The organism is Pseudomonas sp. DC3200b2 (assembly GCF_049895785.1).
In the GTDB taxonomy this organism is placed as follows: Bacteria; Pseudomonadota; Gammaproteobacteria; order Pseudomonadales; family Pseudomonadaceae; genus Aquipseudomonas; species Aquipseudomonas massiliensis.
The window spans coordinates 1-55,292 of record NZ_JAFCTA010000001.1 but is presented as its reverse complement, the minus strand read 5'-3'; the positions used below and the strand labels follow the sequence as shown (position 1 = coordinate 55,292).

Annotated in this window: 63 protein-coding genes, 1 tRNA gene and 1 pseudogene (1 of these 65 running past the window's edge); 10 read left to right on the top strand and 55 right to left on the bottom strand. The window is 60.4% G+C overall.

All coding sequences use genetic code 11. From position 1 onward, the window contains the following. The 3 genes in view from ACP691_RS00325 to trxA are tightly spaced (at most 32 nt apart) and all read left to right on the top strand, a layout consistent with a single transcriptional unit that may run on beyond the window. Positions 1-426, top strand: partial view of a YbaY family lipoprotein gene (locus ACP691_RS00325; RefSeq protein ID WP_426152363.1) — the 3' portion only. The gene continues 36 nt to the left of window position 1, outside the view; the window shows 426 of its 462 coding nt (coding positions 37-462); the start codon falls outside the window, past its left edge; its stop codon occupies positions 424-426. Next, positions 423-1,106: a class I SAM-dependent methyltransferase gene (locus tag ACP691_RS00320; RefSeq protein ID WP_426152361.1), complete on the top strand. Its 684-nt coding sequence runs from the start codon at positions 423-425 to the stop codon at positions 1,104-1,106. Before ACP691_RS00325 ends, ACP691_RS00320 begins: the two co-directional genes overlap by 4 nt. A gap of 32 nt (positions 1,107-1,138) precedes the next feature. Beyond that, the gene (trxA, locus tag ACP691_RS00315; protein ID WP_426152359.1) at positions 1,139-2,011 is read left to right on the top strand and encodes a thioredoxin; all 873 of its coding nucleotides are present in this window, start codon (positions 1,139-1,141) and stop codon (positions 2,009-2,011) included. Here the strand turns inward: trxA and ACP691_RS00310 are convergent. Then, positions 2,005-2,370: a hypothetical protein gene (locus ACP691_RS00310; protein ID WP_426152357.1), complete on the bottom strand. Its 366-nt coding sequence runs from the start codon at positions 2,368-2,370 to the stop codon at positions 2,005-2,007. The two genes, trxA and ACP691_RS00310, sit on opposite strands and share 7 nt — an antisense overlap. Positions 2,371-2,521: 151 nt before the next feature. Here ACP691_RS00310 and ACP691_RS00305 point away from each other — a divergent pair, with 151 nt between their 5' ends. From ACP691_RS00305 to ACP691_RS00285, 5 genes are all read left to right on the top strand, one after another. Continuing rightward, complete coding sequence (locus ACP691_RS00305; protein ID WP_426152355.1) at positions 2,522-3,085, top strand: DUF2796 domain-containing protein; 564 nt, start codon at positions 2,522-2,524, stop codon at positions 3,083-3,085. Positions 3,086-3,087: 2 nt separating this feature from the next. After that, entirely contained in the window at positions 3,088-3,795 is a 708-nt protein-coding gene (locus ACP691_RS00300; protein ID WP_426152353.1) for an ATP-binding cassette domain-containing protein, read from the top strand. Further along, complete coding sequence (locus ACP691_RS00295; RefSeq protein WP_426152351.1) at positions 3,795-5,060, top strand: ABC transporter permease; 1,266 nt, start codon at positions 3,795-3,797, stop codon at positions 5,058-5,060. The genes ACP691_RS00300 and ACP691_RS00295 overlap by 1 nt, the downstream gene beginning before the upstream one ends. A 62-nt stretch (positions 5,061-5,122) precedes the next feature. Next, positions 5,123-5,617, top strand: a complete 495-nt coding sequence (locus tag ACP691_RS00290) for a DUF3299 domain-containing protein (protein WP_426152652.1) — start codon at positions 5,123-5,125, stop codon at positions 5,615-5,617. A 114-nt stretch (positions 5,618-5,731) separates the two neighbouring features. Next, on the top strand, positions 5,732-6,430 hold the full coding sequence (locus ACP691_RS00285) for an OmpW/AlkL family protein (protein WP_426152349.1): 699 nt from the start codon (positions 5,732-5,734) through the stop codon (positions 6,428-6,430). A 75-nt stretch (positions 6,431-6,505) separates the two neighbouring features. Here ACP691_RS00285 and ACP691_RS00280 read toward each other — a convergent pair whose 3' ends face one another. From ACP691_RS00280 to ACP691_RS00255, 6 genes are all read right to left on the bottom strand, one after another. Next, a complete protein-coding gene (locus tag ACP691_RS00280; protein WP_426152347.1) occupies positions 6,506-7,435 on the bottom strand; it encodes an NAD-dependent epimerase/dehydratase family protein in 930 nt (309 codons plus the stop codon). After that, positions 7,428-8,312, bottom strand: a complete 885-nt coding sequence (locus ACP691_RS00275; RefSeq protein WP_426152345.1) for a sugar nucleotide-binding protein — start codon at positions 8,310-8,312, stop codon at positions 7,428-7,430. Before ACP691_RS00275 ends, ACP691_RS00280 begins: the two co-directional genes overlap by 8 nt. Positions 8,313-8,439: 127 nt before the next feature. Then, positions 8,440-9,624, bottom strand: a complete 1,185-nt coding sequence (locus ACP691_RS00270) for an HD-GYP domain-containing protein (RefSeq protein WP_426152343.1) — start codon at positions 9,622-9,624, stop codon at positions 8,440-8,442. 183 nt (positions 9,625-9,807) lie between these two features. Then, entirely contained in the window at positions 9,808-11,100 is a 1,293-nt protein-coding gene (locus tag ACP691_RS00265) for an NAD(P)/FAD-dependent oxidoreductase (RefSeq protein WP_426152341.1), read from the bottom strand. Positions 11,101-11,111: 11 nt separating this feature from the next. Next, on the bottom strand, positions 11,112-12,209 hold the full coding sequence (locus tag ACP691_RS00260; RefSeq protein WP_426152339.1) for a polyamine ABC transporter substrate-binding protein: 1,098 nt from the start codon (positions 12,207-12,209) through the stop codon (positions 11,112-11,114). Between the two features lie 34 nt (positions 12,210-12,243). Beyond that, a complete protein-coding gene (locus tag ACP691_RS00255) occupies positions 12,244-13,605 on the bottom strand; it encodes a glutamine synthetase family protein (protein ID WP_426152337.1) in 1,362 nt (453 codons plus the stop codon). 216 nt (positions 13,606-13,821) lie between these two features. On the opposite strand from ACP691_RS00255, the gene ACP691_RS00250 reads away from it, so the two are divergent. Then, a complete protein-coding gene (locus ACP691_RS00250) occupies positions 13,822-14,712 on the top strand; it encodes a helix-turn-helix domain-containing protein (RefSeq protein ID WP_426152335.1) in 891 nt (296 codons plus the stop codon). Here ACP691_RS00250 and nhaA read toward each other — a convergent pair. The 4 genes from nhaA to ACP691_RS00230 form a co-directional block, all read right to left on the bottom strand. After that, on the bottom strand, positions 14,705-16,060 hold the full coding sequence (gene nhaA, locus ACP691_RS00245; protein ID WP_426152333.1) for a Na+/H+ antiporter NhaA: 1,356 nt from the start codon (positions 16,058-16,060) through the stop codon (positions 14,705-14,707). The genes ACP691_RS00250 and nhaA overlap by 8 nt on opposite strands. Positions 16,061-16,446: 386 nt before the next feature. Further along, the gene (locus tag ACP691_RS00240; protein WP_426152331.1) at positions 16,447-17,364 is read right to left on the bottom strand and encodes an Abi family protein; all 918 of its coding nucleotides are present in this window, start codon (positions 17,362-17,364) and stop codon (positions 16,447-16,449) included. Between the two features lie 211 nt (positions 17,365-17,575). After that, positions 17,576-18,085, bottom strand: a complete 510-nt coding sequence (locus ACP691_RS00235; protein ID WP_426152329.1) for a single-stranded DNA-binding protein — start codon at positions 18,083-18,085, stop codon at positions 17,576-17,578. A 9-nt stretch (positions 18,086-18,094) separates the two neighbouring features. After that, positions 18,095-19,489: an MFS transporter gene (locus tag ACP691_RS00230; protein WP_426152327.1), complete on the bottom strand. Its 1,395-nt coding sequence runs from the start codon at positions 19,487-19,489 to the stop codon at positions 18,095-18,097. Positions 19,490-19,685: 196 nt separating this feature from the next. Between ACP691_RS00230 and uvrA the strand changes: the two genes are divergently transcribed. Further along, positions 19,686-22,523 (top strand): excinuclease ABC subunit UvrA, encoded by a 2,838-nt coding sequence (uvrA, locus tag ACP691_RS00225; RefSeq protein ID WP_426152325.1) that lies wholly within the window; start codon positions 19,686-19,688, stop codon positions 22,521-22,523. Between the two features lie 96 nt (positions 22,524-22,619). On the opposite strand, the gene bfr is transcribed toward uvrA, so the two are convergent. From bfr to ACP691_RS00005, 44 genes and pseudogenes are all read right to left on the bottom strand, one after another. Continuing rightward, positions 22,620-23,090 (bottom strand): bacterioferritin, encoded by a 471-nt coding sequence (bfr, locus tag ACP691_RS00220; RefSeq protein WP_040261520.1) that lies wholly within the window; start codon positions 23,088-23,090, stop codon positions 22,620-22,622. Between the two features lie 159 nt (positions 23,091-23,249). Continuing rightward, complete coding sequence (locus ACP691_RS00215; protein WP_426152323.1) at positions 23,250-24,698, bottom strand: catalase; 1,449 nt, start codon at positions 24,696-24,698, stop codon at positions 23,250-23,252. Positions 24,699-24,866: 168 nt separating this feature from the next. Next, positions 24,867-25,253: a 50S ribosomal protein L17 gene (gene rplQ / locus ACP691_RS00210; RefSeq protein WP_426152321.1), complete on the bottom strand. Its 387-nt coding sequence runs from the start codon at positions 25,251-25,253 to the stop codon at positions 24,867-24,869. 42 nt (positions 25,254-25,295) lie between these two features. Then, positions 25,296-26,297, bottom strand: coding sequence for a DNA-directed RNA polymerase subunit alpha (locus ACP691_RS00205; RefSeq protein WP_040261517.1), 1,002 nt, complete (start codon positions 26,295-26,297; stop codon positions 25,296-25,298). A gap of 22 nt (positions 26,298-26,319) precedes the next feature. After that, positions 26,320-26,940: a 30S ribosomal protein S4 gene (rpsD, locus tag ACP691_RS00200; RefSeq protein ID WP_040261516.1), complete on the bottom strand. Its 621-nt coding sequence runs from the start codon at positions 26,938-26,940 to the stop codon at positions 26,320-26,322. A gap of 18 nt (positions 26,941-26,958) precedes the next feature. After that, positions 26,959-27,348: a 30S ribosomal protein S11 gene (rpsK, locus tag ACP691_RS00195; protein ID WP_002555466.1), complete on the bottom strand. Its 390-nt coding sequence runs from the start codon at positions 27,346-27,348 to the stop codon at positions 26,959-26,961. A gap of 30 nt (positions 27,349-27,378) precedes the next feature. Then, on the bottom strand, positions 27,379-27,735 hold the full coding sequence (rpsM, locus tag ACP691_RS00190) for a 30S ribosomal protein S13 (RefSeq protein WP_040261515.1): 357 nt from the start codon (positions 27,733-27,735) through the stop codon (positions 27,379-27,381). Between the two features lie 130 nt (positions 27,736-27,865). Continuing rightward, entirely contained in the window at positions 27,866-27,982 is a 117-nt protein-coding gene (rpmJ, locus tag ACP691_RS00185) for a 50S ribosomal protein L36 (RefSeq protein WP_011531897.1), read from the bottom strand. A 28-nt stretch (positions 27,983-28,010) separates the two neighbouring features. After that, the gene (gene secY, locus ACP691_RS00180) at positions 28,011-29,345 is read right to left on the bottom strand and encodes a preprotein translocase subunit SecY (RefSeq protein ID WP_040261514.1); all 1,335 of its coding nucleotides are present in this window, start codon (positions 29,343-29,345) and stop codon (positions 28,011-28,013) included. Further along, positions 29,346-29,780 carry a 50S ribosomal protein L15 gene (gene rplO, locus ACP691_RS00175; protein ID WP_426152317.1) on the bottom strand — a complete coding sequence of 145 codons (435 nt, stop codon included), beginning with the start codon at positions 29,778-29,780 and terminating at the stop codon, positions 29,346-29,348. 4 nt (positions 29,781-29,784) lie between these two features. Then, positions 29,785-29,961: a 50S ribosomal protein L30 gene (gene rpmD, locus ACP691_RS00170; protein WP_009397493.1), complete on the bottom strand. Its 177-nt coding sequence runs from the start codon at positions 29,959-29,961 to the stop codon at positions 29,785-29,787. Further along, positions 29,961-30,461, bottom strand: coding sequence for a 30S ribosomal protein S5 (rpsE, locus tag ACP691_RS00165; protein ID WP_040261512.1), 501 nt, complete (start codon positions 30,459-30,461; stop codon positions 29,961-29,963). The genes rpmD and rpsE overlap by 1 nt, the downstream gene beginning before the upstream one ends. Positions 30,462-30,464: 3 nt before the next feature. After that, the gene (gene rplR, locus ACP691_RS00160; RefSeq protein ID WP_040261511.1) at positions 30,465-30,815 is read right to left on the bottom strand and encodes a 50S ribosomal protein L18; all 351 of its coding nucleotides are present in this window, start codon (positions 30,813-30,815) and stop codon (positions 30,465-30,467) included. Positions 30,816-30,825: 10 nt separating this feature from the next. Beyond that, entirely contained in the window at positions 30,826-31,359 is a 534-nt protein-coding gene (gene rplF, locus ACP691_RS00155) for a 50S ribosomal protein L6 (RefSeq protein WP_040261510.1), read from the bottom strand. Positions 31,360-31,371: 12 nt separating this feature from the next. Further along, complete coding sequence (gene rpsH / locus ACP691_RS00150) at positions 31,372-31,764, bottom strand: 30S ribosomal protein S8 (protein ID WP_426152314.1); 393 nt, start codon at positions 31,762-31,764, stop codon at positions 31,372-31,374. Between the two features lie 191 nt (positions 31,765-31,955). Beyond that, positions 31,956-32,261 (bottom strand): 30S ribosomal protein S14, encoded by a 306-nt coding sequence (rpsN, locus tag ACP691_RS00145; protein WP_040261508.1) that lies wholly within the window; start codon positions 32,259-32,261, stop codon positions 31,956-31,958. Between the two features lie 13 nt (positions 32,262-32,274). Then, on the bottom strand, positions 32,275-32,814 hold the full coding sequence (gene rplE / locus ACP691_RS00140) for a 50S ribosomal protein L5 (protein ID WP_040261507.1): 540 nt from the start codon (positions 32,812-32,814) through the stop codon (positions 32,275-32,277). A 20-nt stretch (positions 32,815-32,834) separates the two neighbouring features. Then, positions 32,835-33,149, bottom strand: a complete 315-nt coding sequence (gene rplX / locus ACP691_RS00135; protein WP_040261506.1) for a 50S ribosomal protein L24 — start codon at positions 33,147-33,149, stop codon at positions 32,835-32,837. Between the two features lie 11 nt (positions 33,150-33,160). Beyond that, complete coding sequence (rplN, locus tag ACP691_RS00130) at positions 33,161-33,529, bottom strand: 50S ribosomal protein L14 (protein ID WP_003243907.1); 369 nt, start codon at positions 33,527-33,529, stop codon at positions 33,161-33,163. 23 nt (positions 33,530-33,552) lie between these two features. After that, on the bottom strand, positions 33,553-33,819 hold the full coding sequence (gene rpsQ / locus ACP691_RS00125; RefSeq protein WP_040261504.1) for a 30S ribosomal protein S17: 267 nt from the start codon (positions 33,817-33,819) through the stop codon (positions 33,553-33,555). Between the two features lie 2 nt (positions 33,820-33,821). Next, a complete protein-coding gene (gene rpmC, locus ACP691_RS00120) occupies positions 33,822-34,013 on the bottom strand; it encodes a 50S ribosomal protein L29 (protein WP_040261502.1) in 192 nt (63 codons plus the stop codon). After that, positions 34,013-34,426 carry a 50S ribosomal protein L16 gene (gene rplP, locus ACP691_RS00115; protein WP_009397508.1) on the bottom strand — a complete coding sequence of 138 codons (414 nt, stop codon included), beginning with the start codon at positions 34,424-34,426 and terminating at the stop codon, positions 34,013-34,015. Before rplP ends, rpmC begins: the two co-directional genes overlap by 1 nt. Before the next feature lie 12 nt (positions 34,427-34,438). After that, complete coding sequence (rpsC, locus tag ACP691_RS00110) at positions 34,439-35,125, bottom strand: 30S ribosomal protein S3 (protein ID WP_040261500.1); 687 nt, start codon at positions 35,123-35,125, stop codon at positions 34,439-34,441. A 13-nt stretch (positions 35,126-35,138) separates the two neighbouring features. Then, positions 35,139-35,471, bottom strand: a complete 333-nt coding sequence (gene rplV / locus ACP691_RS00105) for a 50S ribosomal protein L22 (protein WP_040261499.1) — start codon at positions 35,469-35,471, stop codon at positions 35,139-35,141. 11 nt (positions 35,472-35,482) lie between these two features. Further along, a complete protein-coding gene (rpsS, locus tag ACP691_RS00100; RefSeq protein WP_040261498.1) occupies positions 35,483-35,758 on the bottom strand; it encodes a 30S ribosomal protein S19 in 276 nt (91 codons plus the stop codon). Between the two features lie 15 nt (positions 35,759-35,773). After that, complete coding sequence (gene rplB, locus ACP691_RS00095) at positions 35,774-36,598, bottom strand: 50S ribosomal protein L2 (protein WP_040261497.1); 825 nt, start codon at positions 36,596-36,598, stop codon at positions 35,774-35,776. A gap of 14 nt (positions 36,599-36,612) precedes the next feature. Further along, positions 36,613-36,912 (bottom strand): 50S ribosomal protein L23, encoded by a 300-nt coding sequence (gene rplW / locus ACP691_RS00090; protein ID WP_040261496.1) that lies wholly within the window; start codon positions 36,910-36,912, stop codon positions 36,613-36,615. After that, positions 36,909-37,511, bottom strand: a complete 603-nt coding sequence (rplD, locus tag ACP691_RS00085) for a 50S ribosomal protein L4 (RefSeq protein WP_040261495.1) — start codon at positions 37,509-37,511, stop codon at positions 36,909-36,911. The genes rplW and rplD overlap by 4 nt, the downstream gene beginning before the upstream one ends. A 12-nt stretch (positions 37,512-37,523) precedes the next feature. Next, positions 37,524-38,159 (bottom strand): 50S ribosomal protein L3, encoded by a 636-nt coding sequence (rplC, locus tag ACP691_RS00080; protein ID WP_040261494.1) that lies wholly within the window; start codon positions 38,157-38,159, stop codon positions 37,524-37,526. Positions 38,160-38,240: 81 nt separating this feature from the next. Next, positions 38,241-38,552 carry a 30S ribosomal protein S10 gene (gene rpsJ / locus ACP691_RS00075; RefSeq protein WP_003186070.1) on the bottom strand — a complete coding sequence of 104 codons (312 nt, stop codon included), beginning with the start codon at positions 38,550-38,552 and terminating at the stop codon, positions 38,241-38,243. Between the two features lie 140 nt (positions 38,553-38,692). After that, complete coding sequence (gene tuf, locus ACP691_RS00070; RefSeq protein ID WP_426152294.1) at positions 38,693-39,886, bottom strand: elongation factor Tu; 1,194 nt, start codon at positions 39,884-39,886, stop codon at positions 38,693-38,695. A gap of 30 nt (positions 39,887-39,916) precedes the next feature. Beyond that, complete coding sequence (gene fusA, locus ACP691_RS00065; protein WP_426152306.1) at positions 39,917-42,037, bottom strand: elongation factor G; 2,121 nt, start codon at positions 42,035-42,037, stop codon at positions 39,917-39,919. Positions 42,038-42,067: 30 nt separating this feature from the next. Then, a complete protein-coding gene (rpsG, locus tag ACP691_RS00060; RefSeq protein WP_040261491.1) occupies positions 42,068-42,538 on the bottom strand; it encodes a 30S ribosomal protein S7 in 471 nt (156 codons plus the stop codon). A 101-nt stretch (positions 42,539-42,639) separates the two neighbouring features. Beyond that, positions 42,640-43,011, bottom strand: coding sequence for a 30S ribosomal protein S12 (gene rpsL / locus ACP691_RS00055; RefSeq protein WP_003186084.1), 372 nt, complete (start codon positions 43,009-43,011; stop codon positions 42,640-42,642). A gap of 176 nt (positions 43,012-43,187) precedes the next feature. Continuing rightward, positions 43,188-47,387, bottom strand: coding sequence for a DNA-directed RNA polymerase subunit beta' (rpoC, locus tag ACP691_RS00050; protein ID WP_426152303.1), 4,200 nt, complete (start codon positions 47,385-47,387; stop codon positions 43,188-43,190). A 61-nt stretch (positions 47,388-47,448) separates the two neighbouring features. Continuing rightward, complete coding sequence (gene rpoB, locus ACP691_RS00045; RefSeq protein ID WP_426152301.1) at positions 47,449-51,522, bottom strand: DNA-directed RNA polymerase subunit beta; 4,074 nt, start codon at positions 51,520-51,522, stop codon at positions 47,449-47,451. 218 nt (positions 51,523-51,740) lie between these two features. Further along, on the bottom strand, positions 51,741-52,109 hold the full coding sequence (gene rplL / locus ACP691_RS00040; protein ID WP_040261488.1) for a 50S ribosomal protein L7/L12: 369 nt from the start codon (positions 52,107-52,109) through the stop codon (positions 51,741-51,743). Positions 52,110-52,187: 78 nt separating this feature from the next. After that, positions 52,188-52,688: a 50S ribosomal protein L10 gene (gene rplJ, locus ACP691_RS00035; RefSeq protein ID WP_426152299.1), complete on the bottom strand. Its 501-nt coding sequence runs from the start codon at positions 52,686-52,688 to the stop codon at positions 52,188-52,190. Positions 52,689-52,886: 198 nt separating this feature from the next. Further along, on the bottom strand, positions 52,887-53,582 hold the full coding sequence (rplA, locus tag ACP691_RS00030; RefSeq protein WP_040261486.1) for a 50S ribosomal protein L1: 696 nt from the start codon (positions 53,580-53,582) through the stop codon (positions 52,887-52,889). Continuing rightward, positions 53,582-54,013, bottom strand: a complete 432-nt coding sequence (gene rplK, locus ACP691_RS00025; RefSeq protein WP_040261484.1) for a 50S ribosomal protein L11 — start codon at positions 54,011-54,013, stop codon at positions 53,582-53,584. The genes rplA and rplK overlap by 1 nt, the downstream gene beginning before the upstream one ends. A 115-nt stretch (positions 54,014-54,128) precedes the next feature. Further along, the gene (gene nusG / locus ACP691_RS00020) at positions 54,129-54,662 is read right to left on the bottom strand and encodes a transcription termination/antitermination protein NusG (RefSeq protein ID WP_040261483.1); all 534 of its coding nucleotides are present in this window, start codon (positions 54,660-54,662) and stop codon (positions 54,129-54,131) included. 9 nt (positions 54,663-54,671) lie between these two features. Then, positions 54,672-55,040: a preprotein translocase subunit SecE gene (gene secE / locus ACP691_RS00015; protein ID WP_426152296.1), complete on the bottom strand. Its 369-nt coding sequence runs from the start codon at positions 55,038-55,040 to the stop codon at positions 54,672-54,674. A 44-nt stretch (positions 55,041-55,084) separates the two neighbouring features. Continuing rightward, a tRNA-Trp gene (locus ACP691_RS00010) sits at positions 55,085-55,160 on the bottom strand. A 55-nt stretch (positions 55,161-55,215) separates the two neighbouring features. Continuing rightward, positions 55,216-55,292, bottom strand: a pseudogene (locus ACP691_RS00005) (hypothetical protein); the annotation flags it as partial.

The following is a 55,292-nucleotide window of genomic DNA, read 5'->3' as shown; positions in this document are numbered from 1 at the left end:
GGGCTGCTGGCTGCCTGCGCCGGCGAACCGCCCACGCCAGCGGTACCCGCCAGCCCGGTGACCAAGCCCGCCGCCCCGGACATTCGTGACCCCGAGCCGCTCGGCCCTCTGCCTGCCTACCAGCGCGAGCTCAGCGGGCAATTGCTGGCCATTCCCAGGGGCGCCGAAGTAGAGCTGGCCATGCTGGTAGTGGATGATCGCGGCCGTCCACAACAGTTGCTGGCCAACACGACGCTGGCCGGAACGGGGCAGCCCCTGCCCTTCCGGCTGCGCTTCAACCCGGAGGCCTTCCCCCAGCAGGGCCACGTTGAACTGCGCGGCCGAGCGAGCCAATCCGGGCAGCTGATCCTGCACCTGCCGCCCAGACAGATCGGCGGCCCCGCCACCCAGGCGCTGGGTACGCTGGAAATGACCAAGGCGCCATGACGTCCCTGGAACTGCTCCAGACAGCCGTACGGGAATTGCTCGGCGACGCCCGCTTGATCGAATCGACCTTGCCGGGTACCGACTTGCGCCTGTGGCTGCTCGACCCGGCCCATATGGCTCGCCCGTTCAGCGGCGAGGAAACCCGACGCATCCTCCAGGCTCCGCCCTACTGGAGCTTCTGCTGGGCCAGCGGGCTGGCCATGGCTCGCTGGCTGGCTTCGCACCCGCAGTGGGTACAAGGCAGGCGCGTGCTGGATTTCGGCGCAGGCTCCGGCGTGGCGGCCATTGCCGCGGCCCGGGCGGGGGCCGCTGAAGTGGTCGTCTGTGACATCGACGAACTGGCCCTGGCAGCCTGCGAAGCCAACGCGGCGCTGAACGGAGTAACGCTTGGCCACAGCGGGGACTTCACCACCGCCCAAGGCCCGTTCGACCTGATCCTGGTCGCCGACGTACTCTATGACCTCGAGAACCTGCCTCTGCTGGACCGCTTTCTCGAGCATGCGCCCCATGCCCTGGTAGCGGACTCCCGGGTGCGGGACTTCAAGCATCCGGCCTATCGACAGCTCGCATGCCTGGACGCCTTGACCCTGCCGGACCTGGCCGAGCCCGCGGAATTTCGCCGGGTCAGCCTGTACCATGGCCAGGCACTGACTACCGGGCCACGAGCGCAGCCTTTATAGTGTCATCAACCTTGCCTTCTTCGGGATTCACCATGAGTCAGGACACCCCTTACATCTTCGACGCCACCGATGCCAACTTCCAGCAACTGGTGCTCGAGAACTCCTTCCACAAACCGGTGCTGGTGGATTTCTGGGCAGACTGGTGCGCACCCTGCAAGGCGCTGATGCCGATATTGCAGAAGATTACCGAAAGCTACCAAGGGGAGCTGTTGCTGGCCAAGGTGAACTGCGACGTGGAACAGCAGGTGGTGGCCATGTTTGGCGTGCGCAGCCTGCCGACCGTGGTGCTGTTCAAGGATGGTCAGCCGGTGGATGGTTTCGCCGGCGCCCAGCCCGAGTCGGCGATCCGCGCGATGCTTGAGCCCCACGTGGCCGAGCCGGCCCCCGCCGCGGCAGATCCTTATGAGCAAGCCCAGGCACTGTTCGCCGAAGGTCGCTACAGCGAGGCGGAGGCCACCTTGCAGGCTTTGCTCAGCACCGACAATAGCAATGCCGGCGCGCTTATCCTCTACGCCCGCTGCCTCGCTGAGCGCAACGCATTGAGCGAGGCGGAGACAGTGCTTAACGCGGTTACGGGTGATGAACACAAGGCGGCCCTGGCGGGCGCGAAGGCGCAGTTGACCTTCCTGCGCCAGGCCGGCGACCTGCCGGATGCCGCCGAGCTGAAAAGCCGATTGGCCCAGAACCCCAGCGACGACGAAGCCGCCTATCAACTGTGCGTACGCCAACTGGCCCGCCAGCAGTACGAGGCTGCCCTGGACGGCTTGTTGAAGCTGTTCCAGCGCAACCGGGCGTACAACGAAGGGCTGCCACACAAGACGCTGCTGCAAGTCTTCGATTTGCTGGGCAATGATCATCCCCTGGTGACCACCTACCGCCGCAAGCTTTTCGCCGCGCTTTACTGACCAGCCCAGGTATACAGTGGCGCGTCGGCGCCACTGAGTACCCGCACCTGTGGGCAATGGCGCAAGCGCACCAACAGCCGCTTGCCCGCCTGGGCACTGCCGGCCAGCCCTTCCAATTGTTCGAACAAGGCCGGGCCACTGATCTGGCCGCTGGCTTCGACCAGTGCCAGCGCGCGTTCCCACAGCTCGTCGCTGGCCGCCGCCATTTGTGGCGTAGGCGAAGCCGGGGTTTCCAGCGCATGGGCGTCACCTGCCGGGGTAACCTGCAGCACGCCTTGCAATCGGGCCCAATCGCTCTCGCCCATTTCGATGCAAAGGTCCACCGGCCACTGGCCAAGGGTACCCGTGATTCTGATCATTCCTTCACCTCGTGAAATAGGATTCCGACCATAGCACGGGTGTTACCGCCGGGGTCATGATGGCTTACATGAAACCCTCATGGACGAGGCTAGGCGGGATGACCACAATAGTTATAACATAACGAAAATTTACCAGCGGACCGGACTTATCATGCGCCATGCTCTACTTGCGTTTTCTCTTTGCCTGCTGCCCAGCCTGAGCCACGCAGCGGCACCCGATAATCATGGCAGCCTGGGCGCCCATGAGCATGGCACTGTCCATCTGGATGTCGCCCTGGATGGCCAAACCCTTGCCCTGGACCTGGATAGCCCGGGCATGAACCTGGTGGGCTTCGAGCACGCACCCACGTCCGATGCAGACCGTGCCGCCGTTGCCCGCGCGCGGGAAAAACTGACTGCGCCCCTGGAGCTGTTCAACCTCCCAACCGCGGCCCGTTGCAGCGTGACCCGCCAGGAGCTGCTCAGCCCCCTCTTTGGCAATGCAGCTTCCGACCACGACCACGATGAGCATGACGCCGACGCGCACCACGAGCACAGCGATGTGGACGGTCACTTCCAGTTCCATTGCGAGCAACCCCAGGCACTGACGGGCTTGGATCTGGCACGGTTCTTCACCACCTTCCCGTCGACCCACAAGGTGCTGGTCCAAGCCATTACCCCCAATGGCCAGGTTGGCCTGGATGCCACCCCGGACAACAGCAAGCTGGCTTTCTGAACATGACCGCAGCCTTGATCGAACTCCAGGAAGTGGGCTTCGCCTGGCCAGGCCAGCCCGAGCTTCTGGACTTGCCTTCATTGCGGCTGGACCGCGGCCAAAGCCTGTTCTTGAAGGGGCCGAGCGGCAGCGGCAAAACCACCTTGCTGGGGCTGTTGGGCGGTGTGCGACTGCCCGGCCGTGGTCAGGTGCTGCTGCTGGGGCAGAACCTGGCCGCGCTGGGTCAGGGCGCCCGTGACCGCTTCAGAGTGGACCACACCGGATATATCTTCCAGCAGTTCAACCTGTTGCCGTTCCTGTCCGTGCGCGAGAACGTATCGCTGCCTTGTCAGTTCTCGAGCTTGCGCAAGGCTCGCGCGCTGGAACGTTACGGCAGCGTCGAAAAGGCGGCACATACCCTCCTTGAGCGCCTTGGACTGTCGAACGAACTATGGGAAAGACGCGCCGACGCGCTCTCTATCGGCCAGCAGCAAAGGGTCGCCGCGGCCCGATCGCTCATTGGCCAGCCGGAACTGGTGATCGCCGATGAGCCGACCTCGGCGCTGGACAGTGACGCCCGCGAGGCTTTCCTGCGGTTGCTGTTCGAAGAGTGCCGGGCCGCCGACGCAGGGCTGCTGTTCGTCAGCCACGACCAGAGCCTGGCCACACTGTTCGACCGCGCTGAATCCCTGATTGAACTGAACCGCGCCGCGCGCGCGCCGGAGGCCTGATGCCTTTGTTACGCCTGGCCCTGGCAAGCCTGGGCAATCGCCGTTTCACCGCCGCGTTGACGGCCTTCGCCATCGCCGTGTCGGTTTGCCTGCTACTGGCGGTGGAGCGCGTGCGCACCGAAGCCCGAGCCAGCTTCGCCAGCACGATCAGCGGCACCGATCTGGTGATAGGCGCCCGCTCTGGGTCCATCAACCTGTTGCTGTACTCGGTATTCCGCATCGGCAATGCCACCAACAACATCCGCTGGAGCAGCTACGAACACTATGCGAACGACCCCCGAGTGAAGTGGGCGATTCCCATTTCCCTGGGCGACTCCCATCGCGGTTATCGAGTGATGGGTACGGACCTGAACTACTTCGAGCACTACCATTATGGCCAAGGGCAAGCCCTGGCGCTGGCCGAGGGACGCCCCTTCGCTGAAGACCCCTTCGAGGTGGTATTGGGCGCCGAGGTAGCCCAGGCCCTGCATTACAAGCTGGGCGACGAACTGGTGCTGGCCCACGGCGTGGCTACCATCAGCCTGGTCAAGCATGACGACAAGCCCTTCAAGGTGGTGGGCATCCTCAAGCGCACCGGCACCCCGGTCGATCGCACCCTGCATATCAGCCTGGCAGGCATGGAAGCCATGCACATCGACTGGCACAACGGCATGCCGGCCCGCGGCGAGCAACGCATCAGCGCCGAACAAGCCCGGCACATGGACCTTGCGCCCAAGGCCATTACCGCGATGCTGGTGGGCCTGAACAACCGGGTAACGACCTTTGCGCTGCAGCGTGAGGTCAACGAATACCTGGACGAACCGCTGCTGGCGATACTGCCAGGGGTAGCGCTCCAAGAGCTGTGGAGCCTGATGGGCACAGCGGAGCAGGCGCTGTTCGTGGTCTCGCTGTTCGTAGTGCTGACTGGTTTGATCGGTATGCTCACGGCCATCCTGACCAGCCTCAACGAGCGCCGACGGGAGATGGCCATTCTGCGCTCGGTGGGTGCCCGCCCATGGCAGATCGCCTTTCTGATGATCGCTGAAGCCGGAGCCCTGGCGTTGACGGGGATAGTGGCAGGGGTGGCGCTTCTGTACGCAGGCATCGCCGGTGCCCAAGGCTTCGTACAGGCCAACTATGGGCTGTACTTGCCCCTGGCGTGGCCTAGCAGGTATGAATGGTCCCTGCTCGGGCTGGTATTGATCGCGGCCTTGCTTATTGGCGCCCTCCCCGCCTGGCGGGCTTACCGGCAATCGCTGGCCGATGGCCTTACCGTACACCTGTAGGCGGCCGCCTGCAGTGTGATGATTCCATGATGAGAGATCCGATGCGCTACCTGTGGTTCTGCATGCTCATGCTACTGGCGAAAACCGTTGCGGCGGATCAAATCCAGGTGCTGACCTGGGAGGCGCTGATCCCCCCGGACGCGCCCAAGATCGCCCCGGTGCTTACCCCCATGCATGATCTGTCCAAGCTGAGTACCGGGCTGGTGGAAGCGGCGCCGGCGGCTCATCAGCTGGCTCCCCACGCCCCGGTGGTCAAGGCACTGGATGGCCAGCGGGTGCGCCTGCCCGGCTATATCGTACCGCTGGAGGTAAACGACGACGGCCGCACCACGGATTTTCTCCTGGTGCCCTATTACGGCGCCTGCATCCATGTACCACCGCCTCCCTCGAACCAGATCGTCCATGTACATACAGAGCTGGGGGTGAAGGTAGAGGAGCTGTATCAGCCCTATTGGGTCGAAGGCCCTATGCAGGTCAAGGCCAGTGTCAGCGATCTGGCCGAAGCGGGTTATCAGCTGGAGGCGGAGAAAATCTTCGCTTACGAACTGCCGGACTGAGCCAGGCATGCGACGGGTTGTCGCAGGCCTAGCCGGTCATTTATTGCTCCAAGTCAATAATTGCACCAAGTGAGACGTTCAGGATGGCGCCATTCGTTCGTCAATGGAGCTTTCATGAAAACGTCTGTGTTCACTGCCGCTGTCCTTGCCCTGGCGCTTGCCGCCCCCGCGGCCTTCGCTCACCAGGCTGGGGACTTCATCATCCGTGCCGGCGCGGCCAAGGTTGCCCCCAACGAAGACAGCGGTGAACTCAAGCTTGACGGTACCCGCGTCAGCGGCACCAAGGCGACCCTGGACGGCGACACACAACTGGGCCTGGCCCTGGCATACATGATCACCGACCATGTGGGCATCGAACTGCTGGCCGCCACGCCCTTTCAGCATCGGGTCGGCGTAAAGGGCATCAGCGCGGCTACCGGCATCGATGGCCTGGACGGCAAGCTGGGCGACATCCGCCAATTGCCACCCACCCTCTCCCTCCAGTACTACCCCCTGGCGCCAAGCTCGCGCCTGCAGCCCTATGCGGGCATAGGGGTCAACTACACCCTTTTCTATAACGAAGACCTGAGCAGCCAGCGCAAGGCCCAGGGCTTCAGCCATTTCAAGCTGCAAGACTCCATCGGGCTGGCCGGGCAATTGGGTATGGACTACATGCTTACCGACCACCTGATGTTCAATGCCGCCGTCTGGTACGCGGACATCAACACCAAGGCCAGCGTGGACGGCCCTACCGCGCTGGGCGTGGGCCGCACCAAGGTGAACGTCGAGGTGGACCCTTGGGTGTACATGGTCGGCCTGGGCTACAGGTTCTAGTAACGCCTACCGAAGCCGGGCGCGATCACCCTTCGGCAATCGCGCCGGCCACATTGGCCCGCGCGGCCGAAAGCATCAGGAAAACAGCAAGCGCCGCAGCCCTGTTTCCAGGGGCGTGGTTTCCTTCAGCTGGAAATGCGCCAGCAAACGCTGGTTGTCGGCCCGGGAGTGCTTGATGTCCCCGGCCCGGGCGGGCTGGTGGGTCACGGCGGGCAAACCGCCGAGCACGGCCCCCAGCGCCTGCAACAGGTGATTGAGCGAAGCGGCCTGGTTGAGCCCTACGTTGAACGGCCCCGCCGGCATCGCGTCAGCCTCAAGGGCTTGCACCAGCAGGCCGACCAGGTCTCCCACATAGAAAAAGTCCCGGGTTTGCTCGCCGTCGCCGAATACCGTGATAGGCAGGCCGGCCTGCGCGCGCTGCGCGAAGATGCTGATGACCCCCGAATACGGCGAGGAAGGGTCTTGCCGGGGGCCATAGATGTTGAAGAAGCGGAATACCACCGGTTCAAGGCCATGCTCACGCTGGTAGAAGTCCAGGTATTGCTCGCTGGCGAGCTTGTCTACGGCATAGGGGGTAAGGGGCGCCTTGGCCAAGTCTTCAGCGATGGCCTGCCCTTCCCCGTTATTGCCATACACGGCTGCGCTGGATGCGAACAGCACTCGCCGGATGCCATGGATACGCAGCGCTTCACACAAATTGAGGGTGCTGACGAAGTTGCTTTGGTGAGTGGCGACGGGGTTGTCCACGGACGCCTGCACCGACGCCACCGCCGCCAGATGAACAGCGGCGCTACACCCCTTGGCCGTCTCCAGCACCAGGCCGGCATCCGCGGCGTCGCCCGCGCACAGCTCCAGCCGAGGGTTGTCCAGAGGGAGATTTTCGCGCTTGCCGGTGCTGAGGTTATCCAGCACGCGAACGCCATGGCCGCGCGCCAATAGCGCATCGACGAGATGGGAGCCAATGAAGCCGGCGCCGCCGGTGATCAGGATAGGGCCGTCAGCCATGGCGGTAGTACCGATCCAGCAGGGCCGGCAACCCGGCGCGCCAGGCGCGGGGCTTGATGCCGAAGGTATGAAGGATTTTCTTGCAGGCCAGCACCGCATGCTGCGGTTCCTCGGCCGCATCGGCGCGAGCCGCGTGGGGTTCGGGCGTTGGCGCCTGGACCTGCAAGGGGTTTCGGCTGGCGGCTTCGGCGAGAATGGCCTGCCCCAGTACCAGGGCCGTGGTCGCTTCGTTGCCGGCGTAGTGGTAGGTGCCCCACAGCGGCGCCGAGCAATCCAGCTGCTTGAGCACCGAAAGAATGACCCGTGCCGCATCGTCCACGGGCGTGGGGTTGCCCCGGCGGTCGTCGGCCAGCATCAGGGCCCCGGCTTGCTCGGCACGGGCCAGGAAACGCCCGAGCAGGCCTTGCGGGCTATCATCGAGCAGCCAGCCGAAGCGCAGCAACACATGCTGCGGGCAGATGGCGCGCACACTTTGCTCGATTCGCCACAGGGCCTGGCCGCGCAACCCTAGGGGCAGCGGTTCGTCTTTCTCGCTGTAAGCCGTGGCGCGGGCGCCATCGAAAACCCGGTAGCTGGATGGCTGCAACAGGATCATGCCATGGTGCTGGCAAAGCTCGGCGAGCCGCTCCACCGCGCGTTCCTGCCCGGCCAGGCGCTGTGCGCTGACTTCGCCGGCCTGGAACCAGTCGAAGTAGTAGGCGAGATTGACCACGGCATCCGGGCGGGTGTCATCCAGCAACTGGGTCAGGCTTGCGGCATCCCAGCCGTCTTGCGGCGGGCGCGGGGCAAGGAAGCTGATGTCTTCTTCGGCCCCCTGGCGAATCAGCGCTTGACCAAGGGCGCTACCGCCGCCCAACAGCATTAGGCGCATTCGCATAGAGTCAACAGATCCAATGATGTGTAATCGTGGCCATGCCACGAAAGACTCAGTATTTTGCGGGTTTCTTGGCTGATAGTCACCCCGCCCGGTGAAGTTTCCCTGGGCTGGCGACTGAGCGGGAACTTCAGCCGAACAAGGGCCGCCGCTGGGTCGGCAGGTTGGACCAGGCTTGATCCAGATCACGCAGCCCCCAGTCCTCGGGCAGTTCGATGCGAACGATGCGATCTTCACCGTTGGCCAGGTCCAGCAAGGCGGGGCTCAACAACTGTCGCCGCTTGCAATCCAGCACCAGGCTGACCCGGGGCGTCAGCAAGGCGGTTTCATTCTGCTCGACCACCACGGCAAGGCGATCGCTGGCCAGGCGAACGAGCGCGCCCACGGGGTAGATCCCAACGGTACGAACGAATGCCTGGAACAGGTGCTGGTCGAAATGCCCTTTCCAGCCGGCCATTTCCTTGAGGGCGTGGGCGGGGCCCCAGGGCTTCTTGTAAGGCCTGGCCGAAGTAATGGCATCGTACACATCGCAGATGGCGCCCATGCGCGCCATGGGGCTGATGAGCTCGCCAGACAGCCCGTGGGGATAGCCGGTGCCATCGAACTTCTCATGATGATGCAGGCATACGTCGATGGCCGCCACGCTCAGGAAGCCGCTGCGGCGCAGGATTTCCAGGCCACTGCCGGGATGGGCGCGGACCACGGCGAACTCCTCGTCGCTCAGCCGCCCTGGCTTGTTGAGGATTTCCAGGGGAATCGCCATTTTGCCGATGTCGTGAAGCAAACCCGCCGTTCCCATTTCCAGAACCACATCATCAGGCTCTTGTAGCTGGCGGCCCAGGGCGACCATAAGGCCGCACACGGCCACCGAATGCATGTAGGTATATTCGTCGGCGCTTTTGAGCCGGGCCAGGCTGATCAGCGCGTGAGGGTGACGCATCACCGAAGCGGAGATTTCCTCGACCACCGCCACGCAAGCCTCGCTCGTGATGGCTTGTCCAAGACGCGCATCGTTGAACATGCTGGCCACGGCCCGCTTGGCGCGGGAGCAGGCAGAGATGGCCTGCTCTACTTCGTCCTGCAGGCTCTGGGAAGCGGGCGCCACGGTGACCGCCGGTTCTTCCGAGCTGATGTCCAGCCCGCGACTGGTGTCGATGTACACCTCATCCAGGCCGGCGGCCCGGATGCGTTCCAGGTCCACCGGGTGCTGGACCTTGAAGCCGACCTTCCATAACGGCTGCGTGATGCCGCTGCCCACTGCCTCATGCAGGAACATGCCTAACGTTAGCTCGTCGATGGATATCTTTCGGATCATGGCCCGGGCCCCAATAGTGCTCAACCTTGTATCGGCACTATGCAGTCCTAGAGTAGATCCTCGCCGTAGCCGCCGACGAACGTGACGCCGTACCCCCACGGCGGACATCCGGGAGGCACGGCGGTAACCTGCATGGAGCAGTCCTGGGAAACCGGTGCAGCCACGCGTTATCGACCCAGGCCGCTACACCAGCTCCTTGCAGCGGTACCACAGCATTCCCAGCGCCAACAAAGGCGAGCGCAGGCGCTTGCCGCCAGGGAAGCGGCGATGGGGCACCCGACCGAACAGATCCACGGCGCGGCTCTCCTGCTCGGCGATGGCCTGGGCCAGGATACGAGCGGCAAAGTGGGTCACATTCAAGCCATGCCCAGAATACCCCTGGGCGTAATAGACGTTCGGCGCGCTGGGCAGGCGACCGATCTGCGGGAAGCGATTGGCGCTGATGCCGATCATCCCGCCCCAGTGGAATTCGATGCCGACGCCCCTGAGCTGAGGAAACACGCGCTCCATCTTCGGCCGCATGTACTCGGCGATGTCGGTCGGATCCCGTCCCGAATAATGGCAGGCACCGCCGAACAACAAGCGGTGGTCCGCGCTCAGCCGGTAATAGTCCAAGGCCACGCGTTGGTCGCACAGCGCCATGTTCTGCGGAATCAGTGCGCGTGCGCGCGCCTCACCCAGGGGTTCGGTGGCGATCACGTAGCTGCCGGCAGGCAACAGCTTGCCCTCCAGCGCTGGCTCCAGATCGTCGAGAAAAGCGTCGCAAGCCAGCACCAATTGACGCGCGCTCACTTGCCCCTGATCGGTGAATACGCGCACCTGGGCGCCTTTTTCGATCCGACGTACAGGGGAAGCTTCATAGATCACCGCGCCGTGGGATTCGGCCAGGGCGGCCTCGGCCTGGATCAACTTCAGCGGATGCAGATGCCCCGACCCCATGTCGATCAGCCCTCCGACGTAGATATCCGAGGCTACCACCTGGTGCAGGTCGGCCTTGGTCACCAGCTTGAGCGGATGAGGATAACCCTGGGCCTGCAAGGCTTGCAGTTCTTCCTGGAACCCCTGCCAATGCTTAGCGTTATTGGCCAGGTCGCAGTATCCCCAGCGCAGGTCGCAGTCGATGCGATGACGCTCGACCCGCTGGCGCACGATGTCCACGGACAGGGTGCCGGCTTCCTGCAGGAAGCGCACCCCTTCGGCGCCCAGCAAGTGTTCGAAGCGCTCGACGTCATGGCCAAGGCCACGAATCAGCTGCCCGCCGTTGCGCCCACTGGCGCCCCACCCCACGCGCTGGGCCTCCAGCACAATGACCGAAAGCCCGCGCTCGGCCAATTCCAGGGCGGTGTTGATCCCGGTGAAGCCACCGCCCACCACGCAAACGTCGGCGCTGACCTCACCTTGCAAGGAAGCACGCGGCGCCACGGGCGCGACACTGGCGGCATAGTAGGAGCCAACATGGGGAAGTGCGGTGGACATTGCAGGCTCCATCATTTGCGGGTGCGTTTGACTTCAGTCCATTCCCGGGTCATCAGGCGCATGATGTCCTTGGGCAACTCCCTGGACACATAGAGCTTGGCCATGACCTCGGGCGGCGGGTAGATGCCAGGGTTGCCGGTGATGGCCTCGCCCATGAGCGGATTGGAGGCCGGGTTAGGGTTGGCGTAGCCCACGGTTTCGCTGATGTCCGCGATGACCTTGGGATCGAGCACATAGTCGATGAACGCCAGGGCCTGCTCAGGGTGCTCGGCGTCCTTGGGGATGGCCAGCATGTCGAACCAGACGTTGCCGCCCTCCTTGGGCACTACGTAGGCCACGTTCACACCGTTCCTGGCTTCTTCGGCACGGCTGGCGGCCTGGATCACGTCACCGGAGTAACCGAAGGCCACGCAGATATCCCCATTGGCCAGGTCACTGACGTACTTGGAGGAATGGAAGTAGGTAACGTAGGGTGCCACTGTCTTGAGCTTTTGCGCGGCGCGTTTGTAGTCCTCGGCTTTCTCACTACGCGGGTCCATGCCGAGGTAGTTGAGCATGGCCGGGAAGAGTTCATCCGGTGAATCCATGAACGACACGCCACAGGCGCTCAGTTTCTTGATGTTCTCGGGCTCGAACAGCACGGCCCAGGAGTCGATCCTGTCTATACCCAGGACCTGCTTGACCTTGTCTACGTTGTAGCCGATGCCGTTGGTACCCCAGAGGTAAGGCACCGCGTACTGGTTGCCCGGATCGTTATCCTCCAGGCGCTTCATGAGCTGTGGGTCCAGGTTCTTCCAGTTGGACAGTTTGCTGCGGTCCAGCTTCTGGAAGGCGCCAGCCTTGATCTGCCGACCCAGGAAATGGTTGGAGGGCACCACCACGTCGTAGCCGCTATGCCCGGTGACCAGCTTGCCCTCGAGGGTTTCGTTGGAGTCGAACACATCGTAGACCGGCTTGATGCCGGTGGCCTTCTCGAAGTCTTCCAAGGTGGTCGGGGCGATATAGTCCGTCCAGTTATAGATCTTTACCGTGCTGCCTTCAGCATGGGCTTGGGCCATTGCGCCCAGCAGTACGGCCGACGAACAAAGCGTTGCGACAACTGACTTCATGGTGCCTCCAACAGGGGTGGGAAGGTGGGCAGGCTCAGACACTCATCATCAGGAATTCACGTTCCCACGAGCTGATCACACGTTTGTAGTTCTCATGCTCCGCCCGCTTGACCGCGGCGTAGCCTTGAACGAATTTAGCCCCTAATACGCGGATGAGCGCGGCGCTGCCTTCCATTCGTTCCAGCGCATCCTCGATGGTCAGAGGCAGGCGCAGGTTGCGCCGTTCATAGCCACGCCCTTGTACGGGTGCGCTCGGCTGGCAACCCTCGATCATGCCCAGGTAGCCGCAAAGCAGGCTGGCGGCAATGGCCAGGTAGGGGTTGGCGTCGGCGCCGGGCAGGCGGTTTTCCACGCGTCGGCCTTGAGGTGTGGAGGCTGGCACGCGCAGGCCCACGGTGCGGTTCTCTTCCCCCCACTCCACGTTCACCGGGGCGGAGGTATCAGGCAGGAACCGCCGGAACGAATTGGCGTTGGGCGCGAACAAGGGCAATACTTCGGGGATATAGCGCTGCAAGCCACCGATGTGATTCAGGAACAGCGTGCTGGCACTGCCGTCTTCGGTGCTGAAGATGCTTTTGCCAGTATGGAGGTCTACCACGCTCTGGTGAATGTGCATGGCACTGCCCGGCTCATCGGTGATCGGCTTGGCCATGAAGGTGGCGGCCACGTTGTGCTTGAGCGCGGCCTCACGCATGGTGCGCTTGAACACCGTGATCTGGTCAGCCAGGTCCAGGGCGTCGCCGTGACGGAAATTGATCTCCATCTGGGCGGGGCCGTCTTCATGGATCAGCGTATCCAGGTCCAGGCCCTGGGCTTCGCACCAGTCATAGACGTCTTCGAAGAGCGGGTCGAATTCGTTGGCCGCCTCGATGGAAAACGATTGCCGCCCGCTCTCCGGCCGGCCGGAACGCCCTAGCGGCACTTGCAGTGGAAGGTCCGGGTCGTCGCAGCGCTGGGTCAGGTAGAACTCCATCTCAGGGGCCACCACAGGCCGCCAGCCCTGCTCGGCGTAAAGCGCCAGCACACGCTTGAGCACATTGCGCGGCGACAGCTCGATCGGGTTGCCGTAGCGGTCGAAGGTGTCGTGGATCACCATCGCGGTGGGCTCGATGGCCCACGGCAGCACATAGGCCGCGGCTGGGTCCGGACGGCAGTTCATATCGATGTCGGCAGGGTCCAGCAGCGCGTAGTAGATCTCGTCATCGACAAAGTCGCCGGTCACTGTTTGCAGCAGCACGCTTTCGGGCAAGCGCATGCCGTGCTCATTCAGGAATTTGCTGGTGGGCAAGATCTTGCCGCGGGCAATACCGGTCAGGTCGCTGACCACGCATTCCACTTCGGTGATGCCGTAGGTTTTCAACCACTCGCTAAGGGGCGCTGCGACGCTGCTGTTCATGTGGCCTCTGCCATCTTCGCTGGGAGCTAGTGCGCCGGCACGCTGCCGGTTCGCTGGGGCCATGCTCGAACATCCGCCGAGTGGGGTCTATCCGTTTTCAACAAAGCTGTACGCCCCACTTTGGTGCGCTACCGATGCCAGTGGCGCCCGTCTTGTAGGTGCCTTGGCCACACTGTTAAGGTGAGGCGCCCCCAGAACAAACCCAACAGGCCACCCATGCCGTTCAAGGTCGTGGAAACCGCTGCCGCTGATGAACAAGGTGCCGCGAATGCCGGCTGGCATCTGCACTACGCGCAGATGTCGGCGGGCCAGTTCCGTGGCCGTCTGGTGGAAGCTGATCTGGCAGGCGTTCAGGTGTACGAGGAGTACATGAACACCCGCATCGAGCAGTACTACCAGGCGCCCCAGAATGCCTTGGTGTTCAGCTTCGACATGGCTGACGCCAGCCTCTATCTGTTGGACGCGAGCACCCAGAACCTATGGATTACGCCTGAAAACTATCGAGAGATCGCGGTGGTGGTACAGCAGGACCGGCTTGGCGCGCGCCAGCTGAACCCGCTGTTCGAGGAACTGCTGTTGACGCCCTTGAGGTCCGTCCATGGTGGTCTGTTCATGCGTTGGCTCAGCACCACCCTTGGGCAGATGGCCGAGGCGGCCGATACCGACCCCGGCGCCGCCGAGCATCTGACCCTGCAGTTGGTCGATGACTGCCTTTTCGTGCTGGAGCAATCCAGCCAGGCGCAGCACGGTTCCACCATTCGCCGGGTGCGCCAGCACCGACGCATCGTTCAGCGTGTGCAGGAGCTGGTCAGCGCTTACCCCACCGAGCATTTCAGCGCGGTGCAGCTGGCCGACTGCGCGGGGGCAAGTTTCCCCCAACTGCGCATGGCCTTCGCCGAGTGCGTCGGCATGGCCCCCACGGCCTGGCTGCGCATGCGTCGCCTGAATCTGGCGCGTCAGGCACTGCTCCGGGCACGTCCAGGAGAAACCACGGTAGCGGACGTCGCCATGCGCTATTCCTTCTGGCATTTGGGCCGCTTCGCCGAAGCCTATCGCACCCTTTTCCTGGAAAGCCCGAGCCAGACCCTGGCCGCTGGCATCAGCTGAGCGTCCGCGCCCGGCGCTTGAACATCCACAACCCGTAGGCCAGCCCCAGCACCGCCGACACGCTGGAGGCACAGAGCACGCTCAGCTTGGCAGCGCCCAGCATGGCGGGATCACTGAATGCCAGGCCGGCGATGAAGATCGCCATGGTGAAACCGATGCCGGCCAACAGCCCTACCAGCGCCACGCCTGCCCAGGTAACGCCTGAAGGCAGCTCACAAAGTTTCAAGCGCACCAGGGCAAAACTGGCCAGTAGCACACCCAGCGGCTTTCCCACCACCAGGGCCAGGCCAACCCCGACCATTACGTTGAAAGCCGCGGGCGCGGTGACGTTCACGCCTTGCAGGTTCACGCCGGCGTTGGCCAGGGCGAACAGTGGCATGATGCCGTAGGCCACCCAGGGGTGCAGGCGCTGCTGCACCCGTTGCACCGGCGGCAGCACCTGCCGCTGGGCCTGAAGCAATTGCTTGAGCGGCGCTGCGGCCTGCTTGGGCTGTTCCTGAACCTGACGGGTCAACTCATGGAAAGCGGCGGTCAGCATGTCCAGAGGGCTTTGGCGGGCCGGCAGGGGCCGCACCGGCGTCATCAGCCCTAGCACCACGCCCGCCAGGGTTGGGTGCACGCCCAGCTTGAACAGCCCATACCACGTCAGCGTACCCGGCACCAGGTACACCCAGGCCAGGCCGATGCCCATGCGCTGCAGGGCCAGCACACCCACCAGCCCGGCCGCGGCAATGCCAAGGCCCGCATAGTCAAGGCTGGTGGTATAGAAGACGGCGATGATCAGAATGGCCACGATATCGTCGATGATGGCCAAGGCCAGCAGAAACACCCGGATGTTGTTGGGTAACGAACGGCCGAGCAACGCTAGCACCCCGACGGCGAAGGCAATATCCGTCGCGGTGGGTACCGCCCAGCCATGGGCGGTAGGTTGACCGCCGTTGAGTGCCAGATAGAGACCGGCGGGCACCAGCACCCCACCCATGGCCGCGCCTATCGGTAGCGTCGCCAACTTGAGATTCGACAGAGCCCCATCATGGATCTCCTGACGGATCTCCATGCCCACGACCAGAAAGAAAATGGTCATCAGCCCATCGTTGACGAGAAAATGCAGCGATTCGCCCAGGCTCCATTCACCCAGGGTCAACGTCAGGTGCGTATGCCAGAAGGTTTCATAGCCATGGGCCGAGCTGCCATTGGCCCAGATGAGCGCGGCCACGGCGGCGACGACCAGCACGATGCCGCTGACCGCTTCGATATGGCTGAAGCGCTCGAGCGCAGCCAGGGCGCGGCTGGTCAGGACTTGAGGTAGCGGGATGGACTTGGAGACAGGGCGTGATTCGGAAGGCATATCGACTCCCCGCCAGCGGCCCGACCGGCGATGAGTGTTTAACCTGCGCGCTGGCCCGATGCCAGGGCGCACCCCGACGGAATGATAGGGAGATGGGCCCGTACGTGCAAATCTGGTGTGGGAGTCAGCGACAGATGACGAAGCTGGCTATCTTCATAGCCATTCGCTAGCTGCCGCCAGCCCCCACAGCGAGCAGCGCTGGTACTTACCAGGGCGCAGCGGTCTTAGAACGGGTGTACTCACCAAAAATCGTAAACAAGTCAGATCTTCCTTGTGAGTCAACGCGTTGGTGATGAGGCACGTGTCATCCGCCCAAAAACGTAAACGCAACCAAGATTTGAAGCCCTGTTGTTTACACTTTCCCCCCAGCCTGGCGCACGCCTAAGTCAGGACCAGAATGGACGGTTCTCCCAACCTGCAACCAGGCCAAGCTCGGCCGTGGTCCGGCCTGCTTTAGCTAGGACGGACGTAGGCAGGGTCGACATCAACTGTTTGAACCGTACCTTCCAGTCGGAGGTGGGGTCGATTTTTTCGAGCAAAGCCTGGACGACGACTGCTCGGGCAAAAATGCGCCCTCGATCATTGTGACTGGGAAACTCACCAGCAATAGCCTTGGCGTATTTCGGCGCATCTGCGGTGATCGACGCGTTCCACAACCTGCCATGGTGGGCGCAGACATTTCGCAGGATGGTCAGGCTTTTCAGCCAAGTCACCAACACGGACTCGTCGTAGCCGAATTTGGCCGCTACAGTTTTGCGATGATCCAGGTGCAGATCACTGAACAGGCGCGAAAGCTGGCCGATGGTCATCGCTTCGAGAACCGTCCACACAGGCGGCAGGGCCGGCGTGTTGTAGTTATCGTAGTAATGCTTGATGGCCGCATTTTTTTCCGGAAGGCCCAACACCTGTTTCATGATGTCGCGATGGGCTTTGCAATCCTTGAAATGGATGGCGTCCAGGTAAAAATGACTACCGCAGGTCTTGTCTAAGGCCAAAGTGTTGATGATCGCTGCGCGGAACGCGACCCCGATGCGATCGATCGCATCCAGGAACACAAGACGTAGCCGTCGATCAAAGTCATAAAGCTGGAGGATATCGTCGAACTGAACGGTAGCAAAGAAGCGCTTTTGCGGGTCCTGCAGCGGCCGCATGTAAATCAGCAGGCGGTGATAGCAGATGAACTCCAAGGCGTGCAGGGCCTTGTCTCGCTGTCCTCGGATACCTAAGCCTTTGAGGCTAAGACGGCGCAGCAGAGCACTGGGTGGTTTCGCAGGCTTGAGGAAATAGAGGGGTGCTTGCGGCATGCCAAAGCATTCTGCGGTTACAGGGGGGCTAGAAATAACTAACCCCCTGGTGCGCAGTACGGGACAAGTCCCGCCCGAGGCGTGGGGGCTATTCTTGGGCTCAATGCTAACACGGCCCTACTGGTTGATCAAAATTTGATTAATCTGTCCAGCAACACGAGGCCAATCAATGGCTTCGCCTCTCATGTTTACAGCTCTGAAAGCCTACACCTCAGAACGGAATATCATCATCGAAGCTGTCGAAGTCATTCGACTGCTGCGGCGCCTGCTGCTGGGGCGCAGGGCGGGACTGCTGCTGCGGCTGGCTCTGCGGGCGTGGTGCCTGCTGGCGAGGAGCCTGGTTGTAGTTGCCGCCGCCTTGCTGGTCCTGGCCCTGCGGACGGCCACCGAGCAGTTGCATGGTGCCGTTGATGTCCACGATGATTTCCGTGGTGTAGCGCTTGATACCGTCCTTTTCCCACTCGCGGGTTTGCAGCTTGCCTTCGATGTAGACCTGCGAGCCCTTGCGAAGGTACTCGCCAGCGATCTCGGCGACCTTGCCGAACAGCGACACGCGGTGCCATTCGGTGCGCTCGACCTTCTGGCCGCTTTGCTTGTCGGTCCACTGCTCGCTGGTGGCCAGGCTCAGGTTGGTCACCGCGTTGCCGTTGGGCAAGTAGCGGACTTCCGGATCCTGACCGCATGTGCCGACCAGTATGACTTTGTTAACCCCGCGGGCCATATCGTTCTCCTAGGCGTCGCACGTGCTCTGGCGCGGGTTGACCAAGGCGTCGAGAGCAGCGCGATCCACAATTTTCGTATCCAGTTTGATATAGATGGCGGCTTCCTCGGCCACCACCACGGCGTCTGTCACCCCCGGGACGGCCATGAGCCGCTCGCTCAGCCCCGCATCGCGCGCCGCTTCAGGCGACAGAGGCAGGCGCAGGCTGGTGACATAGGGTGGTTCACGCATGGTACCAGCAATAGCCATCCACAACATGAGTAATGCCGCGCACCCCAGGAACACGCCGCCCAGCCCACCGTGCTGGAACATCCAGCCACCGAGGATGCCGCCCAGGGCAGCCCCCAGGAACTGGCTGGTGGAGTAAACCCCCATGGCGGTGCCCTTCCCTCCCGCCGGGGAAACCTTGCTCACCAAAGAGGGTAGCGAAGCTTCCAGCAGGTTGAAGGCGGTGAAGAAGACCACAGTCCCTACCACCAGCGAAACCAGGCTATGGGCCGCGCCCCAGAAGTACAGCTCGGTAAGCGCCAGAACCGCGATGGCGCCAACCAGCACACGCTTCATTTTGCGCTTCTTTTCGCCGTAGATGATGAACGGAACCATTGCAAAGAATGAGACGAACAAGGCGGTTAGGTAGACCCACCAATGCTGTTCCTTGGGCAGGCCGGCGCGCTCCACGTAGGCCAGGGGCAGGGCCACGAAGCTGGACATCAATATGGCATGCAGGATGAAGATGCCCGCATCCAGGCGCAGCAGGTCCGGATGCCGCAATGTGGGGCCCAACGCTTGGCGCGCCACGCCGGATTCCCGATGCTGGAGCGCGCGCGTCGAGCGCGGGACCACGAAGGCAACGATGAGCACGCCCAGCAGCGCCAGCGCGCCAGTGGCCATGAACAGGCCCTTGAGCCCGAATGCACGGGTAAGCAACGGCCCTACGACCATGGCGACGGCGAAGGACAAGCCAATGCTCATGCCGATCATGGCCATGGCCTTGGTGCGGTGCTGCTCGCGGGTGAGGTCTGAGAGCAGCGCCATGACCGCCGCGGAAATGGCGCCGGCACCTTGCAGGACCCGACCAAGGATTACGCCCCAGATGCCGTCCGCCTGCGCGGCGACCAGGCTACCCAGGGCGAAGACCGCCAGCCCGAGGTAGATCACAGGCAGGCGGCCGATTCGGTCGGAAATGATGCCGAAAGGAATCTGCAGTACCGCCTGGGTCAGCCCGTAGGCACCGATGGCCAGGCCGATGAGGGGCAAGGTGGCACCCGGCAGGTCCATGCCGTAGGTGGCGAGCACCGGCAGTACCATGAACATGCCCAGCATGCGGAAAGCGAACACGAGCGCCAAGCCGGCAGCGGCGCGGGTTTCGCCTCCGCTCATGCGTTCGCTGTGGAGATCTTGCATGGAATTACCTCATGTGAACCGGGCGGGATTCTACCAGTCCGATCACGTAACGGCACATTGAGTGACGCTATGCCACATGAATGGATTTTCATCGGATGCGCGACTCCTGCCCACTGGGCCTTTGTATGCCGGGAGGTACTGTTCGCCCGGCTCGCCCCGTATACTTTCGTGTTTATGCCCGCCGAGCGAGGCCGCCTTGGATAAGATCCTGATTCGTGGGGCGCGTACCCACAACCTGAAAAACATCGACCTGACCCTTCCTCGCGACAAGCTCATCGTCATCACCGGCCTCTCCGGTTCGGGCAAGTCCTCCCTGGCGTTCGATACCCTCTACGCCGAGGGCCAGCGCCGCTACGTGGAGTCGCTCTCAGCCTATGCCCGGCAGTTCCTGTCGATGATGGAAAAGCCGGACGTCGACACTATCGAAGGCCTGTCGCCGGCCATTTCCATCGAGCAGAAATCCACTTCACACAACCCACGCTCCACCGTCGGCACCATCACCGAGATCTACGACTACCTGCGCTTGTTGTATGCGCGGGTGGGGACACCGCGCTGCCCGGACCACGATACGCCCCTGGAAGCCCAGACCGTCTCACAGATGGTGGACCTGGTGCTGGCCGAACCGGAAGGCCGGCGGCTGATGTTGCTGGCGCCGGTGATTCGCGAGCGCAAGGGCGAACACCTGGGTGTGCTGGAAGAACTGCGGGCCCAAGGCTTCGTGCGCGCGCGCATCGATGGCAAGCTGCACGAATTGGACGAGGCCCCGAAGCTCGACAAGCAGAAAAAGCACAGCATCGATGTGGTCGTCGATCGCTTCAAGGTACGGGCGGACCTCCAGCAGCGTCTGGCCGAATCCTTCGAGACAGCGCTGAAGCTGGCCGACGGCATCGCGCTGGTCGCTCCGATGGACGAAGGGGATACCAGCGAAGACATCATTTTCTCGGCCCGTTTCGCCTGCCCCATCTGCGGCCATGCGATCAGCGAGCTGGAACCGAAACTGTTTTCCTTCAACAACCCGGCTGGTGCCTGCCCCACCTGTGACGGTCTCGGGGTAAAACAGTTCTTCGACCCCAAACGCCTCGTCAATGGTGAGCTGACCCTGGGGGAAGGCGCCATTCGCGGCTGGGACCGGCGCAACGTCTACTATTTCCAGATGCTCGGCTCACTGGCCACTCACTACAAGTTCAGCTTGGATAAGCCCTTCGGTGAACTGCCGGCCGACAAGCAGAAGCTGCTGCTCTATGGCAGCGGCCGCGATAACGTGGACTTCCGCTACCTCAACGACCGGGGCGATATCGTCAAGCGCTCGCATCCCTTCGAGGGCATCGTGCCCAACCTCGAGCGTCGCTACCGAGAGACCGAATCCACCAGCGTTCGCGAAGACCTGGCCAAATACCTCAGTACACAGCCCTGCCCTGAATGTCGGGGCACGCGCCTGCGCCGGGAATCACGTCACGTCTGGGTAGGCGAAAAAACGCTGCCCGCGGTTACCGGCCTGCCCATCGGCGAAGCCTGGGATTACTTCGGTAGCTTGCAGCTTACCGGGCGCAAGGGGGAGATCGCTGACAAGATCCTGAAGGAGATTCGCGAGCGGCTACAGTTCCTGGTGAACGTGGGGCTCGACTACCTGACCCTGGACCGCAGCGCCGATACGCTCTCGGGCGGCGAAGCCCAGCGGATCCGTCTGGCCAGCCAGATCGGAGCCGGTCTGGTTGGCGTAATGTATATCCTCGACGAGCCCTCGATCGGCCTGCACCAGCGCGATAACGATCGGCTGCTCGCTACCCTTAACCATCTGCGTGATATCGGCAACACAGTCATAGTGGTGGAGCACGATGAAGATGCCATTCGCCTGGCGGACTTCGTGGTGGATATCGGCCCGGGCGCCGGGGTCCATGGCGGCGCCATAGTCGCGCAGGGCACACCCGATGAGGTAATGGCCCACCCGGACTCCCTGACGGGCGCATACCTGTCCGGGCGCAAGAAGATTGTCTATCCCGAGAAGCGTACACCTCGAGACAAGAAGCGCTCGCTGATGATCAAGGGCGCCCGCGGCAACAACTTGCGCAACGTCGACCTGGAGATTCCTATCGGCTTGCTTACCTGCGTTACGGGTGTGTCGGGTTCAGGCAAGTCCACTCTGATCAACAACACGCTGTTCCCCCTCAGCGCTACCGCGCTCAACGGCGCCACCACGCTTGAGGCCGCAGCCCATGACAGCATCGATGGCCTTCAGCACCTGGACAAGGTCGTGGATATCGACCAGAGCCCTATCGGCCGTACACCGCGTTCGAATCCGGCAACCTATACCGGCCTGTTCACCCCTATTCGTGAACTCTTCGCCGGAGTGCCTGAGGCGCGCGCGCGCGGTTATGGCCCTGGGCGCTTCTCCTTCAACGTCAAGGGCGGTCGTTGCGAGGCTTGCCAGGGAGATGGCCTGATCAAGGTAGAGATGCATTTCCTGCCCGACATCTATGTGCCTTGCGACGTGTGCAAGAGTAAGCGCTATAACCGCGAGACCCTGGAGATTCGTTACAAGGGCAAGAGCATTGACGAGGTGCTGGAAATGACCATCGAGGAAGCCCGCGCTTTCTTCGACGCCGTTCCGGCACTCGCGCGCAAGCTTCAGACGCTCATGGATGTAGGGCTTTCCTATATCAAGCTCGGCCAGTCGGCCACCACCTTATCAGGCGGCGAAGCGCAGCGGGTCAAGCTTTCCCGGGAGCTGTCCAAGCGTGATACGGGCAAGACGCTCTATATTCTCGACGAACCGACTACAGGCCTGCACTTCGCCGATATCCAGCAGCTGCTGGACGTACTCCATCGGCTACGCGACCACGGCAACACCGTGGTTGTGATCGAGCACAACCTGGATGTGATCAAGACTGCGGACTGGCTGGTGGACTTGGGCCCTGAGGGTGGCTCTCGTGGAGGCCAGATCATTGCCTGCGGGACGCCGGAAGAGGTATGCAAGATGCCCCAATCCTATACCGGCAAGTATCTCAAGCCGCTATTGGAGCGGGACAAGGCCTGATTGCCCTATGTCCCTCGTAGGAGCTCGCGCAAGCTAGCGAAGAGAATTATTCGCCAGCTTCGCTGGCTCCTACTGAGGCGATGCGAATGACTGCGGTCAGTTACCCATCTGCGACTGCAGGTAGTTCTGCAGGCCGATGCGCTTGATCAGGCCCAATTGCTTTTCCAGCCAGTAAGTATGGTCTTCCTCAGTATCTGATAGCTGCAGCTTGAGGATGTCCCGGCTGACGTAATCCCGATGTTGTTCGCACAGGGCGATGCCCTTGCAGAGCGCGGCGCGGACTTTGTACTCCAGCCGCAGGTCACTTTCCAGCATCTCGGGAACAGTGGTGCCCACATCCAAATCGTCCGGCCGCATGCGAGGCGTACCCTCCAGCATCAGGATACGACGCATAAGCGCGTCGGCATGACCGGCCTCTTCTTCCATCTCATGGTTGATTCGCTCGTAGAGCTTGGCGAAGCCCCAATCCTCGTACATACGAGAATGGATGAAGTACTGGTCACGGGCCGCCAGTTCGCCGGTCAGTAGCGTGTTGAGGTAATCGATGACATCTGGATGACCTTGCATGGCCCACATCTCGTAACGTGCTGGAAAGGCGCTTAGTGTGAACCAATGTTAGTCCAGGGTCGATGGTGATGCGACGAAAAATCGCAAATTTGGGCTGATCAGCGCCGTACAGATGCGAAAAACCGCCCAAATGAGGGCGGTTCTTCTTTGCGTTCGCAATTACTCGAGGGGGATACCCAGTGCCTCCGCTATACCACGACCATAGGCCAGGTCCACCTTGAGAAAATGCTGCAACTGCCGCTGCACCACATCCTCGGTCACGCCCTGCATGGCGCCGGCGATGTTGCTGATGAGCAGTTGCTGCTGCGCCGGGCTCATCAGCCGGAACAGGGCACCGGCCTGGCTGTAGTAATCGCTGTCGGTTCGGTGATCGTAGCGGGTAGCCGCTCCACTGATGGGCAGCCCCGGCTCCGCGTAGGCCGGCACCTGCTTGGGTGCGTCGCTGTAGCTGTTGGGCTCGTAGTTGGGTGCCGCGCCACCGTTACTGCCGAAGCGCATGGCCCCGTCGCGCTGATAGCTGTTCACCGGGCTCAAGGGCGCGTTGACCGGCAGTTGCTGGAAGTTGGTGCCGACCCGGTAGCGGTGGGCGTCGGCGTAGGCGAACACCCGGCCCTGTAGCATACGGTCCGGCGACAGGCCGACCCCCGGTATCATGTTGCTCGGTCCAAAGGCGGCCTGCTCGACCTCGGCGAAGTAGTTGAGCGGGTTGCGGTTCAGTTCCAGGGTGCCCACTTCGATCAACGGGTAGTCTTTCTGCGACCACACCTTGGTGACGTCGAAGGGGTTTTCAGGGTGCTGGTTGGCCTGGGCCTCGGTCATCACCTGCAGGCATACCGTCCAGCGCGGGAAGTCGCCGCGCTCGATGGCGCTGAACAGGTCACGCTGAGCATAGTCTGGATCGGTACCGGCGATACGCGCCGCCTCAGCCGGGGCCAGGTTCTTGATGCCCTGTTGGGTCTTGTAGTGCCACTTTACCCACACCCGTTCGCCGCAGGCGTTAACCAGGCTGTAGGTATGGCTGCCAAAACCATGCATGTGGCGGTAGCCGTCCGGGATCCCACGATCACTGAACAGAATGGTGACCTGATGAAGCGCCTCGGGTGAGTGTGACCAGAAGTCCCACATCATCTGCGCGCTTTTCAGGTTGCTTTGCGGCAGGCGCTTCTGGGTGTGGATGAAGTCGGGGAACTTGAGCGGGTCGCGGATGAAGAACACCGGCGTGTTATTGCCCACGATGTCCCAGTTGCCTTCCTCGGTATAGAACTTGACGGCGAAGCCGCGCGGGTCGCGCTCGGTATCGGCCGAACCGCGTTCACCGCCCACGGTGGAAAAGCGCAGGAAGATAGGTGTCTGCTTGCCGACTTCACTGAAGAGCTTGGCGCAGGTAAAGCGGGTGATGTCCTGGGTGACGGTAAAGGTGCCGTAGGCACCCGAGCCCTTGGCGTGTACGCGGCGCTCAGGAATGTTCTCGCGGTTGAAGTGGGCAAGTTTCTCGACCAGGTGGAAGTCGTCGAGTAGCAAGGGGCCACGCGGCCCGGCGGAACGGGAGTTCTGGTTATCGGCAACTGGCGCACCGCTGGCGGTGGTCAGGGTCTTGGTATCGCTCATGGCGGTCTCCATCTGTGGCGCTAGCCTGGAACAGCTTGATGGGACTAATTATCAAGTGCATGAGCGAAGTGGGCTAATTTATTAATCCGAGCCCACCGATAGAAAATCGCTAAAGACCAGACAACAAAAAACCGAGCCTGAGCTCGGTTTCTTGTGAATCGAAAAGGCTTATTCAGCCGCTTCGACAACGCCGGTAACTGGACGGTCAACCAGCTCAACATAGGCCATAGGCGCGTTGTCCCCAGCGCGGAAGCCGCACTTGAGGATGCGCAGGTAGCCGCCTTGACGGGTGGCGTAGCGCTTGCCCAGGTCGTTGAACAGCTTGCCTACGGCAGACTTCGAACGGGTACGGTCGAAAGCCAGACGACGGTTGGCAACGCTGTCTTCCTTGGCCAGGGTGATCAGCGGCTCGGCAACGCGGCGCAGTTCCTTGGCTTTCGGCAGGGTGGTTTTGATCAGCTCGTGTTCGAAGAGCGACACCGCCATGTTTTGGAACATGGCCTTGCGGTGCGCGCTGGTGCGGCTCAGGTGACGACCACTTTTACGATGACGCATGGTTCATTCCTTACCAAACTCTACGTTCGGTGATTACGACGATCAGGCCGTGGCCTTATCGTCCTTCTTAAGACTTGCAGGCGGCCAGTTATCGAGGCGCATGCCGAGGGAAAGACCGCGGGAGGCCAAGACGTCCTTGATTTCAGTCAGGGACTTCTTGCCCAGGTTCGGAGTCTTCAACAGTTCTACTTCGGTACGCTGAATCAGGTCGCCGATGTAGTAAATGTTTTCCGCCTTAAGGCAGTTAGCCGAACGTACAGTCAACTCCAGATCGTCGACCGGGCGGAGAAGGATCGGATCGATCTCATCTTCCTGCTCGATGACGACTGGTTCGCTGTCACCCTTCAGATCGACGAACGCGGCCAACTGCTGTTGCAGGATGGTCGCGGCACGACGGATAGCTTCTTCCGGGTCCAGGGTACCGTTGGTTTCCAGGTCGATGACCAGCTTGTCCAGGTTGGTGCGCTGCTCGACACGGGCGTTTTCCACCACGTAAGCGATACGACGCACCGGGCTGAACGAAGCATCCAGCTGCAAGCGACCAATGCTGCGGCTTTCGTCATCGTCACTCTGACGCGAGTCAGCCGGCTCGTAACCACGACCACGAGCTACGACGAGCTTCATGTTCAGAGCGCCATTGGACGCCAGGTTCGCGATTACGTGCTCGGGATTCACGATCTCGACATCATGATCCAGCTGAATATCGGCAGCGGTAACCACCCCCGAACCTTTTTTGGACAAGGTCAGCGTAACTTCGTCACGACCGTGCAGCTTGATGGCCAGACCTTTGAGGTTGAGCAGGATTTCAATGACGTCTTCCTGAACACCTTCAATGGCGCTGTACTCATGGAGCACACCGTCGATCTCGGCTTCTACGACTGCACAGCCAGGCATGGAGGACAACAGGATGCGACGCAGCGCGTTGCCCAGGGTGTGGCCGAAGCCACGCTCGAGTGGCTCGAGCGTGATCTTGGCGCGGGTTGGGCTGACGACCTGCACATCGATGTGGCGGGGCGTCAGAAACTCATTTACCGAAATCTGCATGGATGCACCTACTTTCTAGCCCTTACTTGGAGTAGAGCTCGACGATCAGGTTTTCGTTGATGTCGGCGGAGAGGTCGCTGCGAGCCGGAACACTCTTGAAAGTGCCGGACTTCTTCTCAGCGTCTACTTCAACCCACTCAACGCGGCCACGCTGGGCACACAGCTCAAGGGCTTGAGCGATGCGCAGCTGGTTTTTCGCCTTTTCGCGAACTGCAACCACGTCACCTGCACGAACCTGGAAGGACGGGACGTTTACAGTCTTGCCGTTAACCGAGATCGCCTTGTGCGAAACCAGCTGACGGGATTCGGCGCGGGTGGCACCGAAGCCCATACGGTAGACGACGTTGTCCAGACGGCACTCGAGCAGCTGCAGAAGGTTTTCGCCGGTGGCGCCCTTCTGGCTGGCAGCTTGCTTGTAGTAGCCGCTGAATTGACGCTCGAGTACACCGTAGATACGACGAACTTTTTGCTTCTCGCGCAGCTGGGTGCCGTAGTCGGACTGACGGCCACGGCGCTGGCCGTGGATACCTGGGGCTGCTTCGATGTTGCACTTAGATTCCAGAGCGCGAACGCCGCTCTTCAGGAACAGGTCGGTGCCTTCACGACGAGACAGTTTGCATTTTGGACCAATGTAACGTGCCATTTCTTACTGTCTCCTGAATTACACGCGACGCTTCTTCGGCGGACGGCACCCGTTGTGCGGGATTGGCGTCACGTCGGTGATGCTGGCGATCTTGTAACCGCAGCCGTTCAGTGCACGAACAGCGGACTCACGACCTGGACCTGGGCCCTTGACGTTCACGTCGAGGTTCTTGAGGCCATATTCCAGGGCAGCCTGGCCAGCGCGTTCTGCAGCTACCTGAGCGGCGAACGGGGTGGACTTACGGGAGCCACGGAAACCCGAACCACCGGAGGTCGCCCAGGACAGCGCGTTACCCTGACGGTCGGTGATGGTCACGATGGTGTTGTTGAAAGACGCGTGGATATGGGCGATCCCATCAACCACTGTCTTTTTGACTTTCTTACGAGGACGAGCAGCAGGTTTTGCCATGACTAAATTCCTGTCGATTCGCTGGCGCGATTACTTGCGGATCGGCTTGCGCGGGCCCTTGCGGGTACGGGCGTTGGTCTTGGTACGCTGACCGCGAACCGGCAGACCACGACGGTGACGCAGGCCACGATAGCAGCCCAGGTCCATCAAGCGCTTGATCTTCATGTTGATGTCACGACGCAGATCACCTTCGGTGGTGATCTTCGCGACTTCGCCACGCAGTTGTTCGATTTGCTCGTCGCTCAGATCCTTGATCTTCGCAGCCGGGTTGACACCGGCGTCCGCACAGAGCTTCTGCGCGGTAGTGCGACCAACACCGTAGATGTAGGTCAGCGAGATAACAGCATGCTTGTTATCCGGAATGTTAACGCCTGCAATACGGGCCATTCAGTGGAACTCCAATTGACAGCTACCTGCGCCCCGGAAGCCAAGAAATAGGGCGCGAGATCATAGCGCTGTAAAAACAATTAATCAACCCGGCAGCACACTAGCTGCCGGGCTTAAGCACAGCTCACAATCAGCCTTGGCGCTGCTTGTGACGTGGTTCCGCGCTGCAGATCACGCGCACGATACCTTCGCGGCGGATAATCTTGCAGTTGCGGCACAGCTTTTTCACCGATGCACGAACTTTCATCACCAACTCCTCGAACCTTATGGGCGCCTTAGCGCAGCATGCTGCTGCCGCCGTAGCCCTTCAGGTTGGCTTTCTTCATCAGGGATTCGTACTGGTGCGAAACGAGGTGGGATTGTACTTGGGCCATAAAGTCCATCACAACCACTACCACAATCAGCAACGAGGTCCCGCCAAGGTAGAACGGAACGTTGGCCGCAACCACCAGAAACTGGGGAAGCAGGCACACGGCCGTCATGTAAAGAGCACCGAACATGGTCAAGCGGGTCAGAACGCCATCAATGTAGCGCGCAGACTGCTCGCCCGGACGGATGCCCGGAATAAAGGCACCGGACTTCTTCAGGTTTTCCGCTACGTCTTTCGGGTTGAACATCAAGGCCGTATAGAAGAAGCAGAAGAAAATGATCCCTGCGGTAAACAGCAAGATGTTCAACGGCTGACCAGGCGCGATCGACTGCGAGACGTCCTGCAGCCAGCCCATACCCGCGGACTGACCGAACCAGGCACCCAGCGAAGCCGGGAACAGCAAGATGCTGCTCGCGAAAATGGCAGGAATGACGCCCGCCATGTTCACCTTCAAAGGCAGGTGGCTCGTCTGCGCAGCGAAGACCTTGCGGCCCTGCTGGCGCTTGGCGTAGTGCACCGCAATACGGCGCTGACCACGCTCGATGAACACCACGAAACCAATGATCGCTACTGCCAGCAAACCGATGGCGATCAGGGCGAAGATATTGATATCACCCATGCGGGCAGACTCGAAAGACTGCCCGATCGCTCTCGGAAGACCGGCGACGATACCCGAGAAAATCAACATCGAGATACCGTTGCCGACACCGCGCTCGGTAATCTGCTCGCCCAGCCACATCATGAACAGCGCGCCCGCCACGAAGGTGGTGACTGCCACGAAGTAGAAGCCGAAGCCGGCGGAAAACGCGACGCCCTGGTTGGCCAGGCCAATGGACATGCCAATGGCCTGGACCAGAGCCAGGACTACGGTGCCATAGCGGGTGTACTGGCTGATCTTGCGACGGCCAGCCTCACCTTCCTTCTTCAACTGCTCCAGCTGCGGGCTGATCGCCGTCATCAACTGCATGATGATCGATGCCGAGATGTACGGCATGATCCCCAATGCAAAGATGCTCATGCGCTCGAGCGCGCCGCCGGAAAACATGTTGAACAGGCTAAGAATGGTCCCCTCATTCTGTCGGAACAGGTCCGCCAGCCGATCTGGGTTCATGCCGGGAACCGGGATGTGAGCGCCGATCCTGTAGACGATGATCGCCAGGAACAAGAAGCGCAGACGAGCCCAGAGCTCGGACAAACCCCCACTCTTGCTGAGCGATGAGAGAGCACCTTGCTTAGCCATTTATTCCTCGAACTTGCCGCCAGCTGCTTCGATGGCCGCACGCGCACCCTTGGTGGCGGCGATGCCCTTCAGGGTGACCGCACGAGTAACCTCGCCCGACAGCATGATCTTCACACGCTGTACGTTCTGGTTGATCACGTTGGCATCCTTGAGGGATTGCAGAGTGACGACATCACCTTCCACCTTGGCCAGCTCGGAGGTACGCACTTGCGCGCGATCCATGGCTTTCAGCGAAACGAAGCCGAACTTCGGCAGGCGACGGTGCAGAGGCTGTTGACCACCCTCGAAACCAGGGGCAATGGTGCCACCGGAACGGGAGGTTTGACCTTTGTGGCCGCGGCCACCGGTCTTGCCCAGGCCGCTACCGATACCACGGCCCGGACGGTGCTTCTCGCGACGGGAACCCGGCGCTGGACTCAGATCATTGAGTTTCATCGAATCAACCCTCAACGCGCAGCATGTAGTAAGCCTTGTTGATCATCCCGCGATTCTCGGGAGTATCCTGGACTTCCACGGTGTGACCGATGCGACGCAGACCCAGGCCCTTCACACACAGCTTGTGGTTGGGCAGGCGGCCGGCGGTGCTCTTGATCAGGGTAACTTTGACGGTAGCCATTACAGAATTTCCTCGACGCTCTTGCCACGCTTGGCGGCGATCGAATCAGGGGACTGCATGGCTTTCAGGCCGTTGAAGGTGGCATGAACCACGTTGACCGGGTTGGTCGAACCGTAGCACTTGGCCAGAACGTTCTGAACGCCAGCGACTTCCAGGACGGCACGCATGGCACCACCAGCGATGATGCCGGTACCTTCGGAGGCAGGCTGCATGTACACCTTGGACGCACCATGGGTGGACTTGGTAGCGTACTGCAGAGTAGTGCCGTTCAGGTCTACCTGAATCATGTTGCGGCGAGCGGCTTCCATAGCTTTCTGGATAGCGGCAGGCACTTCGCGGGACTTGCCACGGCCGAAGCCGACGCGGCCCTTGCCATCACCTACCACGGTCAGCGCGGTGAAGGTGAAGATACGACCGCCTTTCACGGTCTTGGCAACGCGGTTAACCTGAACCAGCTTCTCGATGTAGCCTTCGTCGCGCTTTTGATCGTTATTTGCCATAACTTAGAACTCCAGCCCGCCTTCACGAGCAGCATCAGCCAGCGCTTTAACGCGACCGTGGTACTTGAAGCCAGAACGGTCGAAAGCCACTTGGGAGACGCCGGCGGCTTTCGCGCGCTCAGCGACCAGCTGGCCAACCTTCGTGGCGGCGTCGATGTTGCCGGTGGCGCCATCACGCAGTTCTTTGTCCAAGGTCGAAGCGCTTGCCAGGACCTTGCTGCCGTCGGCCGAAATGACCTGGGCATAAATGTGCTGCGAAGAGCGATACACGCACAGGCGCACGGCTTCGAGCTCGTGCATCTTCAGGCGTGCTTTGCGAGCGCGACGCAGACGAGTAACTTTTTTGTCGGTCATTTGCTAGGCCCTACTTCTTCTTGGCTTCTTTACGGCGGACGACTTCATCCGCGTAACGGACACCCTTGCCTTTGTACGGCTCTGGGCGACGGAAGTCGCGGATTTCCGCGGCAACCTGGCCTACGAGCTGCTTGTCGATACCCTTGATGACGATATCGGTCTGGCTTGGAGTTTCAGCGGTAACGCCTTTCGGCAGCTGATAATCAACCGGGTGCGAGAAACCGAGTGCCAGGGACAGAACTTCGCCCTTGGCCTGAGCCTTGTAACCTACGCCAACCAGCTGGAGCTTGCGCTCGAAGCCCTGGCTTACGCCCTGCACCATGTTGTTGACCAGTGCACGGGTGGTGCCGGCCATTGCGCGAGTCTGCTGATCACCGTTGCGAGCGGAGAAGCGCAGTTCACCGCCCTCTTCGACCACTTCAACGGATGCGTGAACATTCAGCTCGAGGGTACCCTTGGCACCTTTGATCGACAGTTGCTGACCGGCGAACTTGACTTCTACGCCAGCAGGCAGCCTGACGGGGTTCTTAGCGACGCGAGACATGCTTATCCCCCCTTAGAACACAGTGCAAAGGACTTCGCCGCCGACACCGGCAGCGCGCGCAGCACGATCAGTCATCACACCTTTGTTGGTGGAGACGATGGACACGCCAAGGCCGCCGCGAACTTTCGGCAGTTCGTCGACGGATTTGTACTGACGCAGGCCAGGACGGCTGACGCGCTTGACTTCCTCGATGACCGGACGGCCTTCGAAGTACTTCAGCTCGATGGACAGCGAAGGCTTGCCTTCACCGCTGACCTGATAACCCGCGATGTAACCTTCGTCCTTCAGAACTTTGGCTACCGCAACCTTCAACGTGGAAGAAGGCATGCTGACGACGGACTTTTCAGCCATCTGGGCATTACGGATGCGAGTTAGCATGTCCGCTAACGGGTCCTGCATACTCATGGGCTAGACGCTCCTGATACATAAAAAACGAGCCTTTCGGCTGCAAAATTCGCCTGAGGATCGCCCAGAGGCAGAGCCCGGGCTCAGGCGAGCCGGTCATTCTAGACACACCCCAGAAACGAATCAAGCCCCATGAGGGGCTTGATTCGTTGGCGTGACCAGCGGCGGCTTGAGCCGCCGCGGGTGCGACCTTACCAGCTGGCCTTGACCAGACCTGGGACGTCACCACGCATTGCAGCTTGACGCAGCATGTTACGCGCCAGACCAAACTTACGGTATACACCGTGAGGACGGCCGGTCAGACGGCAGCGGTTACGCAGGCGCGAGGCGCTGGCATCACGTGGCTGCTTCTGCAGAGCGACGCTGGCAGCCCAGCGCTCTTCTGGCGATGCGTTCAGGTCGACGATGGTCGCCTTCAGCTCGGCACGCTTCTTGGCGTACTTGGCTACCGTTTGCTGACGCTTCAGCTCGCGGTTCTTCATACTCTTCTTAGCCATGGTCCGACTCCTATCAGTTACGGAACGGGAACTTGAATGCACGCAGCAGAGCGCGGCCTTCTTCGTCCGTACGGGCGGTGGTGGTCAGGGTGATGTCCAGACCGCGAAGAGCATCGATCTTGTCGTAATCGATTTCCGGGAAGATGATCTGCTCTTTCACGCCCATGCTGTAGTTGCCGCGACCATCGAAGGACTTGGCATTCAGGCCGCGGAAGTCACGGACCCGAGGCAGGGAGATGGAAAGCAGGCGATCCAGGAATTCGTACATACGATCGCGACGCAGGGTGACCTTGACACCAATCGGCCAACCTTCACGCACCTTGAAGCCCGCGATGGACTTCTTGGCGAAAGTGACAACCGGCTTTTGACCGGTGATCTTTTCCAGGTCGGCTACAGCGTGCTCGATGACTTTCTTGTCACCAATCGCTTCGCCCAGACCCATGTTCAGGGTGATCTTGGTAACGCGCGGAACTTCCATCACGTTTGCCAGCTTAAGTTCTTCCTTAAGCTTGGGCGCGATTTCCTTCCGGTAAATCTCTTTTAGTCGTGCCATTGTCTTCTACCTAGCAGTGTTCAAGCATCAACCGCTTTTTGGGTCGACTTGAAGACACGAATCTTCTTGCCGTCTTCTACCTTGAAACCAACACGGTCAGCCTTGTTGGTTTCGCCATTGAAGATGGCAACGTTGGAAGCGTGCAGAGGCGCTTCTTTCTCAACGATACCGCCTTGAATGCCAGCCATCGGATTCGGCTTGGTATGGCGCTTGACCAGGTTGACCCCACCAACGACCAGACGGTCGTCAGCGAGCACCTTCAGCACCTTACCGCGCTTGCCCTTGTCTTTGCCGGCGATCACGATGATCTCGTCGTCACGACGAATCTTTTGCATGTCGGATCTCCTTACAGCACTTCTGGGGCGAGCGAGACGATCTTCATGAACTTCTCGGAACGAAGCTCACGGGTCACTGGCCCAAAGATACGGGTGCCGATCGGCTCTTGCTTGTTGTTCAGCAGAACAGCAGCGTTGCCGTCGAAGCGGATGATGGAACCATCAGCGCGGCGCACGCCGTGACGGGTACGAACGACAACAGCGGTCATCACCTGGCCTTTCTTGACCTTGCCGCGCGGAATCGCTTCCTTGACGGTCACTTTGATGATGTCACCAATGCCGGCGTAACGACGGTGCGAACCGCCGAGAACCTTGATGCACATTACGCGACGAGCGCCGCTGTTATCGGCCACATCGAGCATGGATTGAGTCTGAATCATAAAATATCTCCGACCCCTAGCCCTTAGACTTCAACAGCGCGTTCAACGATTTCAACCAGGGCCCAGGTCTTGGTCTTGGCGACCGGACGGGTTTCACGGATGGTGACCTTGTCACCCACGTGGCACTGGTTGTTCTCGTCGTGAGCGTGCAGCTTAGTCGAACGCTTGACGTACTTGCCGTAGATCGGGTGCTTGACGCGACGCTCGATCAGTACGGTGATGGTTTTGTCCATCTTGTCGCTGACAACACGGCCAGTCAGCGTACGGACGGTTTTTTCGGCTTCGGCCATGATCACTTACCTGCCTGCTGGTTGAGCACAGTCTTAACGCGAGCGATGTCACGTTTCACTTGCGAGAGCAGGTGAGACTGCCCCAACTGGCCAGTTGCTTTCTGCATGCGCAGATTGAACTGGTCGCGCAGCAAGCCGAGCAGTTGCTCGTTCAGCTGCTGTGCTGATTTCTCACGAAGTTCTTTCGCTTGCATCACATCACCGTCCGCTTAACAAAGGAGGTGGCGAGAGGCAGCTTTGCAGCCGCCAGGGCGAATGCCTCACGCGCCAGCTCTTCGGAAACACCTTCGATCTCGTACAGGACCTTGCCTGGCTGGATCTGGGCTACCCAGTACTCAACGCTACCCTTACCTTTACCCATCCGCACTTCGAGAGGCTTCTTGGTGACCGGCTTGTCCGGGAACACGCGAATCCAGATCTTGCCGCCACGCTTCACGTGACGGGTCAGGGCACGACGTGCCGATTCGATCTGGCGGGCGGTGAGGCGACCACGAGCAACAGCCTTCAAGGCGAATTCGCCGAAGCTGACTTTGCTACCGCGCAGTGCCAGACCACGGTTGTGGCCGGTCATCTGCTTGCGGAATTTTGTACGCTTTGGTTGCAACATTTGGCGTACCCCTTACTTGGCAGCTTTTTTACGAGGCGCAGGTGCTTGAGGCTTCAGCTCTTCCTGGCGACCACCGATCACTTCGCCTTTGAAGATCCAAACCTTGACACCAATCACACCGTAGGTGGTGTGAGCTTCGTAGGTGGCATAGTCGATATCGGCACGCAGGGTGTGCAGGGGCACACGACCTTCGCGATACCATTCAGTACGTGCGATTTCAGCACCGCCCAGACGACCGCTCACCTGGATCTTGATGCCCTTGGCACCAATACGCATGGCGTTCTGCACGGCGCGCTTCATGGCGCGACGGAACATGACGCGACGTTCCAGCTGCTGAGCTACGCTCTGCGCAACCAACATACCGTCGAGCTCCGGCTTGCGGATTTCTTCGATATTGATGTGCACGGGCACACCCATTTGCTTGGTCAGGTCCTGACGCAGCTTCTCAACATCTTCACCTTTCTTGCCGATCACGATGCCGGGACGAGCGGTGTGGATGGTGATGCGTGCAGTCTGAGCCGGACGATGGATATCGATACGGCTTACGGACGCGCTTTTTAGTTTGTCTTGCAGGAACTCACGGGTTTTCAGATCCGCCAGCAGATAATCTGCGTAGGTCTGACCGTCTGCGTACCAGACGGAGGTGTGCTCCTTGACGATTCCCAGGCGAATGCCAACGGGATGTACTTTCTGACCCATCTGATCGACTCCGTTACTTGTCCGCAACCTTGACAGTGATATGGCAAGACCGCTTGACGATGCGATCAGCGCGGCCCTTGGCACGCGGCATGATGCGCTTCAGCGAACGCCCTTCGTTGACGAAAACAGTCGAGACCTTCAGGTCATCGATGTCTGCGCCTTCGTTGTGTTCGGCGTTGGCAACGGCCGACTCCAGGACTTTCTTCATGACTTCAGCGGCCTTCTTGCTGCTGAAGGCCAACAGGTTGAGCGCGTCGCCCACCTTCTTCCCGCGGATCTGGTCGGCGACCAAGCGGGCTTTCTGGGCGGAGATGCGAGCGCCCGACAACTTAGCGGCTACTTCCATTTCCTTACCCCTTAACGCTTGGCTTTCTTGTCAGCCACGTGCCCGCGATAGGTGCGGGTACCGGCGAACTCGCCCAGTTTATGGCCAACCATGTCTTCGCTCACGAGAACCGGAACGTGTTGACGGCCGTTATGAACGGCGATGGTCAGACCAACCATTTGCGGCAGGATCATCGAACGGCGCGACCAGGTTTTAACCGGCTTGCGATCGTTCTTTTCCGCCGCCACTTCGACCTTCTTCAACAGGTGAAGATCGATGAAAGGACCTTTTTTCAGAGAACGTGGCACTGTCGTATCCTCAGATTACTTGCGACGACGGACGATCATGTTGTCGGTACGCTTATTACCACGGGTCTTCGCACCCTTGGTCGGGAAGCCCCATGGCGATACCGGATGACGACCACCGGAGGTACGACCTTCACCACCACCATGTGGGTGGTCAACCGGGTTCATGGCAACACCACGAACGGTCGGACGAACGCCACGCCAGCGCTTGGCACCCGCTTTACCCAGCGAACGCAGGCTGTGCTCGGAGTTGGACACTTCACCCAGGGTAGCGCGGCACTCGGAGAGCACTTTGCGCATCTCGCCGGAGCGCAGACGCAGGGTGACGTATACACCTTCACGGGCTACCAGCTGAGCGGAAGCACCGGCCGAACGTGCGATCTGCGCGCCCTTGCCTGGCTTGAGCTCGATACCGTGAACGGTGCTACCAACCGGGATGTTGCGCAGCTGCAGGCTGTTGCCCGGCTTGATTGGAGCCAGGGCGCCGGAGATCAGCTGGTCGCCAGCACTCACGCCCTTAGGCGCGATGATGTAGCGACGCTCGCCATCGGCGTAGCGCAGCAGGGCCAGGTGAGCAGTACGGTTCGGATCGTATTCGATGCGCTCGACAACGGCGGCGATGCCGTCCTTGTCGTTGCGACGGAAGTCGACCAGACGATAGTGCTGCTTGTGGCCACCGCCCACATGACGGGTGGTGATGCGGCCATTGTTGTTACGACCGCCGGACTTCGACTTCTTCTCGAGCAGCGGAGCGTAAGGAGCGCCTTTATGCAGCTCCTGGTTGACCACCTTGACCACGAAACGGCGGCCAGGGGAAGTCGGTTTGCATTTAACGATTGCCATGATGCACCCCTTCCTTACTCAGCACTGCTGCTGAAATCGAGATCTTGGCCTGGCTGAAGGGCGACAACGGCCTTCTTCCAGTCATTACGCTTGCCCAGACCCCGAGCGGTACGCTTGGTCTTACCCAAAACGTTCAGGGTAGTGACGCGCTCCACTTTAACGTCGAACAGCGATTCGACGGCCTTCTTGATTTCCAGCTTGGTAGCGTCGGTCGCAACCTTGAAGACGAACTGGCCTTTTTTCTCAGCCAGGCCGGTGGCCTTCTCGGATACATGCGGGCCAAGCAGAACTTTGAATACGCGTTCCTGGTTCATCCCAGCAGCTCCTCGAATTTCTTCACGGCCGACACGGTGATCAACACCTTGTCGTAAGCGATCAGACTGACCGGGTCGGAACCTTGTACGTCACGTACGTCGACGTGCGGCAGGTTGCGAGCAGCCAGGTACAGGTTCTGGTCAACGGCTTCGGAAACGATCAGCACGTCATTCAGACCCAGGCCGTTCAGCTTGCCCAGCAGTTCTTTGGTTTTCGGCGCTTCTACAGCGAAGTCCTGAACCACGACCAGACGATCAGTGCGTACCAGCTCGGCGAGGATGGAGCGCAGTGCTGCGCGGTACATCTTCTTGTTGAGCTTCTGCGAGTGATCCTGGGGACGAGCAGCGAAAGTGGTACCACCGCCACGCCACAGCGGGCTACGGATAGTACCGGCACGAGCACGGCCAGTACCCTTCTGGCGCCATGGGCGCTTGCCGCCGCCGGAGACGTCGGAACGGGTTTTCTGCTGCTTGCTGCCCTGACGGCCACCGGCCATGTAGGCTACAACAGCCTGGTGTACCAGGGTCTCGTTGAACTCGCCACCAAAGGTCAGTTCGGAAACTTCGATCGCTTGCGCGTCATTTACATTCAATTGCATGTCAGCTTCCCCTTAACCGCGAGCCTTAACAGCCGGACGCACAACCACGTCGCCGCCAGTAGCACCAGGAACGGCGCCCTTGACCAGCAGCAGGTTGCGTTCAGCGTCGACGCGGACCACTTCCAGGGACTGCACGGTCACGCGCTCGGCGCCCATGTGACCGGACATTTTCTTGCCCTTGAAAACACGACCAGGAGTCTGGCACTGGCCGATGGAGCCCGGAACGCGGTGGGAAACGGAGTTACCGTGGGTGTTGTCCTGACCACGGAAGTTCCAGCGCTTGATGGTACCGGCAAAGCCTTTACCCTTGGACTGGCCGGTAACGTCTACCAGCTGGCCTGCTGCGAACAGTTCCGAGTTGATCAGGTCGCCCGCCTGGTACTCGCCTTCTTCAAGACGGAATTCCCAGACGCCACGGCCGGCGGCTACGTTCGCCTTGGCGAAGTGACCAGCCTGAGCTGCGGTGACGCGCGAAGCACGACGCTCGCCTACAGTGACTTGCACTGCACGGTAGCCATCGGATTCTTCGGTTTTGAACTGGGTGACGCGATTCGGCTCGATCTCGATGACCGTAACCGGAATAGAGACACCATCTTCGGTGAAGATGCGGGTCATACCGCACTTACGACCGACTACACCAATAGTCATGTTGTAAACCTCATGAGTGTACGGGGCTTTCACCCGCTATGGCCGCCCATTTCAGAGCGTTACACGACCAAGACGCGGGTCTTAGCCGAGGCTGATCTGTACTTCCACGCCAGCTGCGAGGTCGAGCTTCATCAGCGCGTCAACGGTTTTATCCGTAGGCTGGACGATGTCCAGAACACGCTTGTGAGTGCGGATTTCGTACTGGTCACGCGCGTCTTTGTTGACGTGCGGGGAAACCAGAACGGTGAACCGCTCCTTGCGAGTTGGCAGTGGGATCGGACCACGCACTTGTGCACCAGTACGTTTCGCGGTTTCCACGATTTCCTGGGTGGATTGGTCGATCAGGCGATGGTCAAAAGCCTTCAACCTGATACGAATTTGCTGATTTTGCATTGGATTTCAGACTCCAGGCTCATTCCCAACAGACGGACTACGCCCGTTAAAAGGAGGCGTGATTCTATAGACGCCCCTAACAGGTGTCAACCCAATAAAAAAGCCCCCGCTAGGCGGGGGCTTCTTCTGTTACGAGGGGCTTACTCGATGATTTTGGCTACAACGCCAGCACCAACGGTACGACCACCTTCACGGATTGCGAAACGCAGGCCGTCTTCCATTGCAATGGTCTTGATCAGGGTGACAACCATTTTCACGTTGTCGCCTGGCATGACCATTTCAACGCCTTCCGGCAGTTCGCAGCTACCGGTCACGTCGGTGGTACGGAAGTAGAACTGAGGACGGTAGCCCTTGAAGAACGGGGTGTGACGACCACCTTCTTCCTTGGACAGCACGTACACTTCAGCTTCAAACTTGGTGTGCGGCTTGACGGTACCTGGCTTGGTCAGAACCTGACCACGCTCGACGTCGTCACGCTTGGTGCCGCGCAGCAGCACGCCGCAGTTCTCGCCAGCACGACCTTCATCCAGCAGCTTGCGGAACATTTCAACGCCGGTGCAGGTGGTCTTGGTGGTTGGACGCAAGCCAACGATCTCGACTTCTTCCTGAATGCGAACGATGCCACGCTCAACACGACCGGTTACAACAGTACCGCGGCCGGAGATCGAGAACACGTCTTCGATCGGCATCAGGAACGGCTTGTCGATGGCGCGAACAGGCTCGGGAATGTAGGTGTCCAGAGTCTCGACCAGCTTCTTCACAGCGCTGGTGCCCATCTCGTTGTCGTCCTGGCCGTTCAGGGCCATCAACGCCGAACCGATGATGATCGGGGTATCGTCGCCTGGGAAATCGTAGGTGCTGAGCAGGTCACGCACTTCCATTTCAACCAGTTCCAGCAGCTCGGCGTCGTCCACCATGTCGGCCTTGTTCAGGAACACGACGATGTAAGGAACGCCAACCTGGCGGGACAGCAGGATGTGTTCGCGAGTCTGGGGCATCGGACCGTCAGCGGCCGAGCAGACCAGGATCGCGCCGTCCATCTGGGCAGCACCGGTGATCATGTTCTTCACGTAGTCAGCGTGACCTGGGCAGTCAACGTGAGCGTAGTGACGAACAGAGGAGTCGTACTCCACGTGCGCGGTGTTGATGGTGATACCGCGAGCTTTCTCTTCCGGGGCGCTGTCGATCTTGTCGAAGTCCACACGAGCCGAACCGAAGACTTCGGAGCAGACGCGGGTCAGAGCAGCGGTCAGAGTGGTTTTACCGTGGTCAACGTGACCGATGGTACCGACGTTGACGTGCGGTTTGTTACGTTCGAATTTTTCTTTAGCCACGACAGTGAACCTCTTGCCTAAAGGGCTTGGTTAGCCTTGTTTTTTAACCAGGGCTTCGACAATGTTCGAAGGCGCTGGAGCGTATTTGGAGAATTCCATGGAGTAGCTGGCCCGGCCCTGAGACATCGAGCGCACGTCGGTTGCGTAACCGAACATCTCGCCCAATGGTACCTCGGCGCGGATCACCTTACCGGAGACGGTGTCTTCCATACCCTGGATCAGACCGCGACGACGGTTCAGGTCACCCATCACATCGCCCATGTAGTCTTCTGGGGTAACGACTTCGACCTTCATGATCGGCTCCAGCACTTCGCCACCGCCCTTCTGGGCCAGCTGCTTGGTTGCCATGGAAGCCGCGACCTTGAACGCCATTTCGTTGGAGTCGACGTCGTGGTACGAACCGTCGAATACCGTCGCCTTCAGGCCGATCAGAGGATAACCGGCAACAACGCCGTTTTTCATCTGTTCTTCGATGCCCTTCTGAATCGCAGGGATGTATTCCTTCGGAATCACACCACCCACGACTTCGTTGGTGAACACCAGGCCTTCGGTGATGTTGCCGTTTTCGTCGATATCGGGCTTGGAGAAACGAACCCAGCAGTGACCGAACTGGCCGCGTCCGCCGGACTGGCGAACGAACTTGCCTTCGATCTCGACGTTGTCCTTGGTGATTTGCTCACGATAGGACACTTGCGGCTTGCCGATGTTGGCCTCGACGTTGAACTCGCGACGCATACGGTCGACGAGGATGTCCAGGTGCAACTCACCCATGCCGGAGATGATGGTCTGGCCGGTTTCTTCGTCGGTCTTGACGCGGAAGGAAGGGTCTTCCTGAGCGAGTTTGCCCAGAGCGATACCCATCTTCTCCTGGTCATCCTTGGTCTTGGGCTCCACGGCCACCGAAATAACCGGCTCCGGGAAGTCCATGCGCACGAGGATGATCGGGTTTTCAGCGGAGCACAGGGTATCACCGGTGGTGACGTCCTTCATGCCGATCAGGGCCGCGATGTCGCCAGCGCGTACTTCCTTGATCTCTTCACGGGTGTTGGCGTGCATCTGAACCATACGACCCACGCGCTCTTTCTTCCCCTTGACGGAGTTGATCACGCCGTCGCCGGAGTTCAGAACGCCGGAGTAAACGCGAGCGAAGGTCAGGGTACCAACGAAGGGGTCGGTAGCGATCTTGAACGCCAGCGCCGAGAAAGGCTCGTCGTCGGTAGCGTGACGCTCCATTTCCTTGGTTTCGTCATCAGGGTGCGAGCCCTTGATGGCCGGGATATCCACAGGCGCCGGAAGGAAATCGATGACAGCGTCGAGAACCAGGGGAACGCCCTTGTTCTTGAACGAGGAACCGCAAACAGCCAGGACGATTTCACCAGCGATGGTACGCTGACGCAGGGCGCCCTTGATTTCCTCGATGGTGAGCTCTTCACCTTCAAGGTACTTGTTCATCAGCTCTTCGTTGGCTTCAGCTGCGGCTTCAACCATGTTGGCGCGCCACTCTTCGGCCATTTCCTGCAGTTCTGCTGGAATCGGCTCACGGCGAGCAGCCATGCCCTTGTCGTCTTCGCTCCAGTACACAGCTTCCATGGTCATGAGGTCGATCTGACCCTGGAAGTTGTCTTCCGCACCGATAGCCAGCTGAATCGGCACCGGGGTGTGACCCAGGCGCTTCTTGATCTGGTCAACGACGCGCAGGAAGTTGGCGCCGGCACGGTCCATCTTGTTCACGTAGACAAGACGTGGAACACCGTACTTGTTGGCCTGACGCCATACGGTTTCCGACTGCGGCTCAACGCCGGAGGTTCCACAGAACACGACCACGGCACCGTCGAGTACGCGCAGCGAACGCTCAACTTCGATGGTGAAGTCAACGTGGCCGGGGGTATCGATGATGTTGAAGCGGTGCTTTTCGAACTGCTTGTTCGAACCTGCCCAGAAAGCGGTCGTAGCAGCGGAGGTAATGGTAATACCCCGCTCCTGCTCCTGCACCATCCAGTCCATGGTCGCGGCGCCATCATGCACCTCGCCCATCTTGTGGTTCACGCCGGTGTAAAACAGTACGCGCTCGGTGGTGGTGGTTTTACCCGCATCCACGTGAGCGACGATACCGATGTTACGGTAGCGGTTAATCGGAGTAGTACGAGCCATAAAGCCCTCGCAAAGTGAGTGACGCTGATATTAGAAGCGGTAGTGCGAGAAGGCTTTGTTGGCTTCAGCCATACGGTGCACGTCTTCACGCTTCTTGACCGCAGCGCCTTTGCCTTCAGCAGCATCCAGCAACTCGCCCGCCAGGCGCAGGGCCATGGACTTCTCGCCGCGCTTGCGGGCGTAGTCCACCAGCCAGCGCATGGCCAGGGCGTTACGACGGGATGGACGAACTTCGACCGGAACCTGGTAGGTTGCACCGCCTACACGGCGGGACTTTACTTCGACCAGCGGAGCGATGGCGTCGAGAGCTTTCTCGAAGATTTCCAGGGGGTCGCTGTTCTTGCGGGCCTTGACCGTTTCCAGGGCACCGTAAACGATGCGCTCGGCAACGGCTTTCTTGCCGCTTTCCATCACGTGGTTCATGAATTTGGCGAGGATCTGGCTTCCGTATTTCGGATCGTCCAGGATCTCACGCTTGGCTGCTACACGACGTCTTGGCATTGATAAGCCCTCAAACGGTCTTCAGGTTAGCCCGGGACAGTGCCCGACCTTACTCTTATCGACTCAATAAAATGTTGACTGCAAAGTGCGGAACGCGATCCTTACTTCGGACGCTTGGTACCGTACTTGGAACGACCCTGGTTACGACCCTTGACACCTGAGGTATCCAGCGAGCCGCGAACGGTGTGGTAACGCACACCTGGCAAGTCCTTTACACGACCGCCACGGATCAGCACAACGCTGTGCTCTTGCAGGTTGTGGCCTTCACCGCCGATGTACGAGGAAACCTCGAAACCGTTGGTCAGGCGTACACGGCAGACTTTACGCAGTGCCGAGTTTGGTTTTTTCGGCGTGGTGGTGTACACGCGGGTGCACACACCACGACGCTGCGGGCAGTTCTGCAGCGCAGGTACGTCGGATTTCTCGACGATACGCTTGCGCGGCTGACGTACCAGCTGGTTGATCGTTGCCATCTTTTAGCTCCACTGATGTCTTTCGACGCTATTGCCCTACTTGAAAAGCAAATGGCAGGGCAAAAGCCCCGCCATAATTAGGGGTACGAGAGTCTAAAGATCCCTCGCCCCTCAGTCAAGGCGAAGCGCGCCCTCCCCCACCGGTAGCCCGGGAGGGGGAGAGGCGCCTGGCCTTGTCAGTTACCGCTGGAGTTCAGGGCTTCCGTCAGAGCGGCTTCCACTTCACTCGCGCTTACGCGCAGCGGCTTGTCCGCATCACGGCGACGCTTGCGTTCGCTGTGGTACGCCAGGCCGGTACCGGCCGGGATCAAGCGACCCACCACGACGTTTTCCTTCAAGCCGCGCAGGTAGTCGCGCTTGCCGGTAACCGCCGCCTCGGTGAGTACCCGGGTGGTTTCCTGGAACGATGCCGCCGAGATGAACGACTCGGTCGACAGCGATGCCTTGGTGATACCCAACAGCACACGCGAGTATTTCGCGATGAACTTGTCTTCGGAGGCCAGACGCTCGTTTTCGCCGAGCACCTGGGTGAGCTCCATCTGGTCGCCCTTGATGAAGCTGGAATCACCGGATTCGGCGATCTCCACCTTACGCAGCATCTGACGCAGGATGGTCTCGATGTGCTTGTCGTTGATCTTCACACCCTGCAGGCGGTACACGTCCTGGATTTCGTTGACGATGTACTTGGCCAGCGCACTCACACCCAGCAAGCGCAGGATGTCATGCGGGTCGCTCGGACCGTCGGAGATCACTTCCCCGCGGTTGACCTGTTCGCCTTCGAAGACGTTCAGGTGGCGCCACTTCGGAATCAGCTCCTCGTACGGATCGCTGCCGTCGTTCGGCGTGATCACCAGGCGACGCTTGCCCTTGGTTTCCTTGCCGAAAGCGATGGTGCCGCTGACTTCCGCCAGGATCGACGCTTCCTTCGGACGACGCGCTTCGAACAGGTCGGCCACCCGCGGCAAACCACCGGTGATGTCACGGGTCTTGGAAGTTTCCTGAGGAATACGCGCGATAACATCACCCACACCCACCTGGACACCGTCCGCCACACCCACCAGGGCGTTAGCGGGGAGGAAGTACTGAGCAGGCACGTCGGTACCTGGCAGCAACAGATCCTTGCCATCGGCGCCGACCATCTTCACGGCCGGACGGATTTCCTTGCCAGCGGCAGGACGATCCTTCACATCGAGGACTTCGATGTTGGTCAGGCCGGTCAGTTCGTCGGTCTGACGCTTGATGGTGATGCCTTCTTCCATGCCCACGAAGGTCACGGTACCTTTCATCTCGGTCACGATCGGGTGGGTGTGCGGGTCCCACTTGGCGACGATGGCGCCAGCGTCGACCTTGTCCCCTTCCTTAACCGAGATCACTGCACCGTACGGCAGCTTGTAGCGCTCGCGCTCGCGGCCGAACTCGTCGGCAATGGCCAGCTCGCCGGAGCGGGAGACCGCTACCAGGTTGCCGTCCGCGCGCTCCACGTGCTTGAGGTTGTGCAGGCGCACCATGCCGCCGTTCTTCACCTGGACGCTATCCGCGGCGGAGGTCCGGCTGGCCGCACCACCGATGTGGAAGGTACGCATGGTCAGCTGGGTGCCAGGCTCACCGATGGACTGGGCGGCAATGACGCCGACCGCTTCACCGATGTTGACCAAATGGCCACGGGCCAGGTCGCGGCCGTAGCACTTGGAGCAGATCCCGTACCGGGTCTCGCAGCTGATCGGCGAACGCACGACCACTTCGTCGACACTGTTGAGCTCGATGAACTCGACCCACTTCTCGTCCACCAGCGTACCGGCGGGGACGATCACCTCGTCGGTGCCAGGCTTCATCACGTCCTTGGCCATGACACGGCCCAGTACGCGCTCGCCCAACGGCTCGACCACGTCACCGCCTTCGATATGCGGCGTCATGATCAGGCCCTGCTCGGTACCGCAGTCGATCTCGGTCACCACCAGGTCCTGGGCCACATCCACCAGACGACGGGTCAGGTAACCGGAGTTCGCGGTCTTCAACGCGGTATCCGCCAGACCCTTACGCGCACCGTGAGTAGAGATGAAGTACTGCAGTACGCTCAAACCTTCACGGAAGTTCGCAGTGATCGGCGTTTCGATGATGGAGCCATCCGGCTTGGCCATCAGGCCGCGCATACCGGCCAACTGGCGAATCTGGGCAGCCGAACCCCGGGCGCCGGAGTCCGCCATCATGTACATGGAGTTGAAGGACTCCTGCTCGACTTCCTTGCCTTCGCGGTCGATGACCTTTTCTTTCGAAAGGTTGGCCATCATCGCCTTGGATACTTCGTCGTTGGCCTTGGACCAGAGGTCGATGACCTTGTTGTACTTCTCGCCCTGGGTAACCAGGCCGGAGGCGTACTGACTTTCGATTTCCTTTACTTCGTCGGTAGCGGTACCGATGATCCGGGCTTTTTCGTCCGGGATCACGAAGTCGTTCACACCGATGGAAACGCCGGAGATCGTCGAATAGGCGAAACCGGTGTACATCAGCTGGTCAGCGAAGATCACGGTTTCCTTCAGGCCTACCACGCGATAGCAGTGGTTGATCAGCTTGGAAATCGCCTTCTTCTTCATCGGCTGGTTGACGACGTCATACGGCAGGCCGGCAGGCACCACCTGGAACAACAAGGCACGGCCGACGGTGGTGTCGACGATGCGAGTGCTGGTGACACTGCCGCCGTCGCGGTCGTTCACGGTCTCGGTGATCCGGACCTTGATCTTGGCGTGCAGGGCTGCCTCGCCAGCGCGGAAGACGCGGTCGACTTCCTGCAGATCGGCGAATACGCGGCCCTCGCCCTTGGCGTTGATGGCTTCCCGGGTCATGTAGTACAGACCGAGAACCACGTCCTGGGACGGAACGATGATCGGCTCACCGTTGGCGGGCGACAGGATGTTGTTGGTGGACATCATCAGCGCGCGCGCTTCCAGCTGAGCCTCGAGAGTCAGCGGAACGTGCACGGCCATCTGGTCACCGTCGAAGTCGGCGTTGTAGGCCGCGCACACCAGTGGATGCAGCTGGATCGCCTTGCCTTCGATCAACACCGGCTCGAACGCCTGGATGCCCAGACGGTGCAGGGTAGGCGCGCGGTTGAGCAGCACGGGGTGTTCGCGGATCACTTCGGCGAGCACGTCCCAGACCTCTGGCAGCTCGCGCTCGACCATCTTCTTGGCCGCCTTGATGGTAGTGGCCAGGCCACGCACTTCAAGCTTGCCGAAGATGAACGGCTTGAACAGCTCCAGGGCCATTTTCTTGGGCAGGCCGCACTGGTGCAGACGCAGGGTCGGGCCCACGGTGATCACGGAACGACCGGAGTAGTCCACGCGCTTACCGAGCAGGTTCTGACGGAAGCGGCCTTGCTTACCTTTGATCATGTCGGCCAGCGACTTGAGCGGACGCTTGTTCGAGCCGGTGATGGCACGACCGCGACGGCCGTTGTCGAGCAGGGCATCGACCGCTTCCTGCAGCATGCGCTTCTCGTTACGCACGATGATATCGGGCGCGGACAGATCCAGCAGACGCTTCAGGCGGTTGTTACGGTTGATGACGCGGCGATACAGGTCGTTCAGGTCCGAGGTCGCGAAACGGCCACCGTCCAGCGGGACGAGCGGGCGCAGGTCTGGCGGCAGTACCGGCAGAACGGTCAGGACCATCCACTCCGGCAGGTTGCCGGAGCCCTGGAAGGCTTCCATCAGCTTCAGGCGCTTGGACAGCTTCTTGATCTTGGTTTCGGAGTTGGTCTGCGGAATCTCTTCGCGCAGGCGGCCAATCTCGTGCTCCAGGTCAATGGCGTGCAGCAGCTCGCGCACGGCTTCGGCGCCCATGCGAGCGTCGAAGTCGTCACCGAACTCTTCAAGGGCTTCGAAGTACTGTTCGTCGTTGAGCAGCTGGCCTTTTTCAAGGGTGGTCATGCCCGGATCGATCACCACGTAGCTCTCGAAGTAGAGCACGCGCTCGATGTCACGCAGGGTCATGTCCATCAGCAGGCCGATACGGGACGGCAGCGATTTCAGGAACCAGATATGGGCTACTGGGGAGGCCAGTTCGATGTGCGCCATGCGCTCACGACGAACCTTGGCCAAGGCGACTTCAACGCCGCACTTCTCACAGATGACGCCGCGGTGCTTGAGGCGCTTGTACTTGCCGCACAGGCACTCGTAGTCCTTCACCGGGCCAAAGATCTTGGCGCAGAAAAGACCGTCACGCTCAGGCTTGAACGTACGGTAGTTGATGGTTTCAGGCTTCTTGACTTCACCGAACGACCACGAACGGATCATTTCAGGCGAGGCAAGGCCAATACGGATGGCGTCGAACTCTTCGACTTGACCCTGGTTTTTCAGCAGATTCAACAGGTCTTTCAAGGCCTTTTCCTCCTGGCGGAGCTGGAAGCGGGGCTACCCCCGCTCCCATTCACGTCGCGTGTTATTCGGTTTCCAGATCGATATCGATACCGAGCGAACGGATTTCTTTGATCAACACGTTGAAGGACTCGGGCATGCCCGGCTCCATACGGTGATCGCCGTCCACGATGTTCTTGTACATCTTGGTACGGCCGTTCACGTCGTCCGACTTCACGGTGAGCATTTCCTGCAGGGTGTATGCCGCGCCGTATGCTTCCAGCGCCCACACCTCCATCTCCCCGAAACGCTGGCCACCGAACTGAGCCTTACCACCCAGCGGCTGCTGGGTAACCAGGCTGTAGGAACCGGTGGAACGCGCGTGCATCTTGTCGTCCACCAGGTGGTTCAGCTTCAGCATGTACATATAGCCGACAGTGACCGGACGCTCGAACTTGTTACCGGTCCGCCCGTCGAACAGCTGCATCTGGCCGCTCTCTGGCATGTCCGCCAGCTTGAGCATCGACTTGATCTCGCTTTCCTTGGCACCGTCGAATACCGGGGTAGCCATGGGAACGCCCGCCTTGAGGTTCTTGGCCAGGGCCAGGACCTCCTCGTCCGACAGCTCGTCGATGTTTTCGTGGCGACCGCCGATCTCGTTGTAGATCTCGTTCAGGAAGCCACGCAGTTCGGCGACCTGACGCTGCTCTTCGAGCATGCGGTTGATCTTCTCGCCCAAGCCCTTGGCCGCGAGGCCCAGGTGGGTTTCGAGGATCTGGCCCACGTTCATCCGCGAAGGTACGCCGAGCGGGTTCAAGACCACGTCCACAGGGGTGCCGTTGGCGTCGTGCGGCATGTCTTCAACCGGCATGATCACCGAGACCACACCCTTGTTACCGTGACGGCCGGCCATCTTGTCGCCCGGCTGGATGCGGCGACGGATAGCCAGGTAGACCTTGACGATCTTCAGTACGCCCGGCGCCAGGTCATCGCCCTGCTGCAGCTTGCGCTTCTTGTCTTCGAACTTGTCATCGAGCAGACGGCGGCGGTCAACGATGTATTGCTGGGCTTTCTCCAGCTGCTCGTTGAGCGCGTCGTCAGCCATGCGCAGTTTGAACCACTGGCCGTGTTCCAGGCCGTTGAGCACGTCATTGGTCAGCTCGGTGCCTTTCTTCAGGCCCGCGCCCCCATCCACGACCTGCCCGACCAGGGCGCTACGCAGACGCTCGAAGGTCGCGCCTTCGACGATGCGGAACTCTTCGTTGAGGTCCTTGCGAATCTGGTCCAGCTGGCTCTTCTCGATGGACAGCGCGCGCGAGTCACGTTCCACGCCATCACGGGTGAAGACCTGCACGTCAATGACGGTACCCTTGGTGCCGGTTGGCACGCGCAGGGAGGTGTCCTTCACGTCGCTAGCCTTTTCACCGAAGATCGCGCGCAGCAGTTTCTCTTCCGGCGTCAGCTGGGTTTCGCCTTTCGGCGTGACCTTGCCTACCAGGATGTCGCCAGGGCCGACTTCGGCGCCAACGTACACGATACCGGCCTCGTCCAGCTTGTTCAGCGCCGCTTCACCCACGTTCGGGATGTCGGCGGTGATTTCCTCTGGGCCAAGCTTGGTATCACGGGCCACACAGGTCAGTTCCTGAATGTGGATCGTGGTGAAGCGATCTTCCTGAACCACGCGCTCGGACAGGCAGATGGAGTCTTCGAAGTTGAAGCCGTTCCATGCCATGAACGCGATGCGCATGTTCTGGCCCAGCGCAAGTTCACCCATGTCGGTGGACGGGCCGTCGGCCATGATGTCACCGCGCGCGACCACGTCACCCTTGTTGACCAGCGGACGCTGGTTGATGCAGGTGTTCTGGTTGGAACGGGTGTACTTGGTCAGGTTGTAGATATCCACACCCGCTTCGCCGGTTTCCACTTCGTCATCGGCGACACGCACGACGATGCGGCTGGCATCCACGGAGTCGATCACGCCGCCGCGACGCGCGACCACGCATACGCCGGAGTCACGCGCTACGTTGCGCTCCATGCCGGTACCGACCAGGGGCTTGTCCGAGCGCAGGGTAGGCACTGCCTGACGCTGCATGTTCGAACCCATGAGGGCGCGGTTGGCGTCGTCGTGCTCGAGGAACGGAATCAACGAGGCCGCGACCGAAACAACCTGCTTGGGCGAGACGTCCATCAGGGTAACGTCTTCAGGCGCCTTGACGGTGAATTCGTTCAGGTGACGCACGGCCACCAGCTCGTCGATCAGCTGGTTTTTCTCGTTCATGGCCGCCGAAGCCTGGGCGATCACGTGATCGGCCTCTTCGATGGCGGACAGGAAGACGATCTCGTCGGTAACCACGCCATCCTTCACAACGCGGTATGGGCTTTCCAGGAAGCCATACTGGTTGGTGCGGGCGTAAGCGGCCAGGGAGTTGATCAGACCGATGTTCGGACCTTCCGGCGTTTCGATCGGGCACACGCGGCCGTAGTGGGTCGGATGCACGTCACGCACTTCGAAGCCCGCGCGTTCGCGGGTCAGGCCGCCTGGGCCGAGCGCGGAGACACGACGCTTGTGGGTGATCTCGGACAGCGGGTTGTTCTGGTCCATGAACTGGGACAGCTGGCTGGAGCCGAAGAACTCTTTCACCGCCGCGGCCACAGGCTTGGCGTTGATCAGGTCCTGAGGCATCAGGCCCTCGCTTTCGGCCATGGACAGGCGTTCCTTGACAGCACGCTCTACCCGCACCAGACCCACGCGGAACTGGTTCTCGGCCATCTCGCCAACGCAGCGCACACGACGGTTGCCCAGGTGGTCGATATCGTCGACGATGCCCTTGCCGTTACGGATGTCCACCAGGGTCTTGAGCACGGCGACGATGTCATCCTTGCTCAGTACGCCGGAACCTTCGATCTCGGCGCGGCCGATACGACGGTTGAACTTCATCCGGCCAACGGCGGAGAGGTCGTAGCGCTCGGCACTGAAGAACAGGTTGTTAAACAGGGTTTCGGCGGCGTCCTTGGTCGGCGGCTCGCCTGGGCGCATCATCCGGTAGATTTCCACCAGAGCTTCCAGCTGGTTGCTGGTGGAGTCGATCTTCAGGGTATCGGAGATGAACGGACCGCAGTCGATGTCGTTGGTGTACAACGTCTCGATGCGAACGACCTGGGCCTTGGCGATCTTCACCAGAACTTCGGTAGTCAATTCGGTGTTGCATTCGGCGATGATTTCGCCAGTTGCCGGGTGCACGATGGCCTTGGCAGTGGTACGGCCAATCATGTAGTCCAGTGGAACTTCCAGTTCCTTCACACCAGCCTTTTCCAGCTGGTTGATGTGACGCGCGGTGATCCGGCGACCCTGCTCGACAATGACCTTGCCGTCGTTGTCGGTGATGTCCATGGACGCGATTTCACCACGCAGGCGCTGAGGCACCAGTTCCAGGCTCAGCTTCTCGCCTTTCACGTGGAAAATGTTGGTGGTGTAGAAGGCGTCCAGGACTTCCTCGGTGGTGTAGCCGAGGGCGCGCAGCAATACCGAGGCCGGTAGCTTGCGACGGCGGTCGATACGTACGAACACGCAGTCCTTGGGGTCGAACTCGAAGTCCAGCCAGGAGCCGCGGTACGGAATGATGCGCGCCGAGTACAGCAGCTTGCCCGAGCTGTGGGTCTTGCCACGGTCGTGGTCGAAGAATACGCCAGGCGAACGGTGCAGCTGGGAAACGATCACACGCTCGGTACCGTTGATGACGAAGGTACCGTTTTCAGTCATCAGGGGAATTTCACCCATGTAGACTTCTTGCTCTTTGATGTCTTTGATCGCTTTGTTCGACGATTCCTTGTCGAAGATGATCAGGCGCACCTTGACCCGCAGCGGAACCGCGAAGGTCACGCCACGCAGCACGCACTCCTTCACGTCGAAGGCGGGCTCGCCCAGGCGATAACCAACGTACTCCAGGGCAGCGTTGCCGGAGTAGCTGATGATCGGGAATACCGATTTGAAGGCCGCATGCAGACCGACGTCGCGGAACTGGTCCTTGGTCACTCCCGCCTGCAGGAATTCACGATAAGAATCCAGCTGGATGGCCAGGAGGTAAGGCACATCCATGACGTCCGGCAACTTGCTAAAGTCCTTGCGGATACGTTTTTTCTCAGTGTATGAGTAAGCCATCAGCGTTCCCCAGCTTGGTCACCTGCTTGTTTGGCCTCTCCCGGCGGGAGTAGCCAGAAAATCTTGCGAGCCCCATGGCTCGCGTCACCCCGTCGGGGTGGATACAGCGTGTTACAGGCCTTGAAGCCAACGACCAGTAACGGAAAAAGGCCGGTGGCATAAGCCACCAGCCATCAGCCGTCTGCTTGACGCTCGGGCCGCGGAGGCAAAGTCGATGCTTACTTGAGCTCGACTTTGGCGCCTGCTTCTTCCAGTGCTTTCTTGGCAGCTTCGGCTTCTTCTTTCGAAACGCCTTCCTTGACCACGCCTGGAGCGCCGTCAACGACAGCCTTGGCTTCTTTCAGGCCCAGACCGGTCAGTTCACGAACAGCCTTGATCACGTTTACTTTCTTCTCGCCAGCTTCGGCCAGAACGATGGTGAACTCGGTTTGCTCTTCAACGGCAGCGGCAGCTGGGCCAGCAGCAGCAACGGTAGCAGCAGCGGCGGTAACGCCGAACTTCTCTTCCATTGCCTTGATCAGTTCAACGACTTGCATGACCGACATTTCGGCAACGGCGTTGATGATATCTTCTTGAGACAGAGCCATGACTCTAATTCCTGTATTGGGGGACAGCCTTCGCGGCCATCAAGATAAACAAATTAAACGGAAAGAGCGTACGAGGCCTTAGGCCGCGCTTGCTTCCTTCTGGTCGCGAATAGCCGCCAGGGTACGAGCCAGCTTGCTGGTAGCGCCTTGGATCACGCTCATCAGCTGCGAAATGGCTTCGTCGCGGGTCGGCAGAGTTGCCAGTACGTCGATCTGATTGGCTGCGAGGAACTTGCCCTCGAACGCAGCTGCCTTGATCTCGAACTTGTCCTGACCCTTCGAGAACTCCTTGAACAGACGAGCGGCAGCGCCCGGGTGTTCGTTGGAGAACGCGATCAGGGTCGGGCCTTTGAACGCGTCGTTGAGGACACTGAAATCAGTACCTTCAACAGCGCGGCGCAGCAGGGTGTTACGTACGACACGCACGTATACGCCAGCTTCGCGGGCCTCTTTACGGAGTCCGGTCATTGCGCCTACAGTCACGCCACGGGCATCAGCCACGACAGCGGACAGAGCAGCTTTGGCAGCCTCGTTGACTTCAGCGACGATGGCCTTCTTGTCTTCGAGTTTAATTGCCACGGGTTTACTCCTGGTTTTTACCGTTTCATCCGGCCGGAGCTGGATGTCGTTTTGGTGTCTGATTCGGTAACGAATCGGGAGCACCATCTGCGTAGGCTTTTGGTTTAAGGCTTGCGCCGCCTACGGTCTTGGATAGCCCCCGCCAGGCAGGGACCCCAATCTTGCAAGAGCGCCCGCTTAAGGGCGCCCCATTGTGTCTCAAGCGTTCAGCGAGCTCTGGTCGATCACCAGGCCTGGGCCCATGGTGGTGCTCAGGGTAACGCGCTTCACGTAGATACCTTTCGAGGAAGCAGGCTTGATACGCTTGAGGTCAGCGATCAGTGCTTCAACGTTTTCCTTCAGCTTGCCGGCTTCGAAGCCAACCTTGCCAACGGAGGTATGGATGATGCCGTTCTTGTCGGTGCGGTAGCGAACCTGACCAGCCTTGGCGTTCTTGACCGCGCCAGCTACGTCAGGGGTAACGGTACCGACTTTCGGGTTAGGCATCAGGCCGCGAGGACCGAGCACCTGACCCAGCTGACCCACGACGCGCATGGCATCGGGAGAGGCGATGACCACGTCGTAGTTCAGGTCGCCGCCTTTCATTTCGGCGGCCAGGTCGTCCATGCCAACGCGATCGGCGCCGGCAGCCAAAGCGGCTTCCGCGGCAGGACCCTGGGTGAACACGGCCACGCGAACGGTTTTACCGGTGCCGTGAGGCAGAACGGTAGCACTACGTACGACCTGGTCGGATTTACGCGGGTCAACGCCCAGGTTCACGGCCACATCGAAGGACTCGCTGAACTTGACGGTGGACAGCTCGGCCAACAGGTTGGCGGCTTCTTCGAAGCTGTAGGCCTTGCCTGCTTCGATCTTGGAGGCGATAGCCTTTTGACGCTTGGTTTGCTTAGCCATTACACACCCTCCACGTTCAGGCCCATGCTGCGAGCGGAGCCGGCGATGGTGCGCACGGCTGCTTCGAGGCTGGCAGCGGTCAGATCAGCGTTCTTGGCCTTGGCGATGTCCTCGAGCTGAGCGCGAGTGACGGTGCCGACCTTGACGGTGTTCGGACGAGCCGAACCACTGGTCAGGCCTGCTGCTTTCTTCAGCAGAACCGAAGCAGGGGTGCTCTTGGTTTCGAAAGTGAAGCTGCGGTCGCTGTAGACAGTGATGATCACAGGCGTCGGCAGGCCGGGCTCCATACCCTGGGTACGGGCGTTGAAGGCCTTGCAGAATTCCATGATGTTCACGCCGTGCTGACCCAGAGCTGGACCTACGGGTGGGCTCGGGTTGGCCTGGGCGGCCTTTACTTGCAGCTTGATATAAGCCGTGATTTTCTTAGCCATGAGCTACTCCAATTTTGGGTTCAGACGCCTTTCGGCTCCCCATTTGCTTGCGTTTTATCCCGGTGACGACAAAACCCCGCAGCTTACGCCTGCGGGGTATGGGATCCGTCTCCAGTCAGACCTTTTCGACCTGGCTGAACTCTAGCTCCACCGGAGTGGAACGACCGAAAATGAGAACGGCGACTTGCAACCGGCTCTTCTCGTAGTTGACTTCTTCGACCGAGCCATTGAAATCAGCGAATGGCCCATCGATGACACGCACGACCTCACCTGGCTCGAACAAGGTTTTCGGCTTCGGCTTGTCGCTACCATCCGCGACACGGCGCAGAATGGCTTCAGCTTCCTTGTCGGTGATGGGAGCGGGCTTGTCGGCGGTACCGCCAATGAAGCCCATGACGCGCGGGGTATCCTTGACAAGGTGCCAAGTCCCTTCGCTCATTTCCATCTGAACCAGAACGTAGCCAGGGAAGAACTTGCGCTCACTTTTGCGCTTCTGGCCATTCCGCATTTCCACCACTTCTTCGGTGGGAACGAGGATTTCGCCAAACTGCTCTTCCATGCCTGCGAGCTTGACGCGCTCGATCAACGAACGCATGACATGCTTCTCGTAACCCGAGTAAGCATGCACAACGTACCAACGCTTAGCCACGGGACACCCTTAGCCTACAATCAAGGAAACAAGCCAGCCCAGGAGGGAATCGAGCCCCCACAGCAGCAAGGCCATAACCAAAACGACAGCCACGACGATCATCGTGGTCTGCGCAGTCTCTTGGCGGGTAGGCCAAACGACCTTACGGATTTCGGTGCGAGCTTCCTTCGCCAGGACGAAAAAGGACTTACCCTTGGCGGTTTGAAGCGCGACATACGCGGCAACGGCAGCGAGCACAATCAGTGCCAGCACGCGATACAGGACGGGAGCCGCCGAGTAATACTGATTACCAACAACCCCCACGACAACCAACGCAACTACGACCAACCACTTGAGGAGATCGAAACGGGTGTCAGAGGCTTCGGCCTTCGGCATCATCTGGGGAAATCCTGTGAAAAGAAAGCCAGCCACCGAAGTGAATCTGGCAGGTCAGGAGGGAATCGAACCCCCAACCTACGGTTTTGGAGACCGTCGCTCTGCCAATTGAGCTACTGACCTAAAACTGAATCAGGCCGACCATTATGTCGGCCTGATGGAGAGATTACAAGCTTTTTTACTCGATGATTTTGGCTACAACGCCAGCACCAACGGTACGACCACCTTCACGGATTGCGAAACGCAGGCCGTCTT

Coding starts and splice junctions, on each gene's coding strand:
- rpsN (WP_040261508.1), bottom strand. CDS start 32,261: ATGGCTAAGAAGAGTATGAAGAACCGCGAGCTGAAGCGTCAGCAAACG.
- rplR (WP_040261511.1), bottom strand. CDS start 30,815: ATGACCGACAAAAAAGTTACTCGTCTGCGTCGCGCTCGCAAAGCACGC.
- rpsH (WP_426152314.1), bottom strand. CDS start 31,764: ATGAGTATGCAGGACCCGTTAGCGGACATGCTAACTCGCATCCGTAAT.
- rpmC (WP_040261502.1), bottom strand. CDS start 34,013: ATGCAAGCGAAAGAACTTCGTGAGAAATCAGCACAGCAGCTGAACGAG.
- ACP691_RS00270 (WP_426152343.1), bottom strand. CDS start 9,624: ATGATCCGAAAGATATCCATCGACGAGCTAACGTTAGGCATGTTCCTG.
- ACP691_RS00320 (WP_426152361.1), top strand. CDS start 423: ATGACGTCCCTGGAACTGCTCCAGACAGCCGTACGGGAATTGCTCGGC.
- ACP691_RS00290 (WP_426152652.1), top strand. CDS start 5,123: ATGCTCATGCTACTGGCGAAAACCGTTGCGGCGGATCAAATCCAGGTG.
- ACP691_RS00215 (WP_426152323.1), bottom strand. CDS start 24,698: ATGAGCGATACCAAGACCCTGACCACCGCCAGCGGTGCGCCAGTTGCC.
- rplV (WP_040261499.1), bottom strand. CDS start 35,471: ATGGAAGTAGCCGCTAAGTTGTCGGGCGCTCGCATCTCCGCCCAGAAA.
- ACP691_RS00265 (WP_426152341.1), bottom strand. CDS start 11,100: ATGTCCACCGCACTTCCCCATGTTGGCTCCTACTATGCCGCCAGTGTC.
- ACP691_RS00305 (WP_426152355.1), top strand. CDS start 2,522: ATGCGCCATGCTCTACTTGCGTTTTCTCTTTGCCTGCTGCCCAGCCTG.
- bfr (WP_040261520.1), bottom strand. CDS start 23,090: ATGCAAGGTCATCCAGATGTCATCGATTACCTCAACACGCTACTGACC.
- rplA (WP_040261486.1), bottom strand. CDS start 53,582: ATGGCTAAGCAAACCAAGCGTCAAAAGGCTATCGCCTCCAAGATCGAA.
- ACP691_RS00280 (WP_426152347.1), bottom strand. CDS start 7,435: ATGGCTGACGGCCCTATCCTGATCACCGGCGGCGCCGGCTTCATTGGC.
- rpoB (WP_426152301.1), bottom strand. CDS start 51,522: ATGGCTTACTCATACACTGAGAAAAAACGTATCCGCAAGGACTTTAGC.
- ACP691_RS00255 (WP_426152337.1), bottom strand. CDS start 13,605: ATGAACAGCAGCGTCGCAGCGCCCCTTAGCGAGTGGTTGAAAACCTAC.
- rpsD (WP_040261516.1), bottom strand. CDS start 26,940: ATGGCACGTTACATTGGTCCAAAATGCAAACTGTCTCGTCGTGAAGGC.
- rplF (WP_040261510.1), bottom strand. CDS start 31,359: ATGTCTCGCGTCGCTAAGAACCCCGTCAGGCTGCCTGCTGGCGTAGAA.
- secE (WP_426152296.1), bottom strand. CDS start 55,040: ATGATGCCGAAGGCCGAAGCCTCTGACACCCGTTTCGATCTCCTCAAG.
- ACP691_RS00250 (WP_426152335.1), top strand. CDS start 13,822: ATGCCGTTCAAGGTCGTGGAAACCGCTGCCGCTGATGAACAAGGTGCC.
- fusA (WP_426152306.1), bottom strand. CDS start 42,037: ATGGCTCGTACTACTCCGATTAACCGCTACCGTAACATCGGTATCGTC.
- rplL (WP_040261488.1), bottom strand. CDS start 52,109: ATGGCTCTGTCTCAAGAAGATATCATCAACGCCGTTGCCGAAATGTCG.
- rplO (WP_426152317.1), bottom strand. CDS start 29,780: ATGAAACTCAATGATCTGAGTCCAGCGCCGGGTTCCCGTCGCGAGAAG.
- ACP691_RS00205 (WP_040261517.1), bottom strand. CDS start 26,297: ATGCAGATTTCGGTAAATGAGTTTCTGACGCCCCGCCACATCGATGTG.
- rplC (WP_040261494.1), bottom strand. CDS start 38,159: ATGACTATTGGTGTAGTCGGTCGTAAGTGCGGTATGACCCGCATCTTC.
- nhaA (WP_426152333.1), bottom strand. CDS start 16,060: ATGCCTTCCGAATCACGCCCTGTCTCCAAGTCCATCCCGCTACCTCAA.
- rpsM (WP_040261515.1), bottom strand. CDS start 27,735: ATGGCCCGTATTGCAGGCGTTAACATTCCGGATAACAAGCATGCTGTT.
- rpsL (WP_003186084.1), bottom strand. CDS start 43,011: ATGGCAACGATCAACCAGCTGGTACGTCAGCCGCGCAAGCGTATCGTC.
- ACP691_RS00260 (WP_426152339.1), bottom strand. CDS start 12,209: ATGAAGTCAGTTGTCGCAACGCTTTGTTCGTCGGCCGTACTGCTGGGC.
- rpsC (WP_040261500.1), bottom strand. CDS start 35,125: ATGGGTCAGAAAGTACATCCCGTTGGCATTCGCCTGGGAATCGTCAAG.
- ACP691_RS00285 (WP_426152349.1), top strand. CDS start 5,732: ATGAAAACGTCTGTGTTCACTGCCGCTGTCCTTGCCCTGGCGCTTGCC.
- ACP691_RS00295 (WP_426152351.1), top strand. CDS start 3,795: ATGCCTTTGTTACGCCTGGCCCTGGCAAGCCTGGGCAATCGCCGTTTC.
- rplW (WP_040261496.1), bottom strand. CDS start 36,912: ATGAACCAGGAACGCGTATTCAAAGTTCTGCTTGGCCCGCATGTATCC.
- rplB (WP_040261497.1), bottom strand. CDS start 36,598: ATGGCAATCGTTAAATGCAAACCGACTTCCCCTGGCCGCCGTTTCGTG.
- ACP691_RS00230 (WP_426152327.1), bottom strand. CDS start 19,489: ATGCAAGATCTCCACAGCGAACGCATGAGCGGAGGCGAAACCCGCGCC.
- rplX (WP_040261506.1), bottom strand. CDS start 33,149: ATGCAAAAGATTCGTCGTGACGACGAGATCATCGTGATCGCCGGCAAA.
- rplK (WP_040261484.1), bottom strand. CDS start 54,013: ATGGCTAAGAAAATCACGGCTTATATCAAGCTGCAAGTAAAGGCCGCC.
- ACP691_RS00275 (WP_426152345.1), bottom strand. CDS start 8,312: ATGCGAATGCGCCTAATGCTGTTGGGCGGCGGTAGCGCCCTTGGTCAA.
- rpmD (WP_009397493.1), bottom strand. CDS start 29,961: ATGGCTACCGTCAAAGTTACCCTGATCAAGAGCACCGCCGGCCGCCTG.
- rplQ (WP_426152321.1), bottom strand. CDS start 25,253: ATGCGTCATCGTAAAAGTGGTCGTCACCTGAGCCGCACCAGCGCGCAC.
- ACP691_RS00240 (WP_426152331.1), bottom strand. CDS start 17,364: ATGCCGCAAGCACCCCTCTATTTCCTCAAGCCTGCGAAACCACCCAGT.
- rpsQ (WP_040261504.1), bottom strand. CDS start 33,819: ATGGCCGAAGCCGAAAAAACCGTCCGTACGCTGACTGGCCGTGTTGTC.
- rplP (WP_009397508.1), bottom strand. CDS start 34,426: ATGTTGCAACCAAAGCGTACAAAATTCCGCAAGCAGATGACCGGCCAC.
- rpsK (WP_002555466.1), bottom strand. CDS start 27,348: ATGGCAAAACCTGCTGCTCGTCCTCGTAAGAAAGTCAAAAAGACAGTG.
- rpsJ (WP_003186070.1), bottom strand. CDS start 38,552: ATGCAAAATCAGCAAATTCGTATCAGGTTGAAGGCTTTTGACCATCGC.
- rpmJ (WP_011531897.1), bottom strand. CDS start 27,982: ATGAAAGTTCGTGCATCGGTGAAAAAGCTGTGCCGCAACTGCAAGATT.
- trxA (WP_426152359.1), top strand. CDS start 1,139: ATGAGTCAGGACACCCCTTACATCTTCGACGCCACCGATGCCAACTTC.
- ACP691_RS00235 (WP_426152329.1), bottom strand. CDS start 18,085: ATGGCCCGCGGGGTTAACAAAGTCATACTGGTCGGCACATGCGGTCAG.
- rplN (WP_003243907.1), bottom strand. CDS start 33,529: ATGATTCAGACTCAATCCATGCTCGATGTGGCCGATAACAGCGGCGCT.
- rpsG (WP_040261491.1), bottom strand. CDS start 42,538: ATGCCAAGACGTCGTGTAGCAGCCAAGCGTGAGATCCTGGACGATCCG.
- rplD (WP_040261495.1), bottom strand. CDS start 37,511: ATGCAATTGAATGTAAATGACGCGCAAGCGATCGAAGTTTCCGAACTG.
- ACP691_RS00310 (WP_426152357.1), bottom strand. CDS start 2,370: ATGATCAGAATCACGGGTACCCTTGGCCAGTGGCCGGTGGACCTTTGC.
- secY (WP_040261514.1), bottom strand. CDS start 29,345: ATGGCTAAGCAAGGTGCTCTCTCATCGCTCAGCAAGAGTGGGGGTTTG.
- rpsE (WP_040261512.1), bottom strand. CDS start 30,461: ATGGCAAATAACGATCAAAAGCGCGACGAAGGCTACATCGAGAAGCTG.
- rplE (WP_040261507.1), bottom strand. CDS start 32,814: ATGGCACGACTAAAAGAGATTTACCGGAAGGAAATCGCGCCCAAGCTT.
- ACP691_RS00300 (WP_426152353.1), top strand. CDS start 3,088: ATGACCGCAGCCTTGATCGAACTCCAGGAAGTGGGCTTCGCCTGGCCA.